The sequence below is a fragment of the Methylobacterium ajmalii genome (genome assembly GCF_016613415.1).
In the GTDB taxonomy this organism is placed as follows: Bacteria; Pseudomonadota; Alphaproteobacteria; order Rhizobiales; family Beijerinckiaceae; genus Methylobacterium; species Methylobacterium ajmalii.
Genome location: NZ_JACWCT010000138.1, coordinates 1 through 55541 on the forward strand (window position 1 = coordinate 1; position 55541 = coordinate 55541).

General features: G+C 71.7%; 56 protein-coding genes (1 of these 56 running past the window's edge). 26 read left to right on the forward strand and 30 right to left on the reverse strand.

Translation table 11 applies throughout. The features are described from left to right. The first annotated feature begins 362 nt into the window (after positions 1-362). A complete protein-coding gene (locus HPY23_RS25365; RefSeq protein ID WP_091886708.1) occupies positions 363-1427 on the forward strand; it encodes a lytic transglycosylase domain-containing protein in 1065 nt (354 codons plus the stop codon). Positions 1428-1448: 21 nt separating this feature from the next. On the opposite strand, the gene HPY23_RS25370 is transcribed toward HPY23_RS25365, so the two are convergent. Both HPY23_RS25370 and HPY23_RS25375 read right to left on the reverse strand, forming a co-directional pair. Further along, positions 1449-2282, reverse strand: a complete 834-nt coding sequence (locus HPY23_RS25370) for a beta-keto acid cleavage family enzyme (protein ID WP_091886705.1) — start codon at positions 2280-2282, stop codon at positions 1449-1451. Positions 2283-2405: 123 nt separating this feature from the next. Beyond that, positions 2406-3224 carry a thioredoxin domain-containing protein gene (locus HPY23_RS25375; RefSeq protein WP_236012475.1) on the reverse strand — a complete coding sequence of 273 codons (819 nt, stop codon included), beginning with the start codon at positions 3222-3224 and terminating at the stop codon, positions 2406-2408. A 166-nt stretch (positions 3225-3390) separates the two neighbouring features. On the opposite strand from HPY23_RS25375, the gene HPY23_RS25380 reads away from it, so the two are divergent. The 5 genes from HPY23_RS25380 to HPY23_RS25400 all read left to right on the forward strand — a co-directional run bounded on the left by HPY23_RS25380 (position 3391) and on the right by HPY23_RS25400 (position 10472). After that, positions 3391-4020, forward strand: coding sequence for a pyridoxamine 5'-phosphate oxidase family protein (locus HPY23_RS25380; protein ID WP_091886702.1), 630 nt, complete (start codon positions 3391-3393; stop codon positions 4018-4020). Positions 4021-4244: 224 nt separating this feature from the next. Then, positions 4245-4985, forward strand: coding sequence for a YoaK family protein (locus HPY23_RS25385; protein ID WP_091886699.1), 741 nt, complete (start codon positions 4245-4247; stop codon positions 4983-4985). Between the two features lie 410 nt (positions 4986-5395). After that, positions 5396-6085 carry a response regulator transcription factor gene (locus tag HPY23_RS25390; protein WP_060849267.1) on the forward strand — a complete coding sequence of 230 codons (690 nt, stop codon included), beginning with the start codon at positions 5396-5398 and terminating at the stop codon, positions 6083-6085. A gap of 20 nt (positions 6086-6105) precedes the next feature. After that, the gene (locus HPY23_RS25395; protein ID WP_091886784.1) at positions 6106-7572 is read left to right on the forward strand and encodes a HAMP domain-containing sensor histidine kinase; all 1467 of its coding nucleotides are present in this window, start codon (positions 6106-6108) and stop codon (positions 7570-7572) included. Next, positions 7569-10472, forward strand: a complete 2904-nt coding sequence (locus HPY23_RS25400; RefSeq protein ID WP_091886696.1) for a bifunctional [glutamine synthetase] adenylyltransferase/[glutamine synthetase]-adenylyl-L-tyrosine phosphorylase — start codon at positions 7569-7571, stop codon at positions 10470-10472. Before HPY23_RS25395 ends, HPY23_RS25400 begins: the two co-directional genes overlap by 4 nt. A gap of 31 nt (positions 10473-10503) precedes the next feature. Here HPY23_RS25400 and obgE read toward each other — a convergent pair whose 3' ends face one another. The 4 genes from obgE to rplU all read right to left on the reverse strand — a co-directional run bounded on the left by obgE (position 10504) and on the right by rplU (position 13072). Further along, positions 10504-11532, reverse strand: a complete 1029-nt coding sequence (gene obgE, locus HPY23_RS25405) for a GTPase ObgE (RefSeq protein ID WP_091886693.1) — start codon at positions 11530-11532, stop codon at positions 10504-10506. 68 nt (positions 11533-11600) lie between these two features. Then, the gene (locus HPY23_RS25410) at positions 11601-12236 is read right to left on the reverse strand and encodes a GNAT family N-acetyltransferase (RefSeq protein ID WP_060846407.1); all 636 of its coding nucleotides are present in this window, start codon (positions 12234-12236) and stop codon (positions 11601-11603) included. 193 nt (positions 12237-12429) lie between these two features. Further along, the gene (rpmA, locus tag HPY23_RS25415; RefSeq protein ID WP_060846406.1) at positions 12430-12711 is read right to left on the reverse strand and encodes a 50S ribosomal protein L27; all 282 of its coding nucleotides are present in this window, start codon (positions 12709-12711) and stop codon (positions 12430-12432) included. 43 nt (positions 12712-12754) lie between these two features. Then, a complete protein-coding gene (gene rplU, locus HPY23_RS25420; RefSeq protein ID WP_048436258.1) occupies positions 12755-13072 on the reverse strand; it encodes a 50S ribosomal protein L21 in 318 nt (105 codons plus the stop codon). Between the two features lie 289 nt (positions 13073-13361). On the opposite strand from rplU, the gene HPY23_RS25425 reads away from it, so the two are divergent. Both HPY23_RS25425 and olsB read left to right on the forward strand, forming a co-directional pair. Further along, positions 13362-13748, forward strand: coding sequence for a DUF2267 domain-containing protein (locus HPY23_RS25425; RefSeq protein WP_048428415.1), 387 nt, complete (start codon positions 13362-13364; stop codon positions 13746-13748). Between the two features lie 168 nt (positions 13749-13916). Continuing rightward, positions 13917-14918, forward strand: coding sequence for a l-ornithine N(alpha)-acyltransferase (gene olsB / locus HPY23_RS25430; RefSeq protein WP_091886690.1), 1002 nt, complete (start codon positions 13917-13919; stop codon positions 14916-14918). Positions 14919-14975: 57 nt separating this feature from the next. Here the strand turns inward: olsB and HPY23_RS25435 are convergent, their stop codons facing one another. The 5 genes from HPY23_RS25435 to HPY23_RS25455 form a co-directional block, all read right to left on the reverse strand. Beyond that, a complete protein-coding gene (locus tag HPY23_RS25435) occupies positions 14976-15275 on the reverse strand; it encodes a HigA family addiction module antitoxin (RefSeq protein ID WP_091886687.1) in 300 nt (99 codons plus the stop codon). Positions 15276-15290: 15 nt separating this feature from the next. Then, complete coding sequence (locus HPY23_RS25440) at positions 15291-15575, reverse strand: type II toxin-antitoxin system RelE/ParE family toxin (protein WP_091886683.1); 285 nt, start codon at positions 15573-15575, stop codon at positions 15291-15293. 107 nt (positions 15576-15682) lie between these two features. Next, positions 15683-16519, reverse strand: coding sequence for an SDR family oxidoreductase (locus tag HPY23_RS25445; protein ID WP_091886680.1), 837 nt, complete (start codon positions 16517-16519; stop codon positions 15683-15685). 35 nt (positions 16520-16554) lie between these two features. Beyond that, positions 16555-17724 carry a tRNA epoxyqueuosine(34) reductase QueG gene (queG, locus tag HPY23_RS25450; RefSeq protein ID WP_413231074.1) on the reverse strand — a complete coding sequence of 390 codons (1170 nt, stop codon included), beginning with the start codon at positions 17722-17724 and terminating at the stop codon, positions 16555-16557. After that, a complete protein-coding gene (locus tag HPY23_RS25455) occupies positions 17721-18413 on the reverse strand; it encodes a glutathione S-transferase family protein (RefSeq protein ID WP_060846402.1) in 693 nt (230 codons plus the stop codon). Before HPY23_RS25455 ends, queG begins: the two co-directional genes overlap by 4 nt. A gap of 518 nt (positions 18414-18931) precedes the next feature. Between HPY23_RS25455 and HPY23_RS25460 the strand changes: the two genes are divergently transcribed. From HPY23_RS25460 to HPY23_RS25490, 7 genes are all read left to right on the forward strand, one after another. Further along, positions 18932-19735 carry an undecaprenyl-diphosphate phosphatase gene (locus HPY23_RS25460; RefSeq protein ID WP_060846401.1) on the forward strand — a complete coding sequence of 268 codons (804 nt, stop codon included), beginning with the start codon at positions 18932-18934 and terminating at the stop codon, positions 19733-19735. 139 nt (positions 19736-19874) lie between these two features. Then, a complete protein-coding gene (locus HPY23_RS25465; RefSeq protein ID WP_091886677.1) occupies positions 19875-21686 on the forward strand; it encodes a methylmalonyl-CoA mutase family protein in 1812 nt (603 codons plus the stop codon). A 53-nt stretch (positions 21687-21739) separates the two neighbouring features. Next, the gene (locus HPY23_RS25470) at positions 21740-22192 is read left to right on the forward strand and encodes a DNA polymerase III subunit chi (protein ID WP_091751405.1); all 453 of its coding nucleotides are present in this window, start codon (positions 21740-21742) and stop codon (positions 22190-22192) included. 58 nt (positions 22193-22250) lie between these two features. After that, a complete protein-coding gene (locus tag HPY23_RS25475) occupies positions 22251-23813 on the forward strand; it encodes a S10 family peptidase (RefSeq protein ID WP_091886674.1) in 1563 nt (520 codons plus the stop codon). Further along, positions 23810-24196, forward strand: a complete 387-nt coding sequence (locus HPY23_RS25480) for a hypothetical protein (RefSeq protein WP_060846398.1) — start codon at positions 23810-23812, stop codon at positions 24194-24196. Before HPY23_RS25475 ends, HPY23_RS25480 begins: the two co-directional genes overlap by 4 nt. Before the next feature lie 89 nt (positions 24197-24285). Next, positions 24286-25383 carry an OpgC family protein gene (locus HPY23_RS25485; RefSeq protein ID WP_091886671.1) on the forward strand — a complete coding sequence of 366 codons (1098 nt, stop codon included), beginning with the start codon at positions 24286-24288 and terminating at the stop codon, positions 25381-25383. Beyond that, complete coding sequence (locus tag HPY23_RS25490) at positions 25344-26243, forward strand: SGNH/GDSL hydrolase family protein (RefSeq protein WP_060846396.1); 900 nt, start codon at positions 25344-25346, stop codon at positions 26241-26243. Before HPY23_RS25485 ends, HPY23_RS25490 begins: the two co-directional genes overlap by 40 nt. Before the next feature lie 24 nt (positions 26244-26267). On the opposite strand, the gene HPY23_RS25495 is transcribed toward HPY23_RS25490, so the two are convergent. The 16 genes from HPY23_RS25495 to HPY23_RS25570 form a co-directional block, all read right to left on the reverse strand. After that, positions 26268-26522, reverse strand: coding sequence for a hypothetical protein (locus tag HPY23_RS25495; RefSeq protein ID WP_091886668.1), 255 nt, complete (start codon positions 26520-26522; stop codon positions 26268-26270). Between the two features lie 213 nt (positions 26523-26735). Continuing rightward, positions 26736-27143, reverse strand: a complete 408-nt coding sequence (locus HPY23_RS25500) for a DUF1236 domain-containing protein (protein WP_048428427.1) — start codon at positions 27141-27143, stop codon at positions 26736-26738. A 172-nt stretch (positions 27144-27315) separates the two neighbouring features. Further along, positions 27316-28053, reverse strand: a complete 738-nt coding sequence (locus HPY23_RS25505; RefSeq protein WP_060846394.1) for a sigma-70 family RNA polymerase sigma factor — start codon at positions 28051-28053, stop codon at positions 27316-27318. Between the two features lie 111 nt (positions 28054-28164). After that, positions 28165-28956 carry a class II glutamine amidotransferase gene (locus HPY23_RS25510; RefSeq protein ID WP_060846393.1) on the reverse strand — a complete coding sequence of 264 codons (792 nt, stop codon included), beginning with the start codon at positions 28954-28956 and terminating at the stop codon, positions 28165-28167. 44 nt (positions 28957-29000) lie between these two features. After that, on the reverse strand, positions 29001-29300 hold the full coding sequence (locus HPY23_RS25515; RefSeq protein WP_244537578.1) for an oxidase: 300 nt from the start codon (positions 29298-29300) through the stop codon (positions 29001-29003). A gap of 10 nt (positions 29301-29310) precedes the next feature. Beyond that, positions 29311-29973: a cytochrome c oxidase subunit 3 gene (locus HPY23_RS25520; RefSeq protein WP_091886665.1), complete on the reverse strand. Its 663-nt coding sequence runs from the start codon at positions 29971-29973 to the stop codon at positions 29311-29313. After that, complete coding sequence (locus HPY23_RS25525; protein ID WP_060846391.1) at positions 29970-31646, reverse strand: cytochrome c oxidase subunit I; 1677 nt, start codon at positions 31644-31646, stop codon at positions 29970-29972. The genes HPY23_RS25520 and HPY23_RS25525 overlap by 4 nt, the downstream gene beginning before the upstream one ends. Further along, complete coding sequence (gene coxB / locus HPY23_RS25530; RefSeq protein WP_091886662.1) at positions 31643-32611, reverse strand: cytochrome c oxidase subunit II; 969 nt, start codon at positions 32609-32611, stop codon at positions 31643-31645. The genes HPY23_RS25525 and coxB overlap by 4 nt, the downstream gene beginning before the upstream one ends. Next, positions 32608-33135: a hypothetical protein gene (locus HPY23_RS25535; RefSeq protein ID WP_175539961.1), complete on the reverse strand. Its 528-nt coding sequence runs from the start codon at positions 33133-33135 to the stop codon at positions 32608-32610. The genes coxB and HPY23_RS25535 overlap by 4 nt, the downstream gene beginning before the upstream one ends. Beyond that, the gene (locus HPY23_RS25540; protein WP_091886659.1) at positions 33132-34190 is read right to left on the reverse strand and encodes a hypothetical protein; all 1059 of its coding nucleotides are present in this window, start codon (positions 34188-34190) and stop codon (positions 33132-33134) included. Before HPY23_RS25540 ends, HPY23_RS25535 begins: the two co-directional genes overlap by 4 nt. After that, the gene (locus tag HPY23_RS25545; RefSeq protein ID WP_091886772.1) at positions 34187-34750 is read right to left on the reverse strand and encodes a c-type cytochrome; all 564 of its coding nucleotides are present in this window, start codon (positions 34748-34750) and stop codon (positions 34187-34189) included. The genes HPY23_RS25540 and HPY23_RS25545 overlap by 4 nt, the downstream gene beginning before the upstream one ends. 35 nt (positions 34751-34785) lie before the next feature. Further along, positions 34786-36780 carry a quinol:electron acceptor oxidoreductase subunit ActD gene (locus HPY23_RS25550; protein ID WP_091886656.1) on the reverse strand — a complete coding sequence of 665 codons (1995 nt, stop codon included), beginning with the start codon at positions 36778-36780 and terminating at the stop codon, positions 34786-34788. Continuing rightward, positions 36777-39764, reverse strand: coding sequence for a TAT-variant-translocated molybdopterin oxidoreductase (locus tag HPY23_RS25555; RefSeq protein ID WP_091886653.1), 2988 nt, complete (start codon positions 39762-39764; stop codon positions 36777-36779). The genes HPY23_RS25550 and HPY23_RS25555 overlap by 4 nt, the downstream gene beginning before the upstream one ends. Continuing rightward, positions 39761-40420, reverse strand: a complete 660-nt coding sequence (locus tag HPY23_RS25560) for a cytochrome c3 family protein (RefSeq protein ID WP_200601509.1) — start codon at positions 40418-40420, stop codon at positions 39761-39763. The genes HPY23_RS25555 and HPY23_RS25560 overlap by 4 nt, the downstream gene beginning before the upstream one ends. Before the next feature lie 244 nt (positions 40421-40664). Next, complete coding sequence (locus HPY23_RS25565; protein WP_200601510.1) at positions 40665-41165, reverse strand: GNAT family N-acetyltransferase; 501 nt, start codon at positions 41163-41165, stop codon at positions 40665-40667. Continuing rightward, positions 41162-41785, reverse strand: a complete 624-nt coding sequence (locus tag HPY23_RS25570) for a PRC-barrel domain-containing protein (protein WP_091886647.1) — start codon at positions 41783-41785, stop codon at positions 41162-41164. Before HPY23_RS25570 ends, HPY23_RS25565 begins: the two co-directional genes overlap by 4 nt. A 376-nt stretch (positions 41786-42161) precedes the next feature. Between HPY23_RS25570 and HPY23_RS25575 the strand changes: the two genes are divergently transcribed. After that, the gene (locus HPY23_RS25575; protein WP_175539960.1) at positions 42162-42311 is read left to right on the forward strand and encodes a hypothetical protein; all 150 of its coding nucleotides are present in this window, start codon (positions 42162-42164) and stop codon (positions 42309-42311) included. Between the two features lie 19 nt (positions 42312-42330). Here the strand turns inward: HPY23_RS25575 and HPY23_RS25580 are convergent, their stop codons facing one another. After that, positions 42331-43149 (reverse strand): PIG-L deacetylase family protein, encoded by an 819-nt coding sequence (locus HPY23_RS25580; RefSeq protein ID WP_091886644.1) that lies wholly within the window; start codon positions 43147-43149, stop codon positions 42331-42333. 542 nt (positions 43150-43691) lie between these two features. Between HPY23_RS25580 and HPY23_RS25585 the strand changes: the two genes are divergently transcribed. The 9 genes from HPY23_RS25585 (at position 43692) to HPY23_RS25625 (ending at position 53560) form a co-directional block, all read left to right on the forward strand. After that, entirely contained in the window at positions 43692-44465 is a 774-nt protein-coding gene (locus HPY23_RS25585) for a ferredoxin--NADP reductase (RefSeq protein ID WP_060846381.1), read from the forward strand. A 36-nt stretch (positions 44466-44501) separates the two neighbouring features. Further along, positions 44502-45224 (forward strand): aspartate/glutamate racemase family protein, encoded by a 723-nt coding sequence (locus HPY23_RS25590; RefSeq protein WP_091886641.1) that lies wholly within the window; start codon positions 44502-44504, stop codon positions 45222-45224. Between the two features lie 244 nt (positions 45225-45468). After that, positions 45469-45885: an ester cyclase gene (locus tag HPY23_RS25595; protein WP_091886638.1), complete on the forward strand. Its 417-nt coding sequence runs from the start codon at positions 45469-45471 to the stop codon at positions 45883-45885. Between the two features lie 32 nt (positions 45886-45917). Beyond that, a complete protein-coding gene (locus HPY23_RS25600; RefSeq protein ID WP_091886634.1) occupies positions 45918-46850 on the forward strand; it encodes a glutathione S-transferase family protein in 933 nt (310 codons plus the stop codon). 124 nt (positions 46851-46974) lie between these two features. Next, positions 46975-47427 carry a hypothetical protein gene (locus tag HPY23_RS25605; protein WP_091886631.1) on the forward strand — a complete coding sequence of 151 codons (453 nt, stop codon included), beginning with the start codon at positions 46975-46977 and terminating at the stop codon, positions 47425-47427. Positions 47428-47672: 245 nt separating this feature from the next. Then, positions 47673-48140, forward strand: coding sequence for a 4-aminobutyrate aminotransferase (locus tag HPY23_RS25610; RefSeq protein ID WP_175539959.1), 468 nt, complete (start codon positions 47673-47675; stop codon positions 48138-48140). A gap of 346 nt (positions 48141-48486) precedes the next feature. After that, a complete protein-coding gene (locus HPY23_RS25615) occupies positions 48487-50439 on the forward strand; it encodes a PrkA family serine protein kinase (RefSeq protein ID WP_091886628.1) in 1953 nt (650 codons plus the stop codon). 120 nt (positions 50440-50559) lie between these two features. Beyond that, entirely contained in the window at positions 50560-51876 is a 1317-nt protein-coding gene (locus tag HPY23_RS25620; protein ID WP_091886625.1) for a YeaH/YhbH family protein, read from the forward strand. A gap of 103 nt (positions 51877-51979) precedes the next feature. Continuing rightward, positions 51980-53560, forward strand: a complete 1581-nt coding sequence (locus HPY23_RS25625; RefSeq protein WP_091886622.1) for a SpoVR family protein — start codon at positions 51980-51982, stop codon at positions 53558-53560. A gap of 31 nt (positions 53561-53591) precedes the next feature. On the opposite strand, the gene HPY23_RS25630 is transcribed toward HPY23_RS25625, so the two are convergent. Continuing rightward, positions 53592-54485, reverse strand: coding sequence for a LysR family transcriptional regulator (locus HPY23_RS25630; RefSeq protein WP_244537577.1), 894 nt, complete (start codon positions 54483-54485; stop codon positions 53592-53594). A 117-nt stretch (positions 54486-54602) separates the two neighbouring features. On the opposite strand from HPY23_RS25630, the gene wrbA reads away from it, so the two are divergent. Continuing rightward, positions 54603-55202, forward strand: coding sequence for an NAD(P)H:quinone oxidoreductase (gene wrbA, locus HPY23_RS25635; protein ID WP_091886619.1), 600 nt, complete (start codon positions 54603-54605; stop codon positions 55200-55202). Between the two features lie 145 nt (positions 55203-55347). On the opposite strand, the gene HPY23_RS25640 is transcribed toward wrbA, so the two are convergent. After that, positions 55348-55541, reverse strand: the end of a protein-coding gene (locus HPY23_RS25640; protein WP_407942735.1) for an L-threonylcarbamoyladenylate synthase. Its footprint extends 778 nt past the window's final position; only the last 194 of its 972 coding nucleotides appear in the window; the start codon falls outside the window, past its right edge — the gene reads right to left on this strand; the stop codon is at positions 55348-55350.

Consider the following 55541-nt stretch of genomic DNA (forward strand, 5'->3'; position numbering starts at 1 on the left):
GGGGGGGCTCGGCGGGCAAGGCGGCGGCGGCCCCGGCGGGTTCGGCCGTCCCGGCGGCGAGGGGCCCGGCGGCGGGTTCGGGGGCGCGGGACCCGGCGGCGGCTTCGGCGGTGGCGGACGGCGCTAGGGGCGAATCACTCGTCCCGCCAGCGCCGGGCCGGCGCCTGGGGAAACCGAAGAAGACGCCGTTCCTGTGCCCCCAGGGCCACACCGCAGCGCGAAACCTGGCTGTTTTCCGGTGGAGTTAACGGCCAAGTTCGGTCGCGGAACGGCCAAGTCTCTTTCCCGCCGCATTTCAAACGGAGCAGGATGAGCCTTCCCGTCGGTGCGGCAGCGCACCGGCTCCCTCCAGCAGGTCCTGCATGCGCAAGCGCCTCCTCATCGCCGTCGCCGTCGCGGCGCCGCTCCCGGCCACGGCCCAGGTGAGCCCGGTTCGCGACAACATCGACGCGCTGATCGAGGCGCACGCCAAGGCGAACGGCGTCCCGGCGAGCTTCATCCACCGGGTGGTGAAGCGGGAGAGCGGCTACAATCCCCGCGCGGTCGGCCGCGGCGGCGCGATGGGCCTGATGCAGATCAAGCACGGCACCGCCCGGGCACTCGGCTACAGCGGCCCGGCCTCCGGCCTGCTCGATGCCAAGATCAACCTGACCTACGGCGTCGCGTACCTGGCCGGTGCCTACAAGACCGCCCACGGCAACGAGAGCCAAGCCTACAGCTACTACGCCCGCGGCTACTACTACGCCGCCAAGCGGGCCGGAATCCGTACCGACGTGGCCGAGCTCGAGGCGCCGCCGGTCCGCGACGTCGGCGCTCCCGCCAACCCCCTCAGCAAGTTCCTCTCCAACGTCTTCGGCGCCCGGCCGGCGGCCACGACCGCGACGGCCTCCGCCGACCCGTCGGTCGCCGCGCTCTCCACCGCGCTCGCCCCGACCGGCTCGACGACGCAGTACGTCCTGCCGCCGCCCACCACCGCCCCGCAGCAGGTCGCCTCCGCGGCCTTCCAGCCGACGACCGCCCAGGCGCAGGCTCCCTCGCAGTACCAGCTGCCCGACCTCCCCGAGCCGGTCGTCAAGGTGCCGCTGCCGCCGGTGCGCCCCGCCTCCCTGGCGTTCCACGCCGCCCCGGAGCCGGTCGCGGGCGCCGCCCTCGCCTATGCCGGCCCCGCCGCCGCCTCGCCCTTCCCGACCTCCGGCCAGACGATCAGCCTCGCGGCCACCCCGGCTCCCGCCGCCCCCGCCGCGACCACGACCGTTGCCGCCCTCGATCCGGCCGCCCCCCCGGCGGAGGAGGCGAAGCCCGCGATGCCGATGCCGCCGCGCCGCCCGGTGGAGTTCCGCCACTTCGTCGTGCGCAAGCCGGCGCCCCCGGTGCCGCAGACCGCCGCCGCGACCCCCGAGCCGGCCGCGGCCGCCGTCAGCCAGTAGCCGGCCCCGGGGCCGGCCCCGTCACGCCTCCCCGGTGAACAGCGCCCGCGCCTGCGCCCCGGTCGCGACCGCGATTCCGAGCGCTCGCGCCAGACCGGCGAGGTCCGCGACCTGCGCGGCATTGCTCGCGGCCGGACGGCCGTCGGGGCGCCAGAGGTTGTTCTCGAACCCCACCCGCGCATGACCGCCGAGCGTCGCCGCCGCGACGAGGCAGGCCGCCTCGCGGGGGCCGAAGGCGCACAACGCCCAGGGTAGGTCGAGGCGGTGCTCCGACGTCCAGGCGGCGAGGAAGGGCAGGAGGTCGGCGGGGTCCGAGCGCTGGCCCACCGCGTAGCGGCCGAGCACGAACAGCGCGCTCGCCCGCTCGAGCGGGATCAGCCCCCGGGCGGCGAGGCCCTGGAAGCGGGTGACGTCGCCGGCATCGTACAGGATGTGCTGGACCAGCACGCCGGCCCGGGCCTGCTCGGCCAGGAACGCGGCGGCTGCCGCCTCGTCCTCCGGCTCGGCGAAGAGCTCGCGCAGGGCGACCGAGAACGCCTCGGGCTTGAGCGCCCGCATCGCCGCCATCTGCTCGGCCGGGCTGTAGAGGCCGACCGCCTCGGTGGTGACCTGGCAGATCATCTCCGGGCCCGCCTCGCGGCGTACCGCCGCCAGGGCCGCCCGGTAGCGGTCGAGGTCGAGGGTGTGGCGGTTCTCGGCGTCGCGGACGTGCAGGTGGATCATCGCCGCGCCGGCCTCGCGGCAGCGTGCCGCCTCGAGGCCGATCTCCCGTGGGTCGATCGGCAGGGCGGGGTGGTCGGCCTTGGTGCGGCGGGCGCCGTTGGGCGCCACCGTGATCACGAGGGGGGCTGTCATCCTGTCGCTCGGTTCCCTTCGCTCGCGGCCCCGCGGCCCGCGTCCTCCGCCGGGCGATTCGGGGCCCGGCGCCGCACTCTGCACCGTCGGCGGTCCGCCGCCCAGCGGGACCGTTCGTTCCCGTCACGCCGAACGGGCCGGGCCCGACCGCCGCTGCAGCCACCAGACCAGTCCGGCGATCGCCAGCACGGTCGCGAGGCCGAACATCGTCAGGACGCGGCGGATCAGCGGGGTGTAGACGCCCGTCTGCGGGTCGTAGCCGTAGCAGAGCAGCACCAGCCGGTCGGCGAGCCCGCCGACCCGGCCCTCGCCGGCCTCGACCAGGGCGAGCCGCAGGTCGCGGGCAGTCATCGCCAGGGGCGAGAGCGCCCGGGCGACCCGCCCGTCGCCCGACAGCACCAGGGCGCCGGCCGGGTGGGCGTAGGATTCGGTGTCCCGGTCGTACGCGTAGGCGTAGCCCACCGCCCGCGTCACCGCGGCGACCGGGGCGGGGGAGCCCAGCAGCACCACGGTGTGGTCCAGGACGGGGCCGGCCCCGAGCTGCTCGGCCACCATCGCGCGGGCCTGGCCCGCATCGGCCCGCGGATTGAACCCGAGGGTCACCAGGCGGTAATCGGTGCCGGGTTGCAGGCCGGTGGCGGCGAGCGCCGCGCCGGCGACCGCCAGCATCGGGTCGCAGACGTTGCGGCAGGCATAGTCGAGCGGCATCAGCAGGGTGGGGCGGCCGCCCATCGCCTCGCCGAGGCTCGTGCCGCGCCCGTCCACGGCCCGGGTAAAGGCGGCATCGAGGGGCGCGCGGGCATCCGGCGACGGCGCCAGGGCGACGCCGGCGAGATCCTTCGGCGTCAGGCCCGCCGCGGCCGGATGGGCGAGGGCGGTCAGAAGAGCCGCGGCGGCGAGGCGGCGCGCGCCTTGGAACGGCCGGCGGCCGGGACGTCTCATCGCTTGTCCCATCCTCCTCGTTGACCTGCCTCGTCGCGGACCTTGCCTGGCCCGCCCGCAGGCCGCACCCTGATCGAGATAGGGCATGGCGGGCCGGGGCGGGTGCACCGGACAACGGGCCGCAGGCGTGACGGGGCGCACGCCCGGACATGAGCGGGAGAGCCGGATGGACGAGACGCGCACCGAGGCGGAGATCCGCACCGAGGCGGAATTGCGCGGCCATATGGGCCCGGTCAGCCGCCTCGCCGAGGGCAAGGTGCTGCCCCGGCTCGATCCGCATGCCCGCGCCTTCATCGCGCTCTCGCCGTTCCTGGTGGTCGCCACCGCCGATGCCGAGGGTCGCGCCGATGCGAGCCCCCGGGGCGACGCGCCGGGCTTCGTGCAGGTCCTCGACGACGCCACCCTGCTGATCCCGGATCGGCGCGGCAACAACCGCGCCGACAGCTTCGGCAACCTGCTGACGGCGCCGGGCATCGGCCTGATCTTCCTGGTGCCGGGCGTCACCGAGACCCTGCGGGTGAACGGTACCGCCCGCCTCACCACCGACGCCGCCCTGCTGGCGCCGCTTTCCGCGCAGGGAAAGGTGCCGACGACCGGGCTCGTCGTCACGGTGCGCGAGGCGTTCTTCCATTGCGGCAAGGCGGTGATGCGTGCCCGGCTGTGGGACCCGGCGGCGCAGGTGCCCCGCGACCGGGTCGCGAGCCTCGGCCGCATCCTGTCCGACCAGACCGGCGCGATCGGCGTCGCCGAGGCCGAGCGGCTGATGGAGGAATCCTACCGCACCCGGCTCTACTGAGCCGGCACGGCGCGCCATCCCGTGCCCCGGGCACGTCCGGCGAGAGACGGATCGTCCACCTCCGGCGGCGGGGAGGCGGACGACCCCGACACCCTATGTGAGAAACCGCACACCCCAACCGTCTCGCACCGCGTTCGATGCCGCGCAACGGAACCGTTCCGCTCCGGCTCGGTTCCGCATGGGCAATCAATCTGCCCCGAGGGCAGTACGAGGAGAAGGGGTGAATGGCAGAGAAGGAAACCAAGGCCTTTCCGGCCGCCGCGAGCACGCGGGTACCGTTCGCGCTGGCCCTGTCGGCGCTGGCCGGCTGCGCGGACGCGATCGGGTTCCTCGAATTCTCGCAGCTGTTCATGTCCTTCATGAGCGGCAACACCACCCGCTTCGGCGTCGCGGTCAGCCTGGGCGACTGGGGCAACGTCACCCGGGTCGGCAGCACCATCGCGCTGTTCTGCTTCGGGGCGTTCATCGGCACCCTGCTGGCCGCGGCGGTGGGCTACTGGCGGCTCGCCGTGCTTCTCACCCTGCAGGCGCTGCTTCTCGCCGTCGGCCTCCTGATGCCGCGCGGGCCCTTCGAGTTCCCGCTCCACGCCTACCCGATCGTGCTGGCGCTCGGGATGCAGAACGCCGTGCTGCAGGACGAGGAGGGCCGCAGCCTGGCGCTCACCTACGTCACCGGTGCGGTGGTGCGCTTCGGCACCGGGCTCGCCAACCTGCTCCTCGGCCATCCCTCGCCGTCGTTCTGGATCCAGGCGCCGCTCTGGGCCGCGCTGACCTTCGGGGCGATCTCGGGCGGCCTCCTGCACGCCGCTTTCGGCGAGAGCGCCTTCCTGGTTCCCGCCGTGGTGGCGGCTCTGCTCGCGGTCGTGGCGCTCGTGATGACGCTGGTCCACGGCGACGGGCCGCTGGTCTCGGGCACGAAGTCCCCGGCGCCCGACGCCGCCGCGACGGCGCCGCCGGTGGTGTGACGCATCCTCCCGCGGGCGGACCTCCGCCCGCGGGAGGATATCGCCCGCAGCCAAGATTACGCAGAGTTCATGGTGCGGAGACACGGGCGTAAGCCCGGGGAGCCTAGAACGGCAGGGTCGCCGGATGCGGCGGCGCCTCCCACCCCCGGGGCGCCGGCGCGTCCTAGGCCCCGAGGGCCGGGGCGCCGGGTCACCATCATCGCCCCCCAGACGACCCGGCGTTCCGCGCCACGGCAGGCCGAGTCCCCCGGCTCGGCCTGCCGACCTCTCGGCGACGCCCGTCGCACCGTGCCGGTTCTCCTCCCCCGGCACGATGCGCCGGGTCCGGGGACCGCCCCGGGTCCAGGGCGCCAGGATCCCGGCGCGGGACGCTCTCCCGCGCGCCCGGGAACTGCCCTAGAATGTCCGACATGCGCCTCCTGATCATCGAGGACGACCGAGAGGCGTCCAGCTACCTGTCCAAGGCCTTCCGCGAGGCCGGCCACGTCGCCGACACCGCCGATGACGGCCTCGACGGCTACGCCCTCGCCCGCGAGGGCGCCTACGACGTGCTGGTGGTCGACCGGATGCTGCCGAAGCTCGACGGGCTGTCGCTGATCCGCTCCCTGCGCGAGCAGGGCGTCGAGACCCCGGTGCTGATCCTCTCGGCGCTCGGCCAGGTCGACGACCGGGTGAAGGGCCTCAAGGCCGGCGGCGACGACTACCTGCCGAAACCCTACGCCTTCTCCGAGCTGATGGCGCGGATCGAGGTCCTGGCCCGCCGCCGCGGCGGCGGAGCGGCCACGGAGGCGACGAGCTACCGCGTCGGCGACCTCGAGCTCGACCGGCTGTCGCACCGGGTGACCCGGGCCGGGCAGGAGATCCCGCTCCAGCCGCGGGAATTCCGCCTGCTCGAATACCTGATGCGCCACGCCGGCCAGGTCGTCACCCGCACGATGCTGCTCGAGCACGTCTGGGACTACCATTTCGACCCGCAGACCAACGTCATCGACGTCCACGTGTCGCGCCTGCGCGCCAAGGTCGACAAGGGCTTCGAGCGGCCGATGATCCACACCGTGCGGGGGGCGGGCTACATGGTCCGCGCCGGCGGCGAGGCGTGAGCGCCCGGACCGCGACCCCGCTGGCACCGGCGGGCCAGGCCGCAGGGCCCGACGGCGTGCTCGTGCGCCTCGGCACGCTTTTTCGCACCACGGCCTTCAAGCTGTCGCTCGCCTACCTCCTGGTCTTCGCCGCCTTCGCGTTCTTCGCGCTCGGCTACGTCGCCTGGAACGCCCGGCGCGTCCTCGACGACCAGATCGTCTCGACCATCGAGGCCGAGATCAACGGCCTGTCCGACCAGTACGCAGCGGGCGGCATCCGCCGCCTCGTCAGCGTGGTCGAGCGCCGCTCGCGCGAGCCGGGCGCCTCGCTCTACCTCGTCACCACGCCGGCGGGCGAGCACGTCGTCGGCAACGTCGAGACCCTGCCGCCCGGGGTGCTGAACGAGCCCGGCCAGACCGAGACGACCTACGGCCGCAGCACCGACGGCGACCGCGTCGAGCACCGGGCGATCGTGCGCATCTTCACCCTGCCGGGGGGCTTCCGCCTCCTCGTCGGCCGCGACGTCGAGGAGCGCGACCGGCTGCGGGCGGTGATCGGGCGCGCCTTCGCCTGGTCGCTGATGCTGGTGGTGGGCCTCGGCTTCCTCGGCAGCTGGTTCATCGCGCAACGCGTCCTCAAGCGCGTCGACCACATGACCGAGATCACCCGGAGCATCATGGCGGGCGACCTCGACGGGCGGCTGACGCTGGCCGGCACCGGCGACGAGCTCGACCGGCTGGCAAGCAACCTCAACGCCATGCTCGACCGCATCGGCGAGCTGATGCGCGGCATGCGCGAGGTCTCGGACAACATCGCCCACGACCTCAAGACCCCGCTCACCCGCCTGCGCAACAAGGCCGACGCGGCCTTGCGCGAGGGCGACGACCCGGAATCCCTGCGCGCGGCGCTGGAAGCCAACATCGAGGAGAGCGACAACCTGATCCGGGTGTTCAACGCGCTCCTGATGATCGCTCGCCTCGAGGCCGGCAACGCCCGCGAGGGGCTGGCGGATTTCGACGCAGGCGCAGTCGCGCTCGAGGTCGGCGAGTTGTACGAAGCGGTGGCGGAAGAACGCGGCGTCGGGTTGCGGACGGAGATCGAGGACGGTCTCCTGCTGCACGGCAGCCGCGAGCTGATCGGACAGGCGATGGCGAACCTGATCGACAATGCCCTGAAGTACGGGCAGAGGCCGGCCGATCCGACGGTCCCGCCGGTGGTCTGCGTCACCGCCCGGCGCGAGGACGGGGCCGTGCTGCTCGCGGTCGCCGACCAGGGCGAGGGGATCCCCGAAGCCGATCGCGGCCGGGTGCTGGAGCGCTTCGTGCGGCTCGAGACCGCCCGCACCCGTCCGGGCTTCGGTCTGGGCCTCAGCCTCGTCAACGCGGTGGCGCGGCTGCACCAGGGCACCTTCGCGCTGGAGGACAACGCGCCGGGCCTGCGCGCCGTGCTGCGCCTGCCGGCGCCGGCCGCACGGGAGGTTCAAGCCCCGCGGGAGACGACGGCGTGACCGGCTCCCTTTCCGCGCGTCTCGCCCGGGCGCCCCGCCTCGCCGATCCGGAGCGCGCCCATTCGCGCGTCGCCGACCTGCTTGCAGAGGCGCCCGGCCTCGCGCCGCTGATCGGCGAGGGCGGCCCGGCCCGCGGCCTTCTCCTCGGGCTCGCCGACCATTCGCCGTTCCTGTGGGGGCTCGCCGCCCGCGATCCCGCCCGCCTCGCCGGGGTCCTGGAACGCGCGCCGGAGGATTCCAACGCGGCGATCCTGGCCGACCAGCGGGCGGCCGGACTTGCCGGCGGCGACGTCGCCGCCGGGCTTCGGCGCAACCGCGCCGCCCACGCGCTCCTGGTGGCGCTCGCCGATATCGGCGGGGTGTGGTCGCTGGAAGAGGTGACCGCGGCGCTCTCGGACTTCGCCGACGCCTCGGTCGGCGCCGCGGTCGACGCGGCGCTGGTCCAGGCCGCCGGCACCGGCCGGTTCCTGCCGCCCGATCCGTCGAAGCCCCAGGAGGGGTCGGGGCTGATCGTGCTCGGCATGGGCAAGCTCGGGGCCGGCGAGCTGAACTATTCGAGCGACGTCGACCTGATCGTGCTGTTCGATCCCGACACGGCGCCGTTGCGCGCCGGCGTCGAGGCGACGCCGTTCTTCAGCCGGATCGCGCAAGCGGTCGCCAAGCTCCTGCAGGAGCGCACCGCCGACGGCTACGTCCACCGGGTCGATTACCGCCTGCGGCCCGATCCCGGCTCGACCCCGACCGCCCTGTCGCTGCCCTCCGCCTACACCTACTACGAGACGGTGGGGCAGAACTGGGAGCGCGCCGCCTTCATCAAGGCGCGCCCGGTCGCCGGCGACCGGACTTTGGCGGAGACCTTCCTCGCCGAGCTAAGGCCGTTCATCTGGCGCAAGTACTTCGACTTCGCCTCGATCGCCGACGTTCACGCGATGAAGCGGCAGATCCACGCCGTGCGGGGCCACGGCGCCATCGCGGTGGCGGGCCACGACATCAAGCTCGGGCGCGGCGGCATCCGCGAGGTCGAGTTCTTCGTCCAGACCCAGCAGCTCGTCTTCGGCGGCAGGCGCCCGTCGCTGCGCGGCCGTCGCACGCTCGAGATGCTGGGCGCGCTGCACGACGAGGGCTGGATCACCCCGGAGGCCCGCGACGAATTGGGGGAGGCCTACCGCTTCCTGCGTACCGTCGAGCACCGGCTGCAGATGGTGGCCGACGAGCAGACCCAGCGCCTGCCCGAGGATCCGGGCAAGCTCGCGCGATTCGCCCGCTTTCTCGGCTACGCCGACGAGACCGCATTCGGCGACGCGCTGACCGCCGAGGCGCGCCGGGTGCAGGGCCATTACGCCCTGTTGTTCGAGGCCGAGCCCGACCTCGCCGCGGAGGTCGGCGACCTCGTCTTTACCGGGGTCGAGGACGATCCCGGCACGCTCGCAACCCTGCGGAGCCTCGGCTTCCGGGCGCCGGAGCGGGCGACCGAGACGGTGCGCGGCTGGCATTTCGGCCGCCGCCCGGCGGTGACGAGCCCCCGCGCCCGCGAGGTGCTGACCGACCTGGTCCCACCCCTGATCCAGGCGCTGTCCGGCACCGCCGACCCGGACGGGGCGCTCGCCGCCCTCGACCGCGCCTTCGGTCGGATGCCGGCGGCGGTCGAGCTTCTCACCATCCTGCGCTCGCACGAGCGGCTGCGGCTGCTCTTCGCCGATCTCCTCGGCACCGTGCCGCGGCTCGCCGATACCGTGGCTTTCAGCCCGCACGTCCTCGACGCGGTGATCGACCCGGCTTTCGTCGCCCCGGTGACCGAGGCCGGGGCGCTGGCCGAGCAGCTCCGTACCGGCCTCGGCCAGCCCCGCGACTACGAGGACTTCCTCGACCGCAGCCGCGACGCCGCCCGCCAGTTGCGCTTCGTCACCGGCGCGCGCCTCCTCTCGGGCATCCTGCCGCCCGCGGGCGCCGGCCGGGCCTATGCGGGCATCGCCGAGGCGGTGGTGGCCTCGGCGCTCCGGGCGGTCGAATCGGTCTTCGCCGCCGATCACGGGCGGGTGCCGGGCGGGCGCTTCGCGGTGCTCGGCCTCGGTCGCCTCGGCTCGCGCCAGCTCACCGCCGATTCCGACCTCGACCTCGTGGTCCTGTACGATTTCGACCCCGACGCTCGCGAGAGCGACGGCAAGCGTCCGCTCGATGCCGCGGTCTACTACAACCGCCTGACCCAGCGCCTCGTCGCCGCGCTCACCGTGCCGACCCGGCGCGGGCGGCTCTACGAGGTGGACCTGCGCCTGCGCCCGAGCGGCGGCCAGGGCCCGATCGCCAACCAGTGGCAACGCTTCGCCGCCTATTGGCGCGAGGAGGCGGAGCCGTGGGAGCACATGGCCCTGACCCGGGCCCGGGCCATCGCGGGCGATCCCGGCCTGATGGCGGAGGCCGACGCCACCGCCGCCGCGATCCTGTGCCAGTCCCGCGACCCCGAGACGGTCGCCCGCGAGGTGCGGACGATGCGCGCCCTCGTGGCGAAGGAGAAGGGCGACCACGGCCCCCTCGACCTCAAGCTCGCCCCGGGCGGGCTCCTCGACCTCGACTTCCTGGCGCAGGCCCTGATCCTGTCGCACGCCGCGGCCCATCCCGATCTCGTCGGCCTCGACGCGCCGGGGGTCCTGGAGCGCGCCGGCGACCGCGGGCTGATCGAGCCCGGCCTCGCCGGCCGGCTCGTCACCGCCTACCGGCTCCTCGACGACGTGCACCACTGGCAGCGCCTGATGGTCGAGGGCGAGTTCGGCCGTACCGCCCCGGCGGCGGCTCGTGCCCGCCTCGCCGCAGCCTCGGGCCAGCCCGACGAGGCGGCCCTCGTCGCGCAGCTCGCCGAGACGCGGGCCGGGGTGCGCGCGGCGTTCGAGGAGATCCTGAAATAGCCGGGGCGCCTGCGGGCGCCCCCGGGCGACGTCACGGCTGCCAGGCCGGCCGTTCCACCGGCGTTTCGGCGGCGGCCGCATCCATGCGGGCCATGAGCGTCCGCAGGGCCTCGGTCACCCCTTGGCGGGTCGCCGAGGACAGGATCAGCGGCTTCCGGCCGGTCTCCTCCTCGATCCGGGCGACCTGGAGCTCCAGGGTCTCGGGATCGAGGGTGTCGGCCTTCGACAGCGCGACCACCTCGGGCTTGTCCTCGAGCCCGTGGCCGTAGGCTTCGAGCTCGGTGCGCACCAGCCGGTAGGCGGCGCCGGCATCCTCGCTCGTGCCCTCGACGAGGTGGAGCAGCACCCGGCAGCGCTCGACATGGGCCAGGAACTTGTCGCCGAGGCCCACGCCCTCGTGCGCGCCCTCGATCAGGCCCGGGATGTCGGCGAGCACGAATTCGCGGGTGTCGACCCGTACGACGCCCAGCCCCGGATGCAGGGTGGTGAAGGGATAGTCGGCGATCTTGGGCTTGGCCGCCGTCACGGTGGCCAGGAAGGTCGACTTGCCGGCGTTGGGAAGCCCGACGAGGCCGGCATCGGCGATCAGCTTCAGCCGCAGCCAGAGCCAGTGCTCCTGGCCTTCGAGGCCCGGATTGGCATGTTTCGGGGCGCGGTTGGTCGAGGTGGTGAAGTAGGCGTTGCCGAAGCCGCCGTTGCCGCCCTTGGCGAGGCGGAAGCGCTGGCCGACCGTGGTCATATCGGCGATCAGGGTCTCCCGGTCCTCCGACAGGATCTCGGTGCCGGCCGGCACCTTGAGGATCACGTCCTCGCCCTTGCCACCGGCGCGGTTGCGGCCCGAACCGTGCTCGCCCTTGCGGGCCTTGAAATGCTGCTGGTAGCGGTAGTCGATCAGGGTGTTGAGCCCCTCGACGCACTCGATCCAGACGTCGCCGCCGCGGCCGCCGTCGCCGCCGTCCGGCCCGCCGAACTCGATGAACTTTTCGCGTCGGAACGAGACGCAGCCGGCGCCGCCGTCTCCCGAGCGGACGTAGACCTTGGCCTCGTCGAGGAACTTCACGGGACGAACTCCTGAATGGGGAATGGCGGCCGGGGAGGAGACCCCGGCCGCCGGATCTTATCGGACAATCAGGCGCCGACGCGGCATTCCGCCCCGTCGTGGCGCGCGAAGACGAGACCGGCGGCGTGCCAGGTCTTCAGGCTGTCCCAGGCGCGCCGGTCGAGCCGGAACCGGTCGACCGGGAAGACGCCGCCCCGGGCCGGGAAGGCCTGGAGGCCCGAGCCGACCGAGGCGAAGCCGCACTTCTCCAGGACCCGCCGCGAGGCCGGGTTGACCACCCGGGCCGAGGAGGACAGCTCCTCGCCCTCGGTATAGGCGAAGAACGCGTCGATCATCGCCCGCGCGGCTTCCGTCGCGAGGCCCTGGCCCCAGTGCGGCGTGCCGAGCCAGTAGCCGAGATGCGGCGCGTGGCCGTCCGGGTCGGGCTCGATGCTGACGATGCCGATCGCCTGGGTCGGGTGCCGCCGCGGCGTGATCGCCATGACCAGCGCGCGGCCCTCCGCGTTGGCCCGCCGCGACTCCAGGACGAAATTGTCCACGGAGGGCGGATCGAGCGGATGCGGAATTCGGGCGGTCATCCCGGCTACGGCTTTCTCACCGGCGAATCGGACGAGGGCTTGCGCATCGGCCTGACGGGCCCAGCGCAGCCACAGCCTCCGGGTCTCGAGCCGGAAGACATCGTCGCGGGTGAGGTCGGGAAACATCGCCTGACTCCGATCCGAACCCAGAGCCTCCCGCTCGGGCACGGTTACGAGAACGACGAAAGGGAAGGTGGTTCCCCACCTTCCCCTCGTGATCTCGCTCGGAGCTTGGCCGTTTCGGGGCCTAAGGTGAGCAGGAGTCGCCGGGTCGGTGTGGGGACACCGGCGGAGCTCCCTCGTCACTGGCTCCGTCGGGTTATTCTGCGGCCTCCAGGGCCGGGCCGGCGTCGTTGGCGACGACCGTTACGAACGCGCGACCGCGTTTCGTAATGAATTGCACCTTGCCGGCGGTGAGGGCGAACAGGGTGTGGTCGGTGCCCATGCCGACGTTGACGCCGGGATGCCACTTGGTGCCGCGCTGACGCACGATGATGTTGCCGGCGATCACGGCCTCGCTGCCGAACTTCTTCACGCCGAGACGACGACCAGCCGAATCGCGACCGTTGCGGGACGAACCGCCTGCCTTCTTGTGAGCCATGGGGCTAACTCCTGAATTCTGAGAAAAGGGCTCGCGGCCAGCTTTAAGCGGCGCTGATGCCCGTGACGCGGACCACGGTGAGGTCCTGGCGGTGACCGCGCTTGCGGCGCGAGTTCTGGCGGCGGCGCTTCTTGAAGGCGATGACCTTCGGGCCGCGGGCCTGCTTGACGATCTCGCCGGCGACGCTGACGCCGGAGACCAGCGGGGCGCCGACCTGGGTCGCGCCGGCGCCGTCGGTGAACAGCAGCACCTCGCCGAAGGTGACCGCGGTGCCGGCCTCGCCCTCGAGCTTCTCGATCGTGATGACGTCGTTGGCGGCGACGCGGTACTGCTTGCCGCCGGTCTTGATCACTGCGAACATCGTTCTCGTCCGTGTTCCATCCGACCTCCGGCGGTTCGCCGGGATCGTCTTTTTGGCAATTGACGCTCGGGCGCCCGAAGGGCGGTCCGCGAACGCGACGGCGCACGGTCCCTCACGGTCCGCGCGCCAGATGTCTCCGTTACGGGTCCGCATCCCGTCTGTCAACGCCGCGGCCGCCGGGATTCGGCCCCCCGCCTTGATTTCGCGGCGGCCTTCGCCGAAGACCGCCCGGTCGCAGGCCGCATGTCACCCCTCCGACATGGGCGGTGCCGACGCGCGGGAGACCACGATGGAAGAGCTTGTTGCCCGGGTGACGCAGGCCACGGGACTGGACGCGACCACGGCCCAGACGGCGATCGGCCACATCCTGGCCTTCCTGCAGAAGGAGGGCCCGGCGACGGAGGTCAACCAGCTCATCGCCGCCATGCCGGGCTCCGAGGCGGCGATCGCCCAGGCCGGCGCCGGCGAGGGCGGCGGCGGCCTGATGGGCATGCTCGGCGGCATGATGGGCGGCGGCGTGATGGCACTCGGCCAGAAGCTGATGTCGGCCGGCGTGCCGATGAACCAGATGCAGCCGCTCGGCCGCGAGCTGTTCGCCTATGGCCGCGAGAAGGCCGGCGAGGACGTGATGGGGCCGATCGTCGGCTCGATCCCGGGCCTGAGCCAGTTCGTCTGAACGGAGCGCGGGCGGGGCAGGGCTGCCCCGCCAACCCTCTGATCGATCTCAACAACCTTTGTCATATTCCCGTGCCGGCTTCGTGGTGTTGTGTCGGCACGCGGGGACGGTCGCGGCGACCGCCTCACGGGCGCCGGATCGGTCGGCGCCGCACGGGATGCCTCGACCATGGTTCCGTTCCTCACCCGCGGCCCCTCCGGCGACGGCCGCGACGCCCCGCCCGGCATCCCCCTCGCGCGCCTCCTCGGCCGCGCCGCCGAGGGCGGCATCCACCTCAAGGACATCGGCCAGAAGGGGTTCGGCCAGACCTCGCGGCTCTTCCCGCGCCTGAGGCATTTCGAGACCCCCGGCCTCGACCCGGTGCTCGGCCGCATCGGCTCGCTGGAGGTGCGCCTCGCGACGACGCCGAAGGAGATCAAGCGGGCCCAGCGTCTGCGCTACCGTGTCTTCTACGAGGAGATGGCGGCGATCCCGACCGGCATGGCCCTGCTCAAGCGCCGCGACGCCGACGAATACGACGCGGTCTGCGACCACCTCCTGGTGATCGACCACGACGCAAAGGAGCAGACGCCGTTCCGCAAGCCCAAGCCCCGGGTGGTCGGCACCTACCGGCTGCTGCGCCAGGAGCAGGCCGACCGGCATTTCGGCTTCTACACCGCCGGCGAGTACGATCTCGGCCCGGTGCTGGAGGCCAATGCGGGCAAGCGGCTGCTGGAGCTCGGCCGCTCCTGCGTGCTCAAGCCCTACCGCACCAAGCGCACCGTCGAGCTCCTGTGGCACGGCATCTGGACCTACGTGCTGCACCACCGCATCGACGCGATGCTCGGCTGCGCCAGCCTCGAGGGCACCGACCCCGACAGCCTGGCGCTGCCCCTGAGCTTCCTGCACCACTTCGCCCGCGCCCCCGAGGGCTGGCGTGCCCGCGCGCTGCCCGGCCGCCACGTCGCCATGGACCGCCTCAGCCGCGAGGCGATCGACCCGAAGGCCGCCCTCCATGCCCTGCCGCCCTTGATCAAGGGGTATCTGCGGGTCGGCGCCACCTTCGGCGACGGGGCGGTGGTCGATTACCAGTTCGGCACGACCGACGTGTTCGTGGTGCTGCCCGTCGAGGCGATCGCCAAGCGGTATATCGGGCATTTCGGGGCGGAGGCGGGGCGGCACGCGGCGTGAGGACCAGCCACGCGGCAGCGCTGTTTCTGCGCCGCCAGCGGATATCACTGCTCTAATTCAAGCCGGCAGGACCTCGGACGGTGCTCTGGGGACGATCCGGGACAGATCGATCGATCGCTGCGCATTGGCAAGGTCGTAGGCTGTCTGAAGGTTGATCCAGAACTGCGCAGTGGTCCCGAAGTAACGTCCAAGCCTCAATGCCGTGTCGGCGGTGACGCTGCGGCGCCCGCGGACGATGTCGCTGACCCGATTATGAGGAATGTCGAGCGCGTCCGCGAGCTGGCGGGCGCTGAGATGCAGCGGCTTGAGATATTCTTCAAGCAGGTACTCGCCGGGATGAGTACGGTTCCGAGCCATGCCGAAACTCCGCCATTAATGATGGTAGTCGACGATTTCGACGTCGTACGGTCCACTCTCGTGCCACACAAAACAGATTCGCCATTGGCCGTTGATGCGGATGCTATGTTGCCCCGCTCGATCGCCCTTCAGCGCTTCCAGCCTGTTGCCCGGAGGACTGCGCAAGTCGTCTAGCGCCACAGCGGCATCTAGAGCATCGAGCTTGCGCAAGGCGATCCGTTCAAAGCTGCGCCATGATGCATGGCATAAGCCATCCTCATGAAACAAGCGGGTTTTCTTATCCGCAAAGCTCTGGATCATGGTGCACGTTACGTGATGCGTAACACATACCATAGCCACTTATGTGGAACAAGCGGCACGCTAAGTGAGAGGACGGCGCAGTGAAGGCCTGCAGGATACGGATCCGCCTACACCAACCCCCGCAACCCCTCCCGATAGGTCGGATACGCCAGCGCCACCCCCAGCTCCTCCCGGATCAAGCGGTTCCTTACCCGCTTGTTCTCGCCGTAGAAGCTGCGCGCCATCGGGCTCAGGGACGCGGTGTCGAAATCGACCGCCGGCGGCAGCGGCAGTCCGGCGAGGTCGGCGGCAAAGGCCGTCACGTCCTGCGGCGGGGCCGGCTCGTCGTCGGTGACGTTGTAGACCGCGCCCGGGCGCGGCCGGTCGAGGGAGGCGGCGAGCGTGGTGGCGATGTCGTCGACGTGGATGCGGTTGAACACCTGGCCCGGCTTGACGATGCGCTGCGCCTTGCCCTGGCGCAGCTTCTCGAACGCGTTGCGGCCCGGCCCGTAGATGCCCGACAGCCGGAAGACCTGCACCGCCTTGCCGGTCCGCGCGCCGAGTGCCAGCCAGGCCTCTTCCGCCGCCACCCGGTCGCGGGTGCGCTGGTGGGTGGGGGCGGGCGGCGTCGCCTCGTCGATCCAGGCCCCGCCCTGGTCGCCGTAGACCCCGATCGTCGAAAGGTAGCCGATCCAGTGCGCCGGCCCGGCCGCGATGGCGTCCGCGAAGGCGTGGAGCGCCGGGTCGTGGCCGGAATCCGGCGGGATCGACACCAGGATCGCGTCGGCCCGCGCGAGGTCGTCGGCGATCCGCGGATCCGCCTCCCCGGGAGAGAGGACCCGCAGCGACACCCCGTCGACCGCGGCGGGCGCCTGGCGGGTCGCGGTGACGGAGGCGAAGCGGGCGCGCTCGCGCGCCACGAAACGGCCGGCGGTGTAGCCGAGCCCGAAGACGAACAGGTTCATGGGGCCCAAAGCCTCGTCCGAGGGAACGTGCCGTCTTATGCAGGGCGCTGCTCGGCTCCCGCCAGAGGGCTCACCCTCGGGACACCTCGGTTTTTTGCCGCCGCCCACTCGGCGAGCACGTCGGGATCGTGCTCGTCCGGCGCGGGGCCGGGGGGCAGGCGCCCGAGGCGGGCGAGCGCCCACACCGCCATGCCGCGCACCAGCGGCGAGGCGTCGTCGAGGAGCCGCAGCGCTTCTCCGGCGAGGTCCGGGTCGCCTGAATTGCCCACCGCGATCAGCACGTTGCGCAGGAAGCGGTCGCGCCCCGTCCGCTTGATCGGCGTGCCGGCGAAACGCTGGCGGAAGCTCGCCTCGTCGAGCCGGGCCAGCTCGGCGAGGGGAGGGGCGGCGAGGTCCGCACGGGCCGCGAGCCGCGCCTCCCGGGCCGCGGCCGCGAACTTGTTCCACGGGCAGGCCGCCAGGCAATCGTCGCAGCCGAAGACCCGGTTGCCCATCGGCTCCCGGAACTCCGCCGGGATCGGCCCCTCGTGCTCGATCGTCAGGTAGGCGAGGCAGCGCCGGGCATCGAGCCGGTAGGGAGCCGGAAAGGCGTTCGTCGGGCAGGCATCGAGGCAGCGCCGGCAGCTCCCGCACCGGTCGGGCTCGGATGCGTCCACCGCCAGGTCGGCCGTGGTGTAGATCGCCCCGAGCAAAAGCCAGTTGCCGAACTTGCGCGACACCAGCACGCTGTGCTTGCCCTGCCAGCCGAGGCCGGCGGCTTCCGCGAGCGGCTTCTCCATCACCGGCGCGGTGTCGACGAAGACCTTGACCTTAGCCCCCGCCTTGGCGGCGAAGGCACCACCCAGCTCCTTGAGCTTGCCCTTGATCACGTCGTGGTAGTCGCGCCGGCGCGCGTAGATGGCGACCGAACCGCGCGTCGGATCGGCGAGGGACGCCAGCGGATCGCCCTCCGGCCCGGCATTCATCCCCAGCATCACGATGCTGCGGATCGCCGGCCACAGCCGCGCCGGCTCGGCGCGCTCCGCCTTGCGCTCCTCCATCCAGGCCATCTCGCCGTGGTGGCCGGCGGCGAGCCAGGCGGAGAGGCGCTCCGGCAGGGCCGGCACCGCGTCGGGCCGGGTCACCGCGAGTGCGTCGAAGCCGAGGATGCGCGCGCGGGTCTCGAGGAAACGCCGCAGCTTGTCTGGGGTCTGGGTCGCCGTCAGAAGTCGAGATCCGCGTAATGGTCGGCCGGCGCCATCCCGGCCACCCGGTCGGCGAGCAGGCCGCGGAAGGACGGGCGCGACTTCACCCGGGCGTACCAGTGCCGCGCCATCTCGTCCTCGTCCCACGGCACGTCGCCGAGATAGTCGACGCAGGACAGGTGCGCGGCGGCCGCCAGGTCGGCATAGGTCAGGTGGCTGCCCGCCAGCCAGTTCCGCCGCGAGATCAGGTAGCCGATGTATTTCAGGTGGTAGCGCACGTTGCTGCGCGCCGCCCGGATCGCGTTCATGTCGGGCGGACCGCCGCCGTGCTGCGAGGTCATGAAGCGCTTGTGGATCTTCTCGGTGACGAGATAGCCGGTCACCTCCTGATCGAACTTCTGCAGGAACCAGTCGAGCAGGCGCCGCACCTCGACCCGGGCGGCCGGCGCCTCCGGCAGGAGCCGGATGCCGCTGAGCCCGAGGCCGCGCGTCTCGTCGAGGTACTCGGCGATGACGCCGCCGCCCGGCACGGCGAGGCCGCCTTCCTCCACCAGCACCGGCGTGGTGCCGGCGGGGTTGAGCATCAGGAAGTCGTCCCGGCGCTCCCAGGGGCGCTCTTCGACGAGCTGGGGCTCCATGCCCATCTCGGCCATCACCAGGCGCACGAAGCGGGAATGCGGGCAGAACGAGGAGTGATGGAGCGTCGCCATGCGGGGCCGTTTCGCGCTTCGTCTGTTGGCTGGCCTTGAAGGTCGGCTCGCGGTGGGTCGTGCGGGGGTCGCGTCTGTATCAGGCTTGGCCCGCGCGTGATTAACGCCCGGTCACCACCAGAGGTATGTCTTTCGGCATCCTTAACACGGCGATGCGGGGCTGGTAACCGAGCCTCAACCGTACCGGTGCGAGACTCCGCCCTGTAGCCGGCGCCCGCGATCGGAGCCATGCGGCGGGAGCGGTCCGGTCCTCCGTCACGGTCGGCCCTGACCACCACAGACTTGCCACACAAGACTTGCCACAGGGTCTCGCGACGACGGCCGATCCACCCCGGCGGGCGGGGTACGGCACCGGCCGGGCCCGTGACGGTCCCGGTTCCTTCCCCCCATCCCCGCCGGGCGCGGTCGCGACCGCCCGCGGCGCGAGCACGAGAGCAGGCGACGATGACGACGGTGACGAGTAGGGCAGGGGCGGGCGGGCCCGCGCGCGGCACCACCGCGGGCCGGGGAGCGCGGTGATGGACGTCGCCAGCATCGGCAAGGCCGTGGTGCTCGCCCTCGTCGAGGGCGCCACCGAGTTCATCCCGGTCTCCTCGACCGGGCACCAGCTCCTCGTCGGCCACTTCATCGGCTTCGAATCGCCCAATAACACCTTCGAGGTGCTGATCCAGCTCGGCGCCATCCTGGCCATCGTCGGGGTCTATTTCCGCCAGCTCCTCGACCTGCTGCGGCGCGCGCCCCGCGACCCGAGCGCCCGCCGGTTCATCCTGGCGATCCTGATCGCGTTCCTGCCCGCCGCGATCATCGGCGGCCTGTTCTCGAAGTACATCAAGTTCTACCTGTTCAACCCCTGGATCATCTGCTCGACGCTGGTCGCCGGCGGTCTCGTGCTTCTCGTCATCGACGAGACCGAGATCGAGCAGAAATACGACGACGTGCACCAGTACTCGCTGCCGATGGCGCTCAAGATCGGCTTCTTCCAGTGCCTGGCGATGATCCCGGGCGTGTCGCGCTCCGGCGCCACCATCGTGGGGGCGATGCTGATGGGCTCGGGCAAGCGCGCCGCCACCGAGTTCTCGTTCTACCTCGCGATGCCCACCATGGCGGGCGCCTTCGCTAAGGACCTGCTCGACAACTACAAGAACCTGTCGAAGGACGATGTCGGGCTGATCGCCATCGGTTTCGTGGTGGCGTTCCTGTCGGCCCTGTTCGTGGTCCGCAAGCTCCTCGACTACGTCTCGCGGCACGGCTTCGCGCTGTTCGCCTGGTGGCGCATCCTGGTCGGTGCCGCGGGCTTCGCCGGGCTGATCATTTTCGGGTGACGCTTCGGCGGAGGCGCCCCGCGCCTCCGCCCCCCGCGAGGGACCTCGACCCACGCCCCGCGAGGGACCTCGACCAATGGCGTGTGGCGCGGCTATGTGCTGGCGTTAGGGAGAGATCCGCGCCACGAGGACCCGCGACATGGACGATACGACGCTCGCCGCCGCCTTTCCGGCCGCCACCGAGGCGCAGTGGCGTGCCCTGGTCGACGGGGTGCTGAAAGGCGCCGATTTCGAGAAGCGGCTGGTGCGCCGCACCCCGGACGGCATCAAGGTCGCCCCGCTCTATCCGCCGGCCGAGGCCGCTCCCCAGCCGGGCCGCGCCGAGCCCGGCCGCTGGCGCGTCAGCCAGCGGGTCGACCATCCCGATCCGGCCGAGGCCAGCGCCCTGGCGCTCACCGACCTCGACGGCGGCGCCGACGCCCTGACCCTGGTGATGGCGGGAAGCCCGGCCGCCCGCGGCTTCGGCCTTCCGGGCCCGCAGGCCCTGGACGCCGCGCTCTCCGGCGTGATGCTGCCGCTGATCGGCCTGCGGCTCGATGCCGGCGCCGTGGGCCCGGACGCCGCCAGGGCTCTCCTCGCCCTCGCCACAAGCCGGGGCGACGACCTCGCCGCCCTCGACATCGACCTCGGCCTCGATCCCGTGGCGATCGAGGCCGCGACCGGCGCCGCGCCGTCCTGGCCGGCCCTGCCCGAGATCCTGCGCGACCTCGACGCCGCGGGATTCGCCGGCCGCGCCTTCCTGGCCGATGCCCGCCCGTTCCACGAGGCCGGGGCCGGCGAGGCGCTGGAGCTCGCCGCGCTCCTTTCCGGCGCGCTCGCGACCCTGCGGGCGCTGGAGGCCGGTGGTTACACGCTGGAGCGTGCCCGCGACGCCCTGGCCTTCCTGCTGGTCGCCGATTCCGACGAGTTCCTGACGGTCGCCAAGACCCGGGCCCTGCGCCGGCTCTGGGCCCGGGTGGAGGAGGCCTGCGGGCTCGCGCCCGCGCCGATCCGGCTCCACGCCGAGACCGCCTGGCGCAGCACCACCCGGCGCGACCCGTGGGTCAACCTGCTGCGGGCGACCACCGCCGCCTTCTCGGCCGGCCTCGGCGGGGCCGACGCGATCACGGTCCTGCCTTTCACGGCGGCGCTCGGCCTGCCCGACGCCTTCGCCCGCCGCTGCGCCCGCAACACCCAGCACGTCCTCCTCGACGAGGCCAATCTCTGGCGCGTCGCGGATCCGGCCGCCGGTGCCGGCGGCTTCGAGACCTTGACGGAGGCTCTCTGCACCGAGGCCTGGGCGCAGTTCCAGGCGATCGAGCGGGACGGCGGGATCGCCGCGAACCTGCGCTCCGGCGCCCTGGCGACCCGCCTCGCGGGCCTTCGCAAGACCCGCGACGCCGACCTCGCTACCCGCCGCCAGCCGATCACCGGAACGAGCGAGTTCCCGGACCTGCACGAAGCGCCGGTGGCGGTGCTGGCCCCGGCCCCGGCGGCCGGCCCCGTGCCGGAAGGGGCGCTGCCCTCGCGGCGCCTCGCCGAACCCTACGAGGCCCTGCGCGACGCCTCCGACGCGGCGCTCGCCCGGACCGGGCGGCGCCCGCGGGTCTTCCTCGCCAATCTCGGGCCGTTGAGCGCCTTCAATACCCGCGCCACCTTCGCCCGCAACGCCTTCGAGGCCGGCGGCATCGAGGCGGTGACGAACGAGGGTTTTGCGGATCACGCCGCCATGGCGGAGGCCTTCCGGCAATCCGGCACGCGCGTCGCCTGCCTGTGCTCGTCGGATGCGATCTATGCCGAGCAGGCGGTCGCCGCCGCCGAGGCGCTGCGGGCGGTGGGCGCCGCCACGGTCTACCTCGCCGGCAAGCCGGGCGAGCTGGAGGCGGCCTTGCGGGCCGCGGGCGTCGCCCACGACCTCTATGCCGGCTGCGATCTGGTGAAGCTCCTGGCCCAGGCGCAGGAAGCGGCCTGAGCATCGTGCCCCGGGCCGGTGCCGCCGGCCCCGGGGTGCCCTATCTCATGAGCGTGACCGAGATCCTGTTCTACCACATGCAGCGCCAGCCCTTGGAGGCGGTGCTGCCGAGCCTCCTGGAGAAATCCCTGGAGCGGCAATGGCGCGTCGCCATCCAGGCGACGAGCGAGGAGCGGCTGCAGGCCCTCGACGACCACCTCTGGATTTTCTCGGAGGAGAGCTTCCTGCCCCACGGCACCGACCGCGACCCCGACTGCGCGACGCAGCCGGTGGTGCTGACCCTGCGCGACGCCAACCCCAACGCCGCCTCGATCCGCTTCCTGGTCGAGGGTGCGTCCCTGCCCGACGACGCGGCCGAGTACCAGCGCATCTGCATCCTGTTCGACGGCACCGACCAGGACGCCCTGCTGCGCGCCCGCGAGCAGTGGCGCACCGCCAAGGAGGCCGGCCACGCCGTCGCCTACTGGCAGCAGGACGAGGGCGGCCGCTGGCAGAAGAAGGCCTGAAGGGGCCCGCCCGACACAGAAGCGCCGGCCGTCCGGCCCCGCCTCCCGAGGAGACGTCATGACCCGCATCACGACCCGGATCCTCGCGCTGGCGGCGGCCCTGTGCCTCGGGCCCGCCCCGGCCGTCCTCTCGCAGCAGGCACGCCAGGAGAGTCGGCAGGAGACTCGGCAGGAGGCGCGCCAGCCCGAGGGGCGGCGGCTGCCGCCGGATGCCACGACCCAGCACAGCCTCGCCCTGGCGGGCGGCCGAACCCTGAGCTTCACCGCATTCGCCGGCAGCCTGCCGCTGGTCGACGAAGCGGGCAAGCTCCAGGCCGAGATCGCCGTCACGGCCTTCACCCTGGCCGGCAAGGACGCGGCGACGCGGCCCGTGACCTTCGCGATCAATGGCGGGCCGGGGGCGTCCTCGGCCTATCTCAACCTCGCGGCGGTCGGGCCCTGGCGCCTGCCCCTCGACGGCACCAGCATCAGCCCGTCGATGGCGCCGGTACCGGTCCCCAACGACGAGACCTGGCTCGACTTCACCGACCTCGTCTTCATCGATCCGGTCGGCACCGGCTACAGCCGGGCGACGGGCGACGACGCGAAGCGCTATTACGGGGTCGAGAGCGACGCCGCCGTCCTGTCGGCGGTGGTCGCTCGCTGGCTGCGCACCAACGACCGGCTCGCCTCGCCGAAATTCTTCCTCGGCGAGAGCTACGGCGGCTTTCGCGGGCCCCTGATCGCCCGCAAGCTCCAGGACGATGTCGGGGTCGGGCTGTCGGGGCTGGTCCTGCTCTCGCCGGTCCTCGATTTCGGCTATCTCCAGCCGCCGCGGCACAACCCGCTCGGTGCCGTGACGCGGCTGCCCTCGCTGGCCGCCGCCGGGCTCGAACGGCGCGGCGAGACGCCCGGTCCCGCCCGGATGCAGGAGATCGAGGCCTACGCCACCGGGCCCTACCTCGCCGACCTCCTGCGCGGGCCCGCCGATGCCGCCGCCCTCGACCGGCTGACCGAGCGGGTCGCGGGCCTGACCGGGCTCGACCCGGCGCTCGTGCGCCGCCAGGCCGGCCGGGTCTCGGGAGCGAGCTACCAGCGCGAGGCCGATCGCGACACGGGCCGGGTGGCGAGCGCCTACGATACCGGCGTGAGCGGGTGGGACCCGGACCCGAGCGCGGCCTTCGGCCGGTTCGAGGACCCGATCCTCACCGCCATGCAGGCGCCGCTCACCAGCGCGATGATCGACCTCACCGCCCGTACCCTGAACTGGCGGGTGCCGAACCTGCGCTACGAGCTCTTGAGCAATGCGGTCAACGGCGCCTGGAACTGGGGCGGCGGCCGCTCGGCCCCGGAGGTGGTGGGCGAGCTGCGCCAGGCGCTCGCCCTCGACGGCAACCTGCGGGTCCTCGTCGCGCACGGCTACACCGACCTCGTCACGCCGTACTTCGCCTCGAAGCTGGTCCTCGACCAGATCCCCTCCTACGGGCCGACGCCGCGCCTCTCGCTGGCGGTCTATCCCGGCGGGCACATGTTCTATTTCCGCCAGGCGTCGCGGGCGGCCTTGCGCGGGGACGCCATCCGCCTCTACGAGACGGCCCTGGCCGCACGGGGAAGCGGCCCGAGGACGGACGAGGCGCGATGACCGGCCAGACGACGATGCGGCGCATGGTGGCGGTCCTGATGGGCGTCGGCACGCTTGCGCTCGCCGGCTGCGGCGGCAGCACCGACCGGGCCGCCCCGCCGCCGGTGGTCGCCGCCCCCAAGCCCCCGCCGCCGGCCCCGTCCTGGGGCCCGGTCCTGGCGCAGGACGGCAGCTGCACCGGCTCGGTGCCCGCGACCGCCACCGAGATCGCTCCCGGCATCCCCGAATGCGAGCTGGTCCGGCTCAAGGGCCACCCGCCGACCGACGTCCTGGTCGGCGAGAGCGGGCGGGGCCAGCGCGAGGTGCAGGTGCTCTACACCGAGCCCGGCGCCAAAGAGCTGTACTTCTTCGTCAACAACCGGCTCGACCGGATCGTGAAGTAACGCCACGGCACTCGACTTGCACCGCGCCGCCAGGGGCGGCGCCCCCCGAGATCGGCCGAGCGAGACCCGCGAGAGGGACCACGGGCATCATGCGTGAACCGAATGCGGTCGATTTCTGGCGCGGCATTGCGCTGATCACGATCTTCATCAACCACATCCCGGGCAACTTCTTCCAGAACTATACCTATTCCCAGTACGGGATCTCGGACGCGGCCGAGCTGTTCGTGTTCCTGGCCGGCTGGTCGATCGGCATCGCCACACGCGGGCGCGACGGCACGCCCGAGCCTGCGCTCCGCACGGTGCTGCGGCTCCTCTCGCGCATGGTCGAGGTCTACCGCGCCCAGCTCGTCATCACCGCCCTGGCGCTGGCGATGCTGGCAGGCGCCGCCCTCTACCTCGACAACCCGCTGCTGGTCGAATGGCACAATGCCGGGCCGATCTTCAGCGATCCGATCCAGGCCACCGTCGGCTGGGTGACGCTGCTGCACCAGCTCGGCTTCTTCAACATCCTGCCGCTCTACGTCGTGCTGCTCGGCCTCGCCCCCGCCTTCGTGCTGCTGGCGCGGGTGCATCTCGGGCTGTCGGTCGGGATCTCGGTGCTGCTCTACGCGGTCAGCCTGGTGTTCGAGTTCAACATCCCGAGCTGGCCGATGGAGGGGCACTGGTTCTTCAACCCGTTCTGCTGGCAGCTGCTGCTGGTCCTGGGCTTTGCCGCCCACGAGTGGCGGCGCGGCTCGGGCCGGTTCCTGGCCTGGCGCCGTCGCCTGATGCCGCTCGGGATCGTCATCGTGATCGTCGGCGCGGTCCTGTCCTGGTTCAACCTGCGGCCCGATCCACTGGCGGTGCCCGAGCCGCGCCTGCTCTTCATCTTCGACAAGTCCTACCTGTCGCCGGCCCGGCTGGTGCACTTCCTGGGCGTACTGCTGGCCTTCCAGACGGTGTTCGGACTGGTCCAGCCCCGGGCGCGATGGCTCACCGAGCAGCTTGCCGGCCTCGGGCGCAACTCGCTCGCGGTCTTCTCCGTCGGCTCGGTGGCGAGCCTCGGTGCACAACTGATTCGGTTCTGGACGGGAGGAGGTTTCGCGACCGACGTCTTTGTCGTAGGATGCGGGCTGGCTTCACTCTCCTTCACGGCATGGTTCGTCGAATGGCGCTCTCGCTCTCCCCGTCCCTCCTCGGCGGCGTGAGCGTCGCGTTGCTCGCGAGCCTCGGCTTCGCCGTGCAGGCGCAATCGACGACACCGCCGGCAGCACAGGTCCAGCCAGCGCCCTCGCAACCCGCCCTGGCCGAGATTCCGGCGCTCCAGGCCACCGCGCCGAGCCTGGAGGCACCCGATCCGAGCCTGTCGCCCGAGTGCCGGGTGCCGGGCTCGAAGCTCTACACCCTGGCCAAGCTCAAGGCGGTCAAGAAGGCCCTGCGCGAGCACCGTGCCGTCCAGGTCCTGACGATCGGCTCCAGCTCCGGCGGCCTCGGCACCGCCGCGACCTACCCGGTGCGGCTCGAGGACGCCCTGACCCGCTCGCTCCCCGACATCGAGGTGACGGTCGAGAGCCGCGGCGTTTCCGGCGAGATCGCCTTCGGGGCGGCGGAGCGGCTGCGCAACCAGGTGGCGGAGATCGAGCCCGACCTCGTGGTCTGGCAGGTCGGCGGCAACGACGCGCTCGCCCGCGTCGACATCGAGGATTTCTCGCAATCGCTCGCCGAGACCGTGGCCTGGATCAAGTCGCATGGCATCGACGTGGTGCTGGTCGATCCGCAATACACCGCCAGCCTCGCCAAGGACGACTATTACCGCCAGTTCGTGCTGGCGATCCAGAAGGTCGCCGAGCGCGAGCAGGTACCCCTGGTGCAGCGCTACGAGGCGATGCGCTACCTCGCCACCCGGGCGATCAGCGCGCTGAAGGGCAATGCGTCCCAATCCGGCGCGGGCTTTCGCCTCGCCGATCTCGGCTATCGCTGCATGGCCGAGCACGTCACCCGGGCAATCACCGTGTCGCTGCTCCAGCCCGACATCGCCGGCCCGGCCCTGCCGCCGCCGGCGCACTGACGCATCGTCACTGCGACCCGGTCGTTACGGCTTGGGCGGCAGCTCGCGCAGGATGTTGTTGACCACGTCCTCGACCGCCTCGCGGCCGGTGTCGTGCGCCTTCAGGCGGCTCTCGAGCCGGCGCAGCTGCGGCGTGAATTCCGCCGGCAGGACCGGGTCCCCGAGGTAGTCGGGCTTGTCGGCCTCGGCGTTGTAGGCCGAGCGAAGCTCCTTCCCGAGGTGCTCGCGCACCGGCTCCGGCAGGGCGGCGTCGTGGTTCTCGTGCAGGTCGGAGGGCATGGGCGTCCGCGTCGGTCAAGGTTTCGAGGCAGCGGATGAAGTCGATCCGCGCCTTCCTTGTGAAGAACGACGTTCGATGTGATTTCGTTGCAGTCCTTACCGCAACATAGCGACGGAAGTCGTGCCGCCGAAATGCGAGAAGCCCCGGCCGAGAGACCGGGGCTTCCAGAAGGCCCGTACCGCGCCGCCGTCGGGCGGCGCGGTAGACCCTGATTAGTCGATGACCTGCACGATGCGGCGGGTGCCCGGATCGACCAGCACGACGCGATCGTTGACCACGGTGTAGCGGCGGCCGCGGATGCCGTACTCGGACGGGACCTCGTAGTAGCTCACGCCCGAGGAGGGCAGCACGCCGCCGACGGCCACGTCGCCGTCCCAGTCGTAGGAGCGATGCTGGCGCACGGCGTAGGAGCGGAAGCGGGGGCGCTCGTCGACGCCGAGCAGGCCGCCGACCGCACCGGTCGCGGCGCCGACGGCACCACCGACGATCGCGCCGACCGGACCGGCCGCAGCGGCACCGTCCTCCGCGCCGCGCTGGGCGCCGGGCAGTAGGCCCTGGGCCTGGGCGGCCATCGGCAGGGTGAGGGCGAGGGCGGCGGCAGCCAGAAGGGTCTTCTTCATCGGATCGGTCTCCGTTTCGTCCAGTCCACCCCGGTCGAGCGGGGCGGCTCTCGGGGGATGTAACGTCGCTGTTGGCGAAACGGTTCAATCGATGCGGCGGGTTTTGTCGCACCGGGCCCGATGACAGACACCCGGACCCGGTGGGAGTACTCTACCCGGGAAGGGGTCCGGGTCAGGCGTCCTTCGGCATCGCCGACTGGATCAGGCGATCGGTGCCGAGATCTTCCTCGTCGTAGCCCAGGAGTTCCGCCAGGCGGCCGCGGGCGCGGCTGACGCGGCTCTTCACCGTGCCGACCTTGCACCCCATGATCGCCGCCGCCTCCTCGTAGGAGACGCCCTCGGCGCCGACGAGGACCAGGGCCTCGCGCTGGTCCGGCGGCAGCTTGGCGAGCGCGCTCTGCAGATCCTCGACGTCGAGCCGGTCGCCCTGGTGCGGCGCGGTGGCGAGCCGGGCGGCGTAGGAGCCGTCCTGGTCCTCGACCTCGCGCACGCGCTTGCGGTGGTCGGAGTAGAAGATGTTGCGCAGGATGGTGAACAGCCAGGCGTTCAGGTTGGTGCCGGGCTGGAACCGGGCCCGGTGCTGCCAGCCCTTCAGCAGCGTGTCCTGCACCAGGTCGTCGGCCCGGGCCGGGTTGCTGGTGAGCGACAGCGCGAAGGCGCGCAACGACGGCACGGCCTGCAGCAGCCCGTCGCGGAATTCCGGCAGGACGATCTCGCCCTGCGCCTTCAACACCGCCTCCAGGCGCGCGATCAGGTCGGCGAAGCGGTTGTCCGGGTCGGCGTCGCCCAGGGCCTCGTAGGTCGCCCGGAGCTGGCTGCCGAGATGCGACCGGATGGTGGCCGAGAGGCCGGGACGGTCCTCCCCCGAGGGGATCGGGGCCGACGGATTCGGGGCTATGTCTCGCGTCATGGCTCTCGCGTCTGCCTGCCTAGAGGAAGATGGGCCCGGGGGCCGCGACCGGAAAGGGGCAACCTTAGCGAGAAACGGGCCGAGACCGATAGACCGCCCGGCCGGGGCGGTTCAGCCGCCGATGCCGGCCCCCGCCTCGTCGCCGTCCGGCACGCCGAGGCGGAAGGCCAGGACCTCGCCGGGGGCGAGATCGGTCCAGCTTTCGTCCCGGGTCAGCGGTCGGGTCGCCACCACGGTCACGATGTCGTCGGGCGTGGTCTCCTGCGCGAAGTCCACCCGCCAATCCTCGTCGATCAGCGTCGCGGTGCCGAACGGCGCCCGGCGGGTCAGCGTGCACAGGCGCTTGCCGCAATGGGCGTAGAGGGTGCGGCTGTCGGAGAGCAGCATGTTGAACACGCCGAGCCCGTGCAGCTCGGCGCAGAGCTCCCGCACCGCCCCGTCGAGGCGGGTGGGCTTCGGCAGGCTGCCCCAGCGCTCCTCGAGCCTGCCCAGCATCCAGCAGAAGGCGTGCTCGCTGTCGGTGGTGCCGACGGGCTTGAATCGGCCGAGCGTCAGCCGCTTCACGCCCTTGAGCTGGCCGTTATGCGCGAAGGTGAAGGTGCGGCCCCACAATTCGCGGCTGAAGGGATGCGTGTTCTCCAGCGTCACCCGGCCGCGATTGGCCCGGCGCACGTGCGCGATCACGATCCGGCTCTTGATCGGGTATTGCCGCAACAGCCGGGCGATCTCCGAGCGCGCGCTCGGCTCCGGATCGTGGAAGCTGCGGCTGCCGCGGCCTTCGTAGAACGAGATGCCCCAGCCGTCCTGATGCGGGCCCGTCTCGCCGCCGCGGCGCGCCAGGCCCGCGAAGCTGAAACGGATGTCGGTCGGGACGTTGGCGCTCATGCCGAGCAATTCGCACATGGGACCGATATAGCGCCGCGGTGGTGAGCGGGGAGTGAACGGGCTTATCCCCGCGACAGGTAATCCACCAGCGTCATTGCGAACAGGATCCCGACCCAGAAGAAGCCGATGCCGGCAAACAGCTTCACCAGCGGCGGCTCGTGGCGGACCTCCATGGAGACCAAGAGGATCGTCGCCACCATGGCGCCGGCGACCACAAGCTCGACGATCCAGACATGCGGGAAGGGAAGGGTGGCTCCGAGACCCACGTTGACCGCGAGCATGACCAGGAGCGCGCACGCCGTCAGGACCGGCTCGCGCATGTGCCGCCAGAGGATGCGGCGCTCGTCGGGGGTGCCGAACACGGGACGTCTCCTACCGATTGAGCACGTAGAGGACCGGGAAGGCGAGAATCCAGATCAGGTCGATGAAGTGCCAGTAGAGCCCGAAGATCTCGATCCGATTCTGGTGCCGGCTCAGGAAGCCCGGCCGGCTCGCCTGCCAGGTCATCGCCAGCAGGATGCTGATGCCGGTGATCAGGTGGAGGCCGTGGAGGCCGGTGGCGACGTAGTAGAGGTTCACGAACAGCCGCGAGGGCGGGGAGTCCTTCAGCTCGTAGGGCCGGTCGGACAGGAACGGCATCATGTGCTCGTGGTAGTCGGCGTAGTACTCGTAGCCCTTGAGCACCAGGAACAGGCCGCCGAGCGCCGCGGTGGCGAGCATGAACCGCACCATGCCGCGCTGCCATCCGAGCCGCGAGAGCTGGATCGCCCCCGACATGGTCAGGCTGGAGCCGATCAGCACGACCGTATTGGTGGCGCCGATCCAGAACTTGAGGTGGCGTGCCGCCTCCTGCACCGCCTCCGGGTGCAGCAGGCGCAGGATCAATGCCGTGAGGAACAGGCCGGCGAAGAGCAAGAGTTCGGTCAGCAGCCAGGCCCACATCCCCAGTACGGCGGCGCGCTTCTGCTGCTCCACCGTGGCGAAGTGGGAGACGAGCTTGACGCCGACCGGCGTCTCGGCGGCACCCGCGCTCACGAGTGCTGCCTCCCGGTCTCGCGCGCCTGGATCGGGTAGTCGTAGGGCACCTTCGGCGCCACCGGCTCGGTGAGGAAGTTGTGGGCCGGCGGCGGCGAGGGCACCGTCCATTCGAGGCCTCTGGCGTCCCAGGGGTTGGCCTGGGCCCGCTTCCCGAACCAGATCGAGTAGACGAGATAGACCATCGGAAAGATGTAGCCGACCGCCAGGATGGTCGAGCCCGCCGAGGACAGGATGTTGAGAAACTGGAATTCCGGCGGATAGACGTGGTAGCGCCGCGGCATCCCGAGATAGCCGAGGATGAATTGCGGGAAGAAGGTGACGTTGAAGCCGATGAAGATCAGGAAGGCGGAGATCCGGCCCCAGGCCTCGATGTACATCCGCCCGGTGATCTTCGGCCACCAGAAATGCAAGCCGCCGAGGAAGGCCAGCACCGTGCCGCCAACCATGATGTAGTGGAAATGCGCCACGACGAAGTAGGTGGCGTGGACGTGCTGGTTGATGGCGAGCGTGGCGAGGTAGAGGCCGGTCAGGCCGCCGAGCACGAACAGGCCGATGTAGCCCATGGCGTAGAGCATCGGCGTGTCGAGCTTGAGCGAGCCCTTATGGATCGTCGCGGTCCAGTTGTAGACCTTGACGGCGGAGGGCACCGCCACCGCGAAGCTGAGCACCGAGAACGCCACGCTGGCAAAGTCGCTCTGCCCGTTGACGAACATGTGGTGGCCCCAGACGAAGAAGGTCACCGAGGCGAGCCCGATCGCCGCGTAGGCGACGAACTTGTAGCCGAAGAGCTTCTTCTGCGCGAAGGCCGGGACGATCTCCGAGATCACCCCCATGCCCGGCAGCACCATGATGTAGACCGCCGGGTGCGAGTAGAACCAGAACAGGTGCTGGAACAGCACCGGGTCGCCGCCATAGGCCGGATCGAAAACCCCGATATGGAAGGCGCGCTCGGCGATGAGCAGGATCAGCGCCACGGTGATGACCGGGGTGGCGAGCAGGAAGATCAGGCTGGTGGCGTAGTGGGTCCAGACGAAGATCGGCAGCCGGAACCAGGTCATACCCGGCGCCCGCATGGTGTGGATCGTCACCACGAAGTTGAGGCCGGTCAGGATCGACGAGAACCCGACGATCGTGACGCCGATCAGGGCCGGCACCACCCAGGTGTTCGAGAAGGCGGTGGAGAGCGGGGTGTAGAACGTCCAGCCAGTGTCGACGCCCCCCAACACCACGCTGACCAGCGTGAAGAACGCCCCCGTCATGAACACGTACCAGGAGGCGAGGTTCAGCTTCGGGAAGGCGAGGTCCCGTGCCCCGATCATCAGCGGGATCAGGAAGTTGCCGAAGGTCGCGGGAATGCTCGGGATCAGGAAGAACCACACCATCACGACCCCGTGGATCGTGAACAGCTTGTTGTAGGTGTCGTTGGTAAAGACCTGGCCGTTCGGCACCACCAAGGCCAGGCGCACGAGCCCTGCCGTCACCGCGCCGATGACGAAGAAGGCGGTGATGCTGGCGAGATACAGGAGCGCGATGCGCTTGTGATCGGTGGTGAAGAACCACGAGCGCAGGGTGTGCTCGGCGTGCAGGTAGTCGGCCCCGTGGCCAAGACGGGAATCCGGAGTGTGGGGCTCGCGCAGCGCCGCCCCGTCGGTGACCGTGCCGCTCGTCATGGGGAGGCATCCTGCTGGGCCGTCGCGCGTCCGCTCTTCAGGTAGGAGACGAGACGGTCGAGGTCGTCGTTCGGGATCACGTTGCGGAAGGCCGGCATCACCTGCTTGTAATCCGCCGCCAGCTTCTGCCGGTTCGGGTTCAGGATCTTGTCGCGCAGATACGTCTCGTCGGCCGTCACCGTGCGGCCGTCCGCGAGCTTGACCTCGCTGCCGTAGAGGCCGGCCAGCGAGGGCGCCCGCACCTTGGCGCCGGGGTCGTGGCAGGTGCCGCAGCCGTAGGATTCGTAGATCGCGCGGCCCGCCCCGGCCTGGCCGCCCTGCTGCGCCCCGGCATTCTGCAGCCAGGCTGCGTAGTCGGCCTGGGTCATCAGGGTCAGGTTGCCGTCCATCTTCGAATGGTCGGTGCCGCAATATTCCGAGCAGTAGAGCCGGTAGCTGCCGGTGCGGTCGGCCTTGAACCACATCTCGGTGTAGCGGTCGGGCAGGGTCGCCATCTGCATCCGCAGCGCCGGGAGGTAGAGGTTGTGAATCACGTCCTGGCTGATCATCCGGATCTTGATCGGCTGGCCGATCGGCAGGTGCAGGTCGTTGATCTCGGATTGCCCGGTCGGGTGCTGGAACTTCCACATCCATTGCCGGCCGATCGCCTCGACCACCATGGCGTCGCCCGGCACCTGCTTGGAGATGAAGAACAGCCGGGCGCCCCAGACGAAGAAGATCAGGGTGAGCAGGAACGGGATCAGCATCCAGCTGATCTCGATCAGCACGCTGCGGGTGTTGCCGTGGCTGCGGTCGGCCTCCTCGCCCTGGCGGTAGCGGATCGCGAACCAGGTGATGGCGACGAAGACCGGCACGGTCAGGAGCAGCGTCAGGACCGTGAAGGCGAGGATCAGCCAGTCGGTCTCGACCGCCGTGGCGGAGGCCGCCGCCGGCCAGAGCTGGAGCGCGAGGTCGGTCGGGTTCATCGAGCGGGGGCTCCGCCGGCGGGCGGCAGGGGGGCGGGAACCGGCGCGCCCGCTCCGGCGGGATCGAGGGGCGTGCCGGCGATCAGCCTCATGGCGCGCTCGACCGGGATGCGGGCGCGCCCGTCGGGCAGGAGGGCGTAGGTGGTGAGCTGGGCGGCCTCCCGCGCCTCGTGGCGGGCGAGATCCTCGTAGGGCGCGCCCTGCAGGTTCGGCGGCGGCGGCTGCACCTTGGCGCTCTGCTGCGGCGTCAGCGGCAGGCGGTTGGCGACGTTCCAGGCGCCGAACAGGTGCATCATCAGCCCGACCGCGACGATCGCGGCGGCGACGGAGCCGGCGAGCCCCACGACCACGAAGGCGGTGCGGCGGACGTCGACGTCCTCCTCCTCGAAACCCTCCGGGTTGTGCGGTCCGGCATCGGGCTCGGGCCGGGGCGGGGCGGGCTTGAAGCCGGAGAGGCGCAGGAGCCCCGCCGCCGCGAGGGCGGGCAGGAGCGCGAACGGGCCGGGGCGGGTCTCGTCGCTCACGAGGCGCGGCCCCGCAGGCGGCGGTCCACCGGGCCGTAGAGGCCGCCGGCGACCCCCACCACCCCGATCAGCGCCAGCGCATCCGCCCAGGTGAACCGGAAGGCGCCGCGGAAGCCCGGCGTGACCAGCCAGAAGATCTCGGCGCCGTGGAGCAGCAGGATCAGGAGGGCGATGCCGGCGAGCAGCGCGGGCCGGCCGGCATGGCGCTGCGGCACCAGCACCAGCGCGGCGAGCACCATCACGCCGACGCCGATCCAGATGCCGAGGCGGCCGAGCGCCCCGTCGCGGGCGAGATACCAGCGCGCCTCCTCGGGAAGGTTGGCCGACCACACCGTGAGGTACTGCGTGGCGTGGACGAAGCCCCAGATCGCGAGCAGCACCAGGATCGGGTCGGCGAAGGCCGCGGCGGTGCGCTGGTCGCGGCCGGGACGGCCCGAGGAATCCCGCGCGGCGATCAGGGCCGCCGCCGACAGCGCCAGGCCGGTCTGGATCGTCATCATCAGGAGCCCGAAGGCCGTGGAGGCGAGGCCGGGATCGGCCGACTGCACCCAATCCTCCGCCGCCAGCGTGCCGGTGACGGCATAGAGGCCGAGGCCCAGGACCGCGCGGGCGCGCCGCCAGGCCGCCGCCGGGCTGCCGGGCTCGGCGGCCGGGCGCCGGAAGGTGTCGGCGAGCCACAGCCAGATCGCCAGGTAGGCGAGGCTGCGCAGGATGAAGAAGACGGGGGTGAACCACAGGGCGGCCAGAGCCGTGCGCGGCGGGGCGCCCCGGTCCCACGGGTAAAGGCCACCCAGGCTCAGGAGCACCGGCAGCAACAGCAGGCCGGCGATGGGCAGGAGCCCGAGGAGCCGGCGCAGGGACGCGGCCATCGGCCCGGCGGAGAAGCCCGCGAGCTCGAGGCCCATCAGCAGGGGCAGGGCGCCGGCGGGCAGCGCCACCAGCACCAGCCAGGCGGCGAGGTAGGAGGGCATCACCGGGCTGCCGGAGGCGCCGGCGAGCGCGCAGGCCGCGAGCGCCGCCGCGCCGAGGGCGAGGGAGATCGGGCGGCGGCTCATCGCTTGGTCCTCTGCGGGTCTGTCGATTCGAGGTCGGTCGCTGACTTGGCTGTCGTCGGCTCGGCGGCCGCGACCTTCGCCCGATCCTCCTCCGGCAGCGCCGCCAGGGTCGCGCCCTGGCTCAGCTGCAGCGCCCGGATGTAGGCGACGATGGCCCACCGGTCGGCGGGCGGCACCTGGGCGGCGTAGGGAAGCATGGTGCCCCGGCCGTGGGTGATGACGTCGTAGAAGTGCCGCGCGGGCGCCGCCCGCAGGCGGGCCTCGTCGAACGAGGGCGGCCGCGGATAGCCGCGCTCGACGATCATCCCGTCGCCGTGCCCGGCCCCGCCGTGGCAGGGGGTGCAGAAGACGCCGTAGCGCTCCTGGCCGCGGGCCAGCAGGTCCGGGGTCGCGGCGGCCGGCTGCGGCACCGGCCGGTCGGGCGCCGCGCGGGCGACGGTGCCGGGCGGGGGCAGACGCATGGTCTGGCCCTGCGGGAAGAACGGGTTGCGGTCCCAGGTCTTCGACTTCGGCTGGCTCACCATGTCGGCCCGATCGCAGGCGGCGAGCGCCAGGGGCATCAGGAGCGCGAGACGGGGGAGGAGCGGGGAGCGCGTCACAGCGGCACCCTCCGGACCATCAGCGGCCGCCCCTGCGGCAGGCGCGCCAGCGCGCCCTCGATCCGGGCCGGATCGAAGCGGGGGCCGGTGGCCTCGAGGGCGAGGAAGAAGCGGTCCTCGCTCGCCCGGGCGAAGCCCGGGATCGCGAAGGCCGGATGGTTGAGGCGCGGCAGGCGGTTCTGGAACAGCAGCGCCAGCACGGTGGCGAGCCCGCCGCAGAGGGTGCCGAACGACACGCTCGGCACCATGAAGGACTGCCACGAGAAGCGCGGCCGGCCGCCGACGTCGAACACGTAGTCGATGCCGCTGGCGTAGAGGCACATCGCCATGAAGGCCAGGCCGCCCGCCAGCGCCGCCCCGAGGGCGAGGAGCGGCAGGATGCCGGCCGGGTGGCCCAGCGCGCGCGCGACCCGCGCCATCGGCACGGGGCCGTAGGTCTCGATCCGCGCCCCGAGGTCGCGGTCCTTCAGGGCCTCGACGGCGGCGGCGAGGTCGCCGGCCTGCGCGAACTCGGCGCTGACGCCCCAGAGCGGCGCTTCGTCCGTCTCGGCCGCGGTCGGCGCCCGCTCGCCGCTGGCGCGCCCGTCGGCGTGGCTCTCGGCGAAGCGCCGCGTCTCGGTGATCGAGACCATCGGCAGCGTGCGCAAGCCGAGGAGCAGCAGCGCCAGGAACAGGCCGACGCTGCCGAGAAGCGTCGCGATGCCCCACACGCCCATCGAATAGGGATGGGCGGAGGGCGGCAGGAAGTCGTGGCTGAGGGTGACGATCAACAGCATGAAGTGGTCGCCGAAGCTGCCGATCGCCGCGGCGATGCCGACCAGCGCGACGACGAGGCCGGAGCGGCGCAGCGCGGCGCGCCAGAACAGCTGCACCGGCAGCAGGGCGAAGACGACGATGAGCCAGAACGCCCAGGCATGCGGGCCGGCGAGGCGGCGCACCAGCACCGAGCGGTCGAAGGCGTCGCCGTGCAGGAGGCTCGAGAAGATCTCGGTGCCGTAGCAATAGGCCGAGACGAGGCCGAGCCCCAGCATCAGCCGCGCCATCAGGTCGAGGTGCCGCTCGGTGATCAGCACCTCGAGATGGAGGGCGCGGCGCACCAGCACCGCGAGCGCCGCCGTGACGCCGACGCCGGAAAGCAGCGAGGCGGCCAGGAAGGTCACCGGCAGGAGGGTGTCGTGCCAGCCCGGCAGCACCGTGCCGGCGAGCATCACCGAGGCCCCGGTCTGGAGCGCCACCACGAGGACGATGGCGAGCGCCGACAGCGTGCGGGTGGCCAGCACCCAGCGCTCCCAATGGGTCGCCGCGCCGCGCCAGCCGAGCGCCAGGATGCCGTAGATCTGCGCCCGCAGCATCGTCCGGCGCCGGCGCCGGCCGCTGCCCTCGTCGGCGGCGCGCCCCTCCGCCCGGGCCGCCTCGAAGGCGCGGTCGCGCAGGACCGCGAAGTCGGGCAGGAGCCCGACATACCACAGGCCGAGGCAGACCCCGAGGAAGCTGACGATGTCGATGGCGTCCCAGACCAGCGGCGAGCGAAATTGCGGCCACAGCGCCAGGGTGTTCGGGTAGGGCAGGGTCCAGTAGAACACCCAGGGCCGCCCGAGATGGATGATCGGGTAGAGGGCGGCCGCCGCCGCGGCCAGCACCGCGGTCGTCTCGGCGATCCGGTCGATGCCGGAGCGCCAGGCCGCCCCGGCGAGCCGCAGGATGGCGGAGGTGAGGAGCGCCCCGCAGGCGATGCCGATCCACCAGTCGTAGGCGACGATGTCGAGCGCCCAGACGACCGGGTTGTTGTTGTGCCAGATCCCTACGCCGTTGAGGAGGAGCCAGGCGAGGGCGGCCGCGAACACGCCGAGGAGGCCGCACGCCCCCGCGAAGGCGATCCACCACGCCCGCGAGCGGGCGCGCGCCGGGGCGCCCGCGACGGCGCGGCCGATCGAGGCGAAGTCCTCCTCGGCGCCGAGCAGACCGGCCCGGGGGGAGAGAGTGCCGCTCACAGGGCGCCTCCGGGCTTTGCCGCGCCGGTCGCCGAGGCCGCCTCGACCAGCCGGGCGAGGTAGGTGGTGCGGGGCTTGGTGTTGAGCTCGGCGAGGAGTCCGTAATTGCGCGGGTCGGCCGCCGCCGCGGCGACGCGGCTGCCGGAATCGCGCAGGTCGCCGAAGGTGATCGCCCGGGTCGGGCAGGCGCCCTGGCAGGCGGTGACGACGGCGCCGTCGGGGATCGGCGCATGGTCGCCGCGCGTCGAATCGATGCGCGCGGCGGCGATGCGCTGCACGCAGTAGGTGCATTTCTCCATCACCCCGCGGGCCCGGACCGTGACCTCGGGGTTGCGCTGCTGCTGCTGCACCGGCGCGGTGTCGCCGGAATAGTCGAGGTAGTTGAAGCGCCGGACCTTGTAGGGGCAATAGCTCGAGCAGGCCCGGGTGCCGACGCAGCGGTTGTAGACCATGAGGTTCAGCCCCTCGCGGTCGTGGACGGTGGCCTCCACCGGGCAGCCGACCTCGCAGGGCGCCTGCTCGCAATGCATGCACGGCACCGGCATGAAGTGGGTCTTCGGATCCTCGAGCCCGCCTTCATAGTAGCGATCGATCCGCAGCCAGTGCAGCCAGCGCCCCAGCGCCACCTCCTCCTTGCCGACGACCGGGATGTTGTTCTCGGACTGGCAGGCGGTGACGCAGGCGTTGCAGCCGATGCAGGCGTCGAGGTCGATCACCATGCCCCAGGCGCGCTCGCGGTCGTAGCGCCCGCCGGGCGAGGTCGGCGCCGGGGGGTAGAGCGAGGGCAGGGCCTCGCGGGAGGCGACCGGGGTCACCGCGCCCACCGCCTGCACCCGCACGAGGTCGTGCCCCTCCATCGTGCCGTGGTTCTGGGTCGTCACCGGCGGCGCCTTGCGGCCGGTCTTCGCCAGCGTCGCCTCGGCGAGGCGCCAGGGGCTGGCGCTGCGGCGCAGGGGGTAGGCGTCGTAGCCGAGGCCGTCGGCGAGCTGCTCGGGAACCCGGCGGCCGTAGCCGAGGAAGACCGTGACGGCGTCCTCGGCCTGGCCGGGCTGGATCCAGACCGGCCCCTCGATCCGCCGGCCCTCGGCCTCGAGCGTCACCACGTCGCCCTGGCGCAGCTCCTCCCGCTCGGCGAGGCCCGGGCTCACCGCGATCACGTTGCCCCACACCACCTTGGTCAGGGGCTTGGGCAGCTCCTGCAGCCAGGCGAGGTTGGCGAGGCTGCCGTCCCAGACCGTCGCGTCGGGCCGGAACACGACCTCGACCCGGCGGGCGGGCCCGGCCGGCGAGGGCGCGGGCGGGGCGGACGCCGCGGCGGCGGGCAGGGGAGCGCCGACCGTCTCGGGGGCGAGCGCTGTGTCGGCAAAGAAGCCGGCCTGGAGCACGGCCTCGCGGCGGGCCGTCCAGGCGGCGTCCGCCTCGCCCGGGGAACGCCAGTGGGCGTCGAACAGGGCGGCGCCGTCCTTGGCCTCCGCGTCGGTGAGGATCGACAGGATCTCCGGCACCGAGCGGCCGTCGTAGAGCGGACGGATCGTCGGCTGGATCGGCGTCACCGTCCCGTCGAGGGAGCGGGCGTCGCCCCAGGCCTCGAGCGGGTGGGCGAGCGGCAGGTTCCAGTCGCAGTGGAAGGCGGTCTCGTCCTGGTAGAGGCCGGCATGGACCTTGAGCGGCACCCGGGCGAGGGCCTCCAGGAAGCCGAGATCGCCCGGCGCCTCGTAGACCGGGTTGACGTCGAGCATCACCAGGAGCTGCACCTCGCCCCGGCGCATCGCCTCGGCGAGCGCGTCGAGGGGCTCGGCGTCGAGGACCGGCACCGGCGCGGTGTGGAACACGGTACGGCCGGTATTGCCGAGCGCCGCGTTGAGGCGGTGGACCTGGGCCAGCAGGTCCGGCACGGCCTGGGCGCCGGCGAGGACGAGCCCGCTGCCCCGCGCCGCGTCCAGCGCCGCGAAGGCGCGCGCGCGCCAGGCTGCCGCGGGGCCGCCGCGATCCGCCGCCGTGCCGCCGCCGGCCTCCGCCAGGAGATCGCGCACGAGGGCGGACAGGCCGTCCGAGCCGATCGCGAGCGGCGACTCGGCCTTGGCCGAGGTCAGATTCGGGCTCGGCCCGGCATGGTGGAGGGCGAGCAGGCGCCCCTCGGCGGCGGCCTTGCGGCGGGCCTCGACCCAGTCCCGCGCCTGGCCGACCTGGCCGGGCCCGGGATCGAGCACGTCGCCGTCGAGGGACACGACGACCCGCGCGCGATCGAAGCGCCAGCGGGTCTCGAGCGGGCGGCCGAGGGCGCGGCGCGCGCCCTCGTAGAGCGCGTCGCGCCCGGTCGGGGCCGAGACGTGCCAGCGCATCGCCGGGAAGTCCCGGCGCATCGCGGCGATCTGCGCGGCGAGCGACGGGGAGGTGACCGGCCCGGTGACGAGGTGCAGGCCACGCCCTCCCGCGACGGCCTTCAGCGCGGCGAAGCGCCCGGTCATCGCCGCGCGGAAGGCCGGCCAGGAGCTCGGCCGGCCGAGATGCTGCGGGGTCTGGAGCCGGAACGGATCGTAGAGCCCGAGCACCGATGCTTGCGCGAACACGTCGGTGCCGCCGCGGCTCCAGGGATGCTCGGCATTGCCCTCGATCTTGAGCGGCCGGCCGTTGCGGGTGGTGACCGTGATGCCGTTGGCGAACCCGTCGACGAGCGCCGCCGAGGCGTAGGCGAGGGGTGCCCCCGGGACGACCCGCTCGGGCTGGCGGACGTAGGGGATCTCCTGGCTGCGCCCGTCCGGCTGGCCGCAGGCGGCAAGCCCGCTCATCGCGAAGGAGGCGGCCATCAGCTTCAGGAAGCCGCGCCGGTCGGGTGCGGCGGCGAGCCGCGCGGCCGCCGGGTACTCGGTGTCGAGGAAGGTTCGGAACTCGGGCGAATCCGCCACCGCGTCGAGGCTGCGCCAGAAGGCCGGGCCGTCGCCAGCGGCGAGGCGGGCGCGCAGCGCGCCGATGTCGTGCGTCATCGGTGGCAGATCCCGCATTCGGTCAGGCGCTCGCCGCCCCGGATATGGTACTGGGCCACGAGTTCCGGCCCGAGCGTGGCCTGGTTGGCCGGCGGGCTCCAGGTCATGTTGAGGATCTGGTCCTTCGGCCGCACGTATTTCTCGGGATTGCGGTGGCAATCGAGGCAGAAGCTCATCTCGAACGCGTTGGCCCGGTAGGTGAGCTGCATGTCGGTGACGCTGCCGTGGCAGGTCGAGCAGCCGATGCCGTTGGTCACGTGGACCGAGTGGTTGTAGTAGACGTAGCCGGGCAGCTTGTTCAGGCGGTTCCAGACCAGGGGCTGGTCCTTGGCATAGCTCGCCCGGACCGGCTCCAGCATTTCCGAGCCCGACCAGATCTGGGAGTGGCAGGTCATGCAGGTCTCGGTCGGCGGAATCCCGGCGGTCGCCTGCGTCTCCACGGTGGTGTGGCAGTAGCGGCAATCGATCTTCAGCTCGCCCGAATGGTGCTTGTGGCTGAACGGCACCGGCTGGTCCGGCGCCACCCCGACGCCGGTGACGTAGGAGGAGCGCACCAGTCCCGCCCCGACCACCGGGATGCCGGCAAGGCAGGCGGCCGCGGTGAGGAGCGCGAGGCGCAGGAGGGCGTCGGCACCCGGGGCGAAGAGCTGGCGCATGACGTCAGGACCTGCCCACGCCGCACACCGCCCGCAGCGGCGGACAGCTCTGCGGGATCGTTCGCTTCAAGGCGGGAATCACGCTCCGCACGCCGTCCTCGTCATACCCTGGCCGCCCTGTTCGGAACGATGCCAGGCTAGGTGGCGCGCGGTCGGGCAGCGGCCAGGGGCGCCCGGACGATCGACGCCGCGCTGCGACAGCATGGCGTCGGAAAACCGAAGGCCGTGTCGCCGGGGCCTCGCCTCACGGCGCCAGGGATCGCACCATCACGGTCGCGCCGGCGCCGTAGCCCGCCGGCGCCGCGATCGGGACCGGCCGGAAGCCGTGCCGTTGCCAGAAGCCGGCGGCATCGCCGACCGCGACCAGCACCGCTTCGGGCAGGCCGCGCCGCGCGGCCTCGCCGAGCATCAGTCCGACGACCTCCCCGGCCGCCCCGTGCCCGCGCGCCTCCGGCAGCAGCGCCACGTCGTGGATGCACCAGGCTCCCGCGGGCACCGGCAGGGCGCCGAGCAGCGTGTCGAGGTCGGGTACCGAGCCCGACCGACAGGGGTGCCCGACGGCGTAGCCGACCGGGAGGTCGCCCGGCCCGGCGAGGGCGAGGCAGCCCTCCGGGCACAGGCGCAGGCGCTCGGCCATCACCGCATCGTCCTCCGGGTAGCCCGGATGGACGCGGGCCGCGACCGCCGAGGCCGCCGGAAGGTCCGAGACCCGCATCGCACGCCAGCGCGGCGCCTGTGCACTCAACGGGCGGCCTCGTACCGGAATTCCGGCGCGGCCTGGAGCTGGGCCTTGGTCAGCCGGATCTCGGCTTCCGCCACCGTGGCGTCGGGCCCGGTCGCCAGCACGGTCGCGCGGCCGCGGGGTTCGGGCGCCGCGACGGTGCCGGTGGTGTCGTCGACCGTGCCGCTGCGCTTGGCCGGGACGGCGGCCAGCGCCTGGTCGGTCACCTTGGCGCCCGGCATGGTTTGCGGTCCGGCGCTCTGCGCGGCGGCCTCCCCCGGCGTCCGGTCCGGCGTGGTGTGGGACGGTGGCGCCTCCGCGGCCGCGCGGCCGGTGTTCCAGGCCAGCACGTCGAACGGCACGGCGACGGATTTCTGGCCGATGCCGAGGAAGCCGCCGACGCCGATCACCACCGCGCGCACCCTCCCGTCCTGGGACAGCAGCACGTCCTCGATCTCGCCGACCCGGACGTGGTCCTGGCCGATCACCTTGACGCCGACGAGCTTCGAGGCCCGCACGCTGCCGGCCTCGGGCCGGGTCAGGAAGCCGGCCGCCTCGGGCGCCGGCTGCTGGGCGAGGACCGGGAGGGCCAGCACCGCGACGAACGGAAGGGCGATCAGGGGCGCGAGGCGGCGGACGGGCATGGATAAGGTCTCCGGGAGGTCGCGGCGCGAAAAGAAGTCTGGGCTCGCAGGCTCAACGGGGCGGGAGCGTGACGGTTCACCGCGGAGTGCCGCCCCCTCGCGCAGTCCCGCCACCCAACGGACCAGGCGGGAAGCCAGCGTTCCCGGGACCTTTGTGCGCTGGCGCACACCGCCTGCCGGCGGTCGGGCGATGGCGAGTGACGATTATTGACATTCATCACTCGTCCGGTAGGTTGATGGACATGCGGCCGGGCCGGTCGCGATCTTCGGTTGAGCTCCGCCCCCTCGCTCCGCCGCAGACCGTCGACCGGCCCGGCCGTACCCGTTTCCGGCTCGCCCGCTTTACGCGGGCCGGCGTTTCTGGCACCGGCCCGTCATGTCGCTGCGCGCCTGCCTCGTCCTCGCCCTGCTCGCCGGCCTCGCCGGACTGTCCCTGCGCATCGCCGTACCGGTCACGCCGGTCGACCAGGATTACCGCGACGTGGTCGCCTTCTACCGTGCCATGCCGGCGGGCGCCGGGCACTGACGCCTCGCCCGATTCCTCATCACCCGATGTCTCTGGCGGCCGCCGTCGCCAGTTCCCGGAACCGCGCCCCGTCCAGTCCCTCCGCTCCGTAGAGCAGGCGCCCGCCGTTCGGCAGGATGTCGAAGGCGTGGTCGGGCGCCTCGCGGAAGCGTTCGAGGGCGATAGGATAGCGGTTCAGGGCCTCGGCCTGGCTCGCATGGGCCGCGAACAAGGCGGCCTTGAAGGCGCAATCCTCCGGATCGAGGTGGAGCGCGATCGAGCGCCGCGGCGGCTCCGTCGGCAGGAAGCCGCCGGGCTCGGGCCCGTCGAGGCCGGCATGGCGAAACGTCATCTCGATCACCGCGAGACGCTCGGGCCCGAGGATCCGGCGGGCACCCGCCACCGCCAGCGCCACCGCGTCGTGGTCCGGGTGGCCGCCCTCGTAGGCGTGGGTCAGCGCCAGCGTGATGCCGCGTGCCGTGAACAGCGCGGCCAGGCGGCGGGCGAGCGCCGCGATCGCCCCGGCGACCTCGCCGTCGGGATAACCGAGGGCGACGCGCCGCTCCGGCGCGATGCCGGCGAGCGTCAGCGCCGCGTCGAGTTCCCGCGCCCGGGCGGCCGCGTAGGCGGCGGCGTCGGGGAAACCGGGCCGGACGCGGCCCCGGGGCGCGCCGTCGGTGACGTGGACCACGGTGAGCCCGGTCAGGCGCGGCAGCTGCGCGCCGCAGCCGATGCTCTCGTCGTCCGGGTGCGCGACCACCAGGGCGGCGGCCTCGGCCGGAACGGGCCCGCAGGCCGGGTGCGCCAGGGCGGCTAGGACGCGCTTGGCGGCCGGCGAGGTCGGGGCGATGGCCGTCATCGGATCAGATCGCCGGTCGCGGCCCGCGGGCCGGACCGCGCCGGACCATCCCGGCATCGCGCCGCACCATGGCGGAAACCGTCTCCGCCCGCGGCGGCCGGGCGGGGCGGGGGGCGAGGCCCCGGTACCGAGGGTTGGAGCAGAAGGTCACGGTCATGTCGAACTCCGCCAGGGGCTCCGTCGTCCGGTCGAGGCCGCCACCGGCATCGGGCCGGGGAGACGTCGCCCCCGGGCCGCCGGATCCAGGCCGCCGCCTCGCCGGGGCGCGCGATCCTGATTAAGCCAAGCACGGGCGCAGGCCCAGGGCCCGGCGCAGCCCCGACCGTTCACCGCGACGCCTGACGCACCGGAGGTAGGGTCGCGCCGCAAAGCATTCCGAAGAACAGCCGGTTATCCCTGCGGCGTGACGGTCACGCAGACCCCGCTTGTGCGGCGACGCCTTGACGGCACTGCCGCACCTGCGAGATGACCCATCCCAAACCGCGACGCGCGTCGACCGCGAGACGCGACACCGTCGGAAAGACCGCAGGATCCCTGGCACGATGAGCAACTTCAACGAGGAGCGCGTTCTGGCCGTCCATCACTGGACGGATTCGCTCTTCAGCTTCCGCACCACCCGCGACCCGTCGTTCCGCTTCCGCAACGGCGAGTTCACGATGATCGGCCTCAAGGGCGAGGGCAAGCCGCTCCTGCGCGCGTACAGCGTGGTGAGCGCCAACTACGAGGACGAGCTGGAGTTCTTCTCCATCAAGGTGCCGAACGGCCCGCTCACCTCGAAGCTGCAGCACCTCAAGGTCGGCGACCCGATCGTGGTCAGCCGCAAGGCCACCGGCACCCTGGTGCTCGACAACCTGATGCCCGGCCGCCACCTCTACCTGCTCGGCACCGGCACCGGCCTGGCGCCGTTCCTGGCGATCATCAAGGACCCGGAGACCTACGAGCGCTTCGAGAAGGTGATCCTGGTCCATGGCTGCCGCCAGGTCCAGGAGCTGGCCTACGGCGAGACGATCACCGAGACGCTGCCCCAGCACGAGCTGATCGGCGAGATGGTCCGCGACCAGCTGATCTACTACCCGACCGTCACGCGCGAGCCGTTCCGCAACCGCGGCCGCATCACCGACCTGATGACCTCGGGCAAGCTCTTCTCCGATATCGGCCTGCCGACGATGACGAAGGAGGCCGACCGCTTCATGCTCTGCGGCAGCCCCGACATGATCCGCGACACCCGCGACCTCCTGTCGGAGGCCGGCTACGTCGAGGGCAACCACGGCGAGGCCGGCCACTACGTCATCGAGAAGGCCTTCGTCGAGAAGTAGCGGCGTGCTACGCGGGATGCGCCGGGAGACCGACCGTTGCGCATCCTGCTGATCAACCCCAACACCACGCCGTCCGTGACCGAGCAGGCGGCGGCGCATGTCCGGCGCCTGGTCGCGGCCGAGATCGTGACGGCGACCGGGCGGTTCGGCGCCCGCTACATCGCGAGCCGCGCCGCCGCGGCCATCGCCGGGCATGCCGCCCTCGACGCGCTCGCCGCGAACGTCACGGGCTGCGACGCGGTCTACCTCGCCTGCTTCGGCGATCCGGGGCTGCTCGCCCTCAAGGAAGTCTCGCCGGTGCCCGTCATCGGCATGGCGGAGGGGGCGCTCCACCTCGCCTGCACCCGGGGGCGGCGCATCGGCATCGTCACCGGCGGCGTCCTGTGGAAGCCGATGCTGACCGAGTTCGTCGCGATGCTCGGCCTCACCGAGCGCCTCGCCGGCATCCGCACCGTGGCGCCCACCGGCGGCGAGATCGCCCGGAACCCCGATGCCGCCCTCGACCGCCTGGCCGCCGCCTGCCGCGACTGCGCCGAGATCGACGGCGCCGACGTCGTGGTGCTCGGCGGCGCGGCGCTGGCCGGCCTCGCCGAGCAGGTGCAGCCCCGGGTCGCCGTCCCGGTGATCTGCTCGGTCGAGGCCGGGGCGCGGGCGGTGATCGCCGCCGCGGGCCTCGCCGGGGCGCGGCCGGTGCTGCCCGCGACCGAGAGCGTCGGGCTGTCGGACGAACTGGCGCGGATGCTGCGCGCCGAAGGCTGAGGGGTAAGGCGCGCTAGAGCATTTTCCGACGAAACGGAAACCGGTTCGTCGCAGAAAATGCGCCAAAACAAAGACTTAGAGAGCTTCGCGATTGCAACGCGATCGTGAAGTGCTCCAGTGCGGAAAGACGGCGCGTCCGACGACCGGCAGCCGGTTGCCAAACGCCCTCCGACCTGACAGGTTGTGCACAAATAAATAGCGACGCGGTAGATACGCGAAGCCTCGCACCTCCAGGGAGGACCCGATGTCGACCGATGCCAACAAGGATCTGGCGCGCGCCTATTTCGCCGCCTTCCTCGCCCGCGACGAGGCCTGGTGGCAGCGCCACATCGCCCCCGACTTCGTCCGCCACGATCCCGGCCTCGATTTCGCGGTGCGCGGCCCCGAGGGCGTGCGCCGGCTCGGCGAGGTGCTGCATGGCGGCGTCACCGGGATGGCCCTGCCGATCGACGAGGTGATCGCCGAGGGCGACAAGGTGCTGGTGCGGCTGCGCTTCCAGGGGCGCCATACCGGCGACCTGATGGGGCTGGCTCCCAGCGGCCACGCGATCGACATCGCCGTGATGGACCTGTTTCGCATCGTCGACGGGCGCCTGGTCGAGCATTGGGCGCTGCTCGACAATCTCGGGCTCCTGAAGCAGGTCGGCGCCCTCCCGGCCTGATCCTCTCCACGCCGCCCGCCGGGAGATTCCGCATGTCCGCGCCGCAGATCGTCCTGCACCACTACGCCTTCTCGCCCTACGCGGAAAAAGTCCGCCTCGCCCTCGGCCTGAAGGGCCTCCACTGGGGCTCGGTCGACATCGCGATGATGCCGCCGCGCCCGCTGCTCGATCCGCTCACCGGCGGCTATCGGCGCGTGCCGGTGCTGCAGGTCGGGGCCGACATCTACTGCGACACCCACGCGATCCTGCCCGCCCTCGAGCGGCTGCACCCGGAGCCGAGCCTGTATCCGGGCCTCGGGCCGGCGCTCGCCGAGGGCCTGTCCTTCGGCCTGGAGCGCGATCTCTGGCTCGCGGCGATCGGCGTCACGGTGCATTTCGCCGGCGACCTGCCCGCACCCTTCCTGCGCGACCGCAAGGACGATTACCTCTACGTCGACATCGGCCACGCGGCGATGGAGCCGGATTTCCCCCGCAACGCCCAGCGGGTCGCGGCCTGGACCGGGTGGCTTGCCGAAGCCTTGTCGGACGGGCGCCGCTTCATCGGCGGGGACCGGGCCGGCGCCGTGGACCTCGCGCATTACCACCTGCTCTGGCTGATGCGCGGCGGCGAGCGGGCCGGCGCGGTCGACGGGCTGCTCGGGTTGTCCCCGCTCCAAGGGTGGATCGAGCGGGTCGCGAGCCTCGGGCACGGCCGTCCGGTGCCGATGAGCGCCGAGGCGGCGCTCGATGCCGCGCGCGACGCCGAGCCCGCCCCGGTCGAGCCGGTGAACGCGGTGCCGGCGCTGATCGCGGCCGCCCCCGGCGACACCGTGACGGTGACGCCGGACGACTTCGCCCGCGTGCCGGTGGAGGGACGGCTCGTCGCGGTCGATGCGGGCCGCATCGTCATCCGCCGCGACGAGGCCCGGGTGGGGGCGCTGCACCTGCACTTCCCGCGGGCCGGGTTCACGATCGCGAAGGGCTGATCGGAACGGGCGGGGCGGAGCCGGCGGACATCCCGGAACCGGCCCGCTTGTGTCCATGCGGGCGGCCCCCGGTCTTTTTCTCGTTCGTGACAGAACCGAACGGCCGGCGCCGCGTTACGCGGCCATGGCCGACCCTCGCCGCCAGGCTTCCCCGACCACCGAGCTGATCACCCGGCTGATGCGCGTCGTGCGCACCTGCCCGGAGGCGACGGCGGACATCCTCGAACTCGTCCTGCTGGTGAGCCAGATCGAGGCAATACCGGTGGTCGACCGCGACTACCGCGACGCCAGGCGGGTGATCGCGCGGCTGCGCAACCCGCTCTGGGACATGACGCCGGACCAGCGCCGGGTGCTGAAACAGGCCTCCGACACGATCCGCGACGCCTGCCGCCTGCGCGAGAGCGACATCCCGTCCGACCCGATCGGCGATGCGGGCGAGCGCGCGAGGATCGAGCGCGGCCTCGCCTCGGCCCTTGCCGGAGAGTTCACCCCGACGCAGATCGCCCGGGTGACCGGCGCGACCCTGGCGGTGCTCCAGGCCGCGACGGGCGACGGATCCGAGGAGGGGGCAGGATGATCGGCGACTATCCGGTCGAGGGACGGGGCTACTGGATCTGGCTCGGCGGCGTGGCCCTGCTCGGGTTGTTCAACCTGTTCGTGATGCTGGTCCTGCACTGAGGCTCCGGCACTGGCGGCGCAGGTTTCGGGCGTGTTTCCGTCCGGAGGGCGGTTTCCTTCGCGGAACCCGCCCGGCGGGCCTCGACGGCGACCGGCCCGCTCCCCACATGCGGCCGGCACATCCCTCGGAGAGCTTGAGAGCCCATGACCAGCCCCTTCCGCCCGACCCTGGCGCTCGTCGTCCTGATGGCCGCAGGGCCCGTGCTGGCTGCCGGCCCCGCATTGGCGCAAGCCGCCAAGGTCCGCGAGCACTCCGTCGCCTCCGGCAAGCAGGTCCGCCTGGTGATGGTGCCCAACCTGAAGAAGGATTGCTCGCTCGGGCCCCAGCCCGAGCTGAAGGTGACGAGCCCGCCGAAGAACGGCGCCCTGATCCAGCGGGCCGGCAAGGTGAAGACCCCCGCCACCTACCGCTGCCCGAACGCCGACGCCAACGTCCAGGCCCTGTTCTACGAGAGCAAGGCCGGCTTCACCGGCACCGACGAGGTCACGGTCGAGATCAAGGGCACCGACGGCAATGTCAGCACCCAGACGATCAAGCTGACGGTGGGCGGCAAGGATGCGCCGAAGGACGGGGCCAAGGACGGCGCCAAAAAGGACACAACCGACCTCTGACGACCGGCCCCGCACCGAGGAGCCGAAACGAATCCGGAACGTCGCCCGCGCGGGCGGCGTTCCCCTCACGTCCCGCGGAGCGCCGGGCGGCGCCTCGGGGGGTGTGGAAAAACTGGAACAGGCGTGTCCTTTACGGCACAGGCCCGGCCGATGCCCGGCTTTCGCATTGGCAGGCTTGCGACTTTCCCGTTCGTCAGGGCCGGCGCCTTGCCCGCAGCCGGCCTGCATACAGCGTTCCCGCCGCCTCCGCACCCCTCCCTGCGTCGCCGCGCTGCGACAAACATGGGGATATCGATTGCATCCGAGGCGGGACAGGATGATCCTGGCGATGTCGTGAGGGTCCGGAATGCCAATGCCGTCAGCGAGCGACCTCTTTCAAACTTTCGCACGCAGCTACGAGTCCCGCCGGGACTCCGAGATGACACTCTCCGAGTATCTCGAAGCCTGCCGTGACAACCCCTTGATGTACGCGAGTGCGCCCGAGCGTATCCTCGATGCGATCGGCAAACCCGAGTTCATCGACACTGCGCGCGACCAGCGCCTGGGCCGGATCTTCATGAACCGGACCATCCGCACCTATCCTGCCTTCTCCGAATTCTACGGCATGGAGGAGACGATCGAGCGCATCGTCTCGTTCTTCCGCCATGCCGCGCAGGGGTTGGAGGAGCGCAAGCAGATCCTCTACCTGCTCGGGCCGGTGGGCGGCGGCAAGTCGTCGCTGGCCGAGCGGCTCAAGGCCCTGATGGAGGTGCACCCGATCTACGTGCTCAAGGCCGGCAACGAGATGAGCCCGGTCTTCGAGAGCCCGCTGGTGCTGTTCGACCCCGAGACGATGGGGCCGATGCTGGAGGAGCGCTACGGCGTGCCCCGCCGGCGCCTGACCGGGCTGATGAGCCCGTGGTGCCTGAAGCGCCTCGACGAGTTCGGCGGCGACCTATCGAAGTTCCGGGTCGTCAAGGTCAACCCGTCGCGCCTGCGCCAGATCGGCATCGCCAAGACCGAGCCGGGCGACGAGAACAACCAGGACATCTCGTCCCTCGTCGGCAAGGTCGACATCCGCAAGCTCGAGACCCTGAGCCAGGCCGATCCCGACGCCTATTCCTATTCGGGCGGCCTCAACCGGGCGAACCAGGGCATCCTCGAATTCGTCGAGATGTTCAAGGCGCCGATCAAGATGCTGCATCCCCTGCTCACCGCGACGCAGGAGGGAAACTACGTCGGCACCGAGAATATCGGCGCGATTCCGTTCACCGGCATCATCCTCGCCCACTCGAACGAGGCCGAGTGGCAGAGCTTCAAGACCAACAAGAACAACGAAGCCTTCATCGACCGCATCTACGTCATCAAGGTGCCGTACTGCCTGCGGGTGACCGAGGAGCAGCGGATCTACGAGAAGCTGGTCTCGGGCTCCGAACTCGCCTCCGCCCGCTGCGCGCCCGGCACCCTGGAGATGCTGGCCCGGTTCTCGGTGCTCTCGCGCCTGCGCGAGCACGCGAACTCGAACGTCTTCTCCAAGATGCGGGTCTATGACGGCGAGTCCCTGCGCGAGGTCGATCCCCGCGCCCGCTCGATGCAGGAATACAAGGACACCGCCGGCGTCGACGAGGGCATGGACGGGATCTCGACCCGCTTCGCCTTCAAGGTGATGGCCGCCACCTTCAACCACGACACCACCGAGGTCTCGGCCGACCCGGTCCACCTGATGTACGTCCTCGAGCAGTCGCTGCGCCGCGAGCAGCTGCCGCCCGAGACCGAGAAGCGCTACCTCGAATTCATCAAGGGCGAGCTGGCGCCGCGCTACGCCGAGTTCATCGGCCACGAGATCCAGAAGGCCTACCTCGAATCGTACCACGATTACGGCCAGAACCTGTTCGACCGCTACATCGACTACGCCGACGCCTGGATCGAGGACCAGGACTTCAAGGACCCGGAGACCGGGCAGCTGCTCAACCGCGAGCTGCTGAACCAGGAACTCACCAAGATCGAGAAGCCGGCGGGCATCGCCAACCCGAAGGACTTCCGCAACGAGGTGGTGAAGTTCGCCCTGCGCTCGCGGGCCCAGCACGGCGGGCGCAACCCATCCTGGACCTCCTACGAGAAGATCCGCGAGGTGATCGAGCGGCGGATGTTCAGCCAGGTCGAGGAGCTCTTGCCGGTGATCTCCTTCGGCTCGAAGAAGGACAGCGAGACCGAGAAGAAGCACGGCGAGTTCGTCGAGCGGATGAAGGACCGCGGCTACACCGAGCGCCAGGTCCGGCGCCTCGTCGAGTGGTACATGCGCGTCAAGCAGGCGGGCTGAGCCCGGACGGATCCGCGGGCGGCATCGGGCCCGCGGATCCCACTCCCTCGGATCACCCGCTCGCCGTAGCGGGACCGAGCCGGAAACGACAGGATGGCGTGATCGGAGAGCGCGAAGCGGATGCACATCATCGATCGACGCCTCAATCCCGGCGGCAAGAGCCTGGCGAACCGGCAGCGCTTCCTGCGCCGGGTCCGCGACGTGGCCCAGCGCGCCGTGCGCGAGGCGGCCCGGGAGAAGGACATCAAGGATCTCGGCAAGGACGGTCACGTCACCGTTCCGGTGGACGGCGTGCGGGAGCCGAAATTCACCCGCAACCCCTCGACCGGGGTTCAGGACCACATCCTTCCCGGCAACAAGACCTACATTGAGGGCGACCTGATCGAGCGCCCGCCGGGGGGCGGCGGGGGAGGGGGAGGCAGCGGCGAGGCCGGCGACGGCGGGGCGGACGGCGAGGATTCGTTCCGCTTCGTGCTGACCCGCGAGGAGTTCCTGGAGCTCTTCCTCGAGGATCTCGAACTGCCCGACCTCGCCAAGCGCCGCCTCGCGGTGGTCGAGACCGCGACCCTGCGGCGGGCCGGCTACACCGTGTCAGGCTCGCCCGCCAACCTCTCGATCGGGCGGACCCTGCGCAACTCGCTGTCGCGGCGCATCGCCCTCAAGCGGCCGAAGGCGGCCGAGACGGCGACCTTGGAGGAGGAGATCCGGGCGCTCGAGGAGAGCGAGCCCGACGCCGCGATCCTCGACGAGCTGCGGGCGGAGCTGGAGCGCCTGCGCACCCGCTCGCAGCGCATCCCCTACGTCGACCCGATCGACCTGCGCTACCGGCGCTTCGAGCCGTATCCGCGGCCCGTCGCCCAGGCGGTGATGTTCTGCCTGATGGACGTCTCGGGCTCGATGACCGAGCACATGAAGGACCTCGCCAAAAGGTTCTACATCCTGCTGCACATCTTCCTGACCCGGCGCTACAAGCACGTCGAGATCGTCTTCATCCGCCACACCGACCACGCCAAGGAGGTCGACGAGGAGACGTTCTTCGGCTCGCGCGAGACCGGCGGCACGCTGGTCTCCTCGGCGCTGGTCGAGATGAAGCGGATCATCGCCGAGCGCTACAACCCGGACGACTGGAACATCTACGCCGCCCAGGCGTCGGACGGGGACAACGTGTCGAGCGACGGCGCGACCTCGCAGGACCTGCTGCGCTCGGCGATCCTGCCGGCCTGCCAGTACTTCGCCTACCTGGAGGTCGGCGACGAGGGCGGGCCGCGGGCGGGCTTCGTCGAGCACCGCACCACGCTGTGGCGCACCTACGAGCCGGTGGCGAAGACCAACTCGGTGCTGGCCATGCGCAAGGTCAACCACCGCCGCGACATCTACCCGGTCTTCCGCGAGCTCTTTTCGCGCAACAAGGCCGGCCAGGAGACGGCGACGACCTGACGGCCGTGACGACGGCGCGGCCCAGCCCCGGGCCGCGCCCGCTTGAACGACGATCCGCATCCCGCCGCGGGATGGTTTCAGGTACCGGGAGGTTCGACGCCCGATGAGTTCCGCCACCTTCGGCACGCGGCCCGCGAGCCCGGCCGTCATCGCCAGGACCGCCCCGCTCTTCACCGGCAACGACTGGGACTTCGACACCATCCGGCGCATCCACGACGCCTGCGAGGCGATCGCCGGGCCGGAACTGGGCCTGAGCTGGTATCCCAACCAGATCGAGATCATCACCGCGGAGCAGATGCTCGACGCCTATGCGTCGATCGGCATGCCGTTGTTCTACAAGCACTGGTCGTTCGGCAAGCACTTCGCCCAGCACGAGGCCGGCTACCGCCGCGGCCTGATGGGGCTGGCCTACGAGATCGTCATCAACTCCGATCCGTGCATCTCCTACATCATGGAGGAGAACACGGCGACGATGCAGACGCTGGTCATCGCCCACGCCGCCTTCGGCCACAACCACTTCTTCAAGAACAACTACCTCTTCCGGCAGTGGACCGACGCCGAGGGCATCCTCGACTACCTGGACTTCGCCAAGACCTTCATCACCCGGTGCGAGGAGCGCTACGGCCACAACGCCGTCGAATCGGTGCTGGACGCCGCCCACGCCCTGATGAATCAGGGCGTCCACCGCTACCCGCGCAAGAAGCGCCCCGACCTCTCCTCCGAGCAGCGCCGCGAGCGCGAGCGGCAGGAGCACCAGGAGCGGATGTACAACGACCTCTGGCGCACCCTGCCGGCCAAGAGCCCGACCGGCAAGCCGGATCCGAACGCCGAGCGGCGCCGGGCGCTGCTGGAATTGCCGCAGGAGAACATCCTGTACTTCCTGGAGAAGGCGGCGCCGCGGCTCCAGCCCTGGCAGCGCGAGATCCTGCGCATCGTCCGCCACGTGGCGCAGTATTTCTATCCCCAGCGCCAGACCAAGGTGATGAACGAGGGCTGCGCCACCTACAACCACTACCGGATCATGACCCGGCTGTCCGAGACCGGGCAGATCGACGAGGCGGCCTACCTCGAGTTCCTGCAGTCGCACACCAACGTCATCCGCCAGCCGAACTACGACGACCGGAGCTACGGCGGCCACAACCCCTACGCCATCGGCTTTGCCATGATGACGGACATCGCCCGCATCTGCACCGAGCCGACCGAGGAGGACCGGGCCTGGTTCCCCGACATCGCCGGCAGCGGCGATGCGATGGGGGTCCTGCGCGACGTCTGGGCGAACTACCGCGACGAGAGCTTCATCGCGCAGTTCCTCAGCCCGCGGCTGATGCGCCAGCTGCGGCTGTTCCACGTCACCGACGATCCCGACAAGCCGGAACTCCGCGTCGAGGCGATCCACGACGAACGCGGCTACCGCAAGCTGCGGCGGGCCTTCGCGCGGCAATACGACGTCGCCTGGCTCGATCCCGACATCGAGGTGGTCGACGTCGACCTGGAGGGCGACCGCAAGCTGATCCTGCACCACAAGGTGCTCAACCGCGTGCTGCTCAACAAGGACGACGCGAACCGGGTGCTGCAGCACCTCGCCGACCTCTGGGGCTACGACGTGCTGATGAAGGAGGTCGACACCACGACCGGCGCGGTGCTGAAGGAGCATACCGCGAGCGCGCGCCCGACCTTCTTCTGATCGCAGCCGGAGGCCGGCCGGGCCATCCCCTTCAGCCGCCCGGCCGGCCGCCCTCGATCAGGTCGCGCTGCCGGGTGAGGGCGTCGCCGACGAAGTCCAGGAAGGCGCGCACCCGCGCGGCGCGGCGCAGGTCCGGATGGGTGAGGAGCCACAGGCCGGCCGCCAGCTCGGGCTCGGGTTCGGAGAGCCGCACGAGGCCGGGCCGGGGATCGCCGATGACGCAGGGCAGGGGGCCGATCCCGATGCCGGATTCGACCGCGTCGGCCAGCCCCTGCACGGTGTCGAGGCGCAGGATCACCCGCTCGGGCGCCGTGCGCTCCTGGACGTAGCGGGCGGCCGCCGCGGCGCCGAGGCGGGGCGCGGGCGAGACCCAGCGCTGGGCGTCGAGCGGCACACTCCTGTCGAGGTCGGCCCGGCCGTAGAGCGCCCAGGCGATGGTGGCGAGGCGCCGGCCGACCAGGGTGTCGGGAGGGTCGTTGGTGGCGCGCAACGCCACGTCGGCGTCGCGCTTGGCGAGGTTGAGCGCCTGCTCGGACACCACCACGTCGAGGCGCACCTCCGGGCAGCGGGCGCAGAACTCCGCGAGGATCGGCGTCAGGAGCCCGGTCAGCAGCGAAGCCGCGGTGGTGACCCGCAGCTCGCCGGCCGGCGTGAGGCCGCAGCTCTCGATCCGCCGGGTGAAGGCGAGCACATCCTCCTCCATCCGGGCGGCGATCCGCACCATCTCCTCGGCCGCCGGCGTCGGCACGTACCCGGTGCGGTGGCGCTCGAACAGCGGCGTGCGCAGCGATGCCTCGATCTGGCCGAGCCGCCGGAAGGCGGTGGAATGGTTGATGCCGAGCCGCTCGGCGGCCTGGGTCAGGCCGCGCTGATCGGAGATGGCCTTCACCAGCCGAAAGTCGTCCCAGGCGAGGGGAGCGGTCACGGGAATCTCCCGACCTTGCGCGCCTGCAAGCGCGGGCTTGCAGCATAGGGCATTTCGTTCGCGCCCACGATCCGCGATGGTCCGCCGACGTTCAAGGCGACCTTGGGAGATCACGCGATGGCGAAGGTTCTGGTCCTCTACTATTCGACCTACGGCCATATCGAGCAGATGGCGCAGGCGGTGGCCGAGGGCGCCCGGGAGGCGGGCGCCGAGGTGGCGGTCAAGCGGGTGCCCGAGCTGGTGCCGGAAGAGGTCGCCCGCAACGCGCATTTCAAGCTCGACCAGGCGGCGCCGATCGCCACCGTGGACGAGCTGCCGGGCTACGACGCGATCGTCATCGGCACGCCGACCCGCTTCGGCAACATGGCCTCGCAGATGAAGAACTTCATCGATCAGACCGGCGGCCTGTGGGCCAAGGGCGCGCTGATCGGCAAGGTCGGGTCGGTCTTCACCTCGACGGCCTCCCAGCATGGCGGCCAGGAATCGACGATCCTCACCGTCCACACCGTCCTGCTGCATCAGGGCATGGTGGTGGTCGGCCTGCCCTACAGCTTCCAGGGCCAGCTCGGCACCGACGAGGTGATGGGCAACTCGCCCTACGGCGCCTCCACCATCGCGGGCGGCGATGGCAGTCGCCAGCCGAGCGCGGTCGAGCTGGAGGGCGCCCGCTTCCAGGGCCGCCACGTCGCCGGCATCGCCGCGAAGCTGGCCGGCTGAGCACCGACCCGGCCAAAGAAAAAGCCCGGACGGGTCCGGGCTTCGAGGCGGAAGGTCGATGGGGGCTTGAGTGACCTTCTAGACCCCTTCAACGCGTCGGCCGGGGGATCGGTTCCGCGGCCGATGCGAATTTTTTAGGGCGCCGTCAGCGCGGCGCCGCGGCGCGGCCGAGGCGGTCGCGGATCGCCTCACCGAGGCCGTCCGCGGGGATCGGCGCCACCGCGATCACCGCGGGACCGGCGGCGTCGAGCCGGCGCAGGTAGCCGAAGAGGTGGGAGGCCGCCTCCGCGAGGTCGCCGGCCGGGCTGAGGTTGAGCGACAGGAGCGCCCGGTCGAGCC

What these genes read in the sequence shown, in the direction of transcription:
- HPY23_RS25365 (WP_091886708.1), top strand. Translation starts at nt 363, where the DNA reads ATGCGCAAGCGCCTCCTCATCGCCGTCGCCGTCGCGGCGCCGCTCCCG.
- HPY23_RS25370 (WP_091886705.1), bottom strand. Translation starts at nt 2,282, where the DNA reads ATGACAGCCCCCCTCGTGATCACGGTGGCGCCCAACGGCGCCCGCCGC.
- HPY23_RS25375 (WP_236012475.1), bottom strand. Translation starts at nt 3,224, where the DNA reads ATGAGACGTCCCGGCCGCCGGCCGTTCCAAGGCGCGCGCCGCCTCGCC.
- HPY23_RS25380 (WP_091886702.1), top strand. Translation starts at nt 3,391, where the DNA reads ATGGACGAGACGCGCACCGAGGCGGAGATCCGCACCGAGGCGGAATTG.
- HPY23_RS25385 (WP_091886699.1), top strand. Translation starts at nt 4,245, where the DNA reads ATGGCAGAGAAGGAAACCAAGGCCTTTCCGGCCGCCGCGAGCACGCGG.
- HPY23_RS25390 (WP_060849267.1), top strand. Translation starts at nt 5,396, where the DNA reads ATGCGCCTCCTGATCATCGAGGACGACCGAGAGGCGTCCAGCTACCTG.
- HPY23_RS25410 (WP_060846407.1), bottom strand. Translation starts at nt 12,236, where the DNA reads ATGTTTCCCGACCTCACCCGCGACGATGTCTTCCGGCTCGAGACCCGG.
- rpmA (WP_060846406.1), bottom strand. Translation starts at nt 12,711, where the DNA reads ATGGCTCACAAGAAGGCAGGCGGTTCGTCCCGCAACGGTCGCGATTCG.
- rplU (WP_048436258.1), bottom strand. Translation starts at nt 13,072, where the DNA reads ATGTTCGCAGTGATCAAGACCGGCGGCAAGCAGTACCGCGTCGCCGCC.
- HPY23_RS25425 (WP_048428415.1), top strand. Translation starts at nt 13,362, where the DNA reads ATGGAAGAGCTTGTTGCCCGGGTGACGCAGGCCACGGGACTGGACGCG.
- olsB (WP_091886690.1), top strand. Translation starts at nt 13,917, where the DNA reads ATGGTTCCGTTCCTCACCCGCGGCCCCTCCGGCGACGGCCGCGACGCC.
- HPY23_RS25435 (WP_091886687.1), bottom strand. Translation starts at nt 15,275, where the DNA reads ATGGCTCGGAACCGTACTCATCCCGGCGAGTACCTGCTTGAAGAATAT.
- HPY23_RS25440 (WP_091886683.1), bottom strand. Translation starts at nt 15,575, where the DNA reads ATGATCCAGAGCTTTGCGGATAAGAAAACCCGCTTGTTTCATGAGGAT.
- HPY23_RS25445 (WP_091886680.1), bottom strand. Translation starts at nt 16,519, where the DNA reads ATGAACCTGTTCGTCTTCGGGCTCGGCTACACCGCCGGCCGTTTCGTG.
- HPY23_RS25455 (WP_060846402.1), bottom strand. Translation starts at nt 18,413, where the DNA reads ATGGCGACGCTCCATCACTCCTCGTTCTGCCCGCATTCCCGCTTCGTG.
- HPY23_RS25460 (WP_060846401.1), top strand. Translation starts at nt 18,932, where the DNA reads ATGGACGTCGCCAGCATCGGCAAGGCCGTGGTGCTCGCCCTCGTCGAG.
- HPY23_RS25465 (WP_091886677.1), top strand. Translation starts at nt 19,875, where the DNA reads ATGGACGATACGACGCTCGCCGCCGCCTTTCCGGCCGCCACCGAGGCG.
- HPY23_RS25475 (WP_091886674.1), top strand. Translation starts at nt 22,251, where the DNA reads ATGACCCGCATCACGACCCGGATCCTCGCGCTGGCGGCGGCCCTGTGC.
- HPY23_RS25480 (WP_060846398.1), top strand. Translation starts at nt 23,810, where the DNA reads ATGACCGGCCAGACGACGATGCGGCGCATGGTGGCGGTCCTGATGGGC.
- HPY23_RS25485 (WP_091886671.1), top strand. Translation starts at nt 24,286, where the DNA reads ATGCGTGAACCGAATGCGGTCGATTTCTGGCGCGGCATTGCGCTGATC.
- HPY23_RS25490 (WP_060846396.1), top strand. Translation starts at nt 25,344, where the DNA reads ATGGCGCTCTCGCTCTCCCCGTCCCTCCTCGGCGGCGTGAGCGTCGCG.
- HPY23_RS25495 (WP_091886668.1), bottom strand. Translation starts at nt 26,522, where the DNA reads ATGCCCTCCGACCTGCACGAGAACCACGACGCCGCCCTGCCGGAGCCG.
- HPY23_RS25500 (WP_048428427.1), bottom strand. Translation starts at nt 27,143, where the DNA reads ATGAAGAAGACCCTTCTGGCTGCCGCCGCCCTCGCCCTCACCCTGCCG.
- HPY23_RS25505 (WP_060846394.1), bottom strand. Translation starts at nt 28,053, where the DNA reads ATGACGCGAGACATAGCCCCGAATCCGTCGGCCCCGATCCCCTCGGGG.
- HPY23_RS25510 (WP_060846393.1), bottom strand. Translation starts at nt 28,956, where the DNA reads ATGTGCGAATTGCTCGGCATGAGCGCCAACGTCCCGACCGACATCCGT.
- HPY23_RS25525 (WP_060846391.1), bottom strand. Translation starts at nt 31,646, where the DNA reads ATGACGAGCGGCACGGTCACCGACGGGGCGGCGCTGCGCGAGCCCCAC.
- coxB (WP_091886662.1), bottom strand. Translation starts at nt 32,611, where the DNA reads ATGAACCCGACCGACCTCGCGCTCCAGCTCTGGCCGGCGGCGGCCTCC.
- HPY23_RS25540 (WP_091886659.1), bottom strand. Translation starts at nt 34,190, where the DNA reads ATGAGCCGCCGCCCGATCTCCCTCGCCCTCGGCGCGGCGGCGCTCGCG.
- HPY23_RS25545 (WP_091886772.1), bottom strand. Translation starts at nt 34,750, where the DNA reads ATGCCCCTGGCGCTCGCCGCCTGCGATCGGGCCGACATGGTGAGCCAG.
- HPY23_RS25555 (WP_091886653.1), bottom strand. Translation starts at nt 39,764, where the DNA reads ATGACGCACGACATCGGCGCGCTGCGCGCCCGCCTCGCCGCTGGCGAC.
- HPY23_RS25560 (WP_200601509.1), bottom strand. Translation starts at nt 40,420, where the DNA reads ATGCGCCAGCTCTTCGCCCCGGGTGCCGACGCCCTCCTGCGCCTCGCG.
- HPY23_RS25570 (WP_091886647.1), bottom strand. Translation starts at nt 41,785, where the DNA reads ATGCCCGTCCGCCGCCTCGCGCCCCTGATCGCCCTTCCGTTCGTCGCG.
- HPY23_RS25575 (WP_175539960.1), top strand. Translation starts at nt 42,162, where the DNA reads ATGTCGCTGCGCGCCTGCCTCGTCCTCGCCCTGCTCGCCGGCCTCGCC.
- HPY23_RS25580 (WP_091886644.1), bottom strand. Translation starts at nt 43,149, where the DNA reads ATGACGGCCATCGCCCCGACCTCGCCGGCCGCCAAGCGCGTCCTAGCC.
- HPY23_RS25585 (WP_060846381.1), top strand. Translation starts at nt 43,692, where the DNA reads ATGAGCAACTTCAACGAGGAGCGCGTTCTGGCCGTCCATCACTGGACG.
- HPY23_RS25595 (WP_091886638.1), top strand. Translation starts at nt 45,469, where the DNA reads ATGTCGACCGATGCCAACAAGGATCTGGCGCGCGCCTATTTCGCCGCC.
- HPY23_RS25600 (WP_091886634.1), top strand. Translation starts at nt 45,918, where the DNA reads ATGTCCGCGCCGCAGATCGTCCTGCACCACTACGCCTTCTCGCCCTAC.
- HPY23_RS25605 (WP_091886631.1), top strand. Translation starts at nt 46,975, where the DNA reads ATGGCCGACCCTCGCCGCCAGGCTTCCCCGACCACCGAGCTGATCACC.
- HPY23_RS25610 (WP_175539959.1), top strand. Translation starts at nt 47,673, where the DNA reads ATGACCAGCCCCTTCCGCCCGACCCTGGCGCTCGTCGTCCTGATGGCC.
- HPY23_RS25615 (WP_091886628.1), top strand. Translation starts at nt 48,487, where the DNA reads ATGCCAATGCCGTCAGCGAGCGACCTCTTTCAAACTTTCGCACGCAGC.
- HPY23_RS25620 (WP_091886625.1), top strand. Translation starts at nt 50,560, where the DNA reads ATGCACATCATCGATCGACGCCTCAATCCCGGCGGCAAGAGCCTGGCG.
- HPY23_RS25625 (WP_091886622.1), top strand. Translation starts at nt 51,980, where the DNA reads ATGAGTTCCGCCACCTTCGGCACGCGGCCCGCGAGCCCGGCCGTCATC.
- wrbA (WP_091886619.1), top strand. Translation starts at nt 54,603, where the DNA reads ATGGCGAAGGTTCTGGTCCTCTACTATTCGACCTACGGCCATATCGAG.